This window comes from Azospirillum oryzae (assembly GCF_900177515.1).
Taxonomy (GTDB): domain Bacteria; phylum Pseudomonadota; class Alphaproteobacteria; order Azospirillales; family Azospirillaceae; genus Azospirillum; species Azospirillum oryzae_A.
Genome location: NZ_FXAK01000003.1, coordinates 1 through 56,239, shown reverse-complemented (window position 1 = coordinate 56,239; position 56,239 = coordinate 1). Strand labels below are relative to the sequence as shown.

Genomic DNA, 56,239 nt, shown 5'->3' with positions numbered 1-56,239 from the left:
CAATGCCCCTGTCGCCGGCAAGTTTAATGCCTTGCTGGTCGAGGATAAACATTCCGCGGACGAAGATGAGGGTGAAACTAAAACTGCGGCCACAGCGCAACTCTACTTCAGAAACTAGCTTCATGGCGCCCCGGCTGAAATCGGGGCGCCAACGATCGCCGGCACGGTCAACCCCGCCGCGACCGAACTTTTCCCCCAACTGTCACCCGGCAGCACCGATCCGTATTATCACCGGAGAACCCCATGTCAGAACAATTCGCCCACGTCATCACCGTACCCAAGGCAGATACGGTAACCGTACCCGCCCAGGTCGCGCCCTTCGCAATCTCCGAACCTATCTCGCCAGCCGCGTTAATCTTGGCTCGTTCGGGATCTTGCAGTTTGACTCGATGCTGGTCCGCGTGGACGCGACCGGCGCTTTGCGTCGACGGATCGCCGCGGCGCTGAACGCTGATCCTGAATTGGCAACCGCCATCCAGCAGGCGGCGTTCAGCCCGACCGACAAGCCATAACCGACAGTCTATCGCCGATCCAGCAGCCCCCTGTCCATTGAGGCTTTCCCATGCTGCAGACCGTCACCGACTTATCACCCGACCAACGCGTTCAAAACATTCTGGTCGCCTACTTCGCCCTGTCTCGCGTCATCAATCCAACGCGGCTCTATGGCACCCCTGCGCAAATCTTCGGGCATCACGGCGCTACAATGTGGTCGCCGGCCGACGTGGAAGCGGTGCTGAATCTGAACGGCATTTTGGCCCATGGCCTGGAAAGCTTTCTCCACCTGACGAACATTGACGCGGAGGGCCTGAATGAACAGCTGCGATGGCTTGTCCAACGGTTAGCGTTTATCGAGATTCCCCGCACCATCTACCTTCATCCCGAATGGAAGAAGTTCTGTTATGAGGTGGACGAGCGATTGATGGGCTTGCCGATGCCGCCGGATCCAGTTTCCACGAGTGCCCCGGTGCCTGTGGTCAGGATCACATCCATTCCTACTGCGACCGAGGCGCCGGCCGCATCGGCGAAGCAAGCGAAGTCCACTGCCCGGATAATCGCCACCGCTGCCAATACCGTCATTGGCAGCGTCCTGCGGATTGCCGCGGCCCTTTACGGCTTCACAGCCTCTTGGGCAAAGTGGTTTGCTATCGGACTGGCGGTTTCCATCTTTTACATGGCGTGGTGGAGTACAGGCCCGGCGGAGTGGTCAGCGCTTGCCACGAAGTGGAACGCCATCAGCCCTGCCGCTCAGCTGGAACTCGTGAGAAAGCTGCTACATGCACCCTTCCCTGTCGCAGCCGTTTTCGCCAGCGTAATGGCAACAGCAGGTGCAATTTTGCGAATCCTTGTCCCGCTAAGCTCCGTCGTAGTGCGTCGTCCTGCCGCCGATCGCGGCGAGGTGCAGCCGTGAGCCGCTTCCAGTTAATCAGCAACGTGCCCGGCACCACCGTACATGTCGGTTGGGATAATCCTCTGCAAACATTCTTCGCACACGTTCAGAAAGCCGGCCGCAGGGCAACGGACGAGCCGCAGACAGTGCTCTGGATCGGCACCGAGCCGAGCGAATGTCTCGACGTTCAGGATCTGCAGGAGCACATCCTACCATGGGCAAAACTTCCGCCCGGCACAGCTGCCGAATTGGAACGCCAACGGGACAAGGCAAGAGGGCCAACCCAACTCCAAGCGCAAATGCTGAATGTTGTGCGACTGTCCCAATACCGCCGCTGAACACATTAGGGGCGGCTGTGGCCGCCCCTAACGCATCAGATCGTCCTTAGCTCTGTGCCCTATTTCTGCATCGTGTACCCATCCGAGCACCGCAGTTCTTGACCGAGCGGCCCCATCGTTACGCCGGTCACGCTGCCGTTGACGCACGCGTAAGCCTGCCAAACCTCTTCCCGTCCGTCAGGAAATCGGACAATGGCACGGTGCAGCGTGTGAGGGTCAGACAGGAGGGTCTGCATGGATTTGCCGTCAGGCTCCGACTCCATGACCATGATCGGCTTGAACGCGGCCCCAGGTTCCGGCTGCGCCGGCACAAATATCGTGGCGCGCACGGCCGGAGCAGCGGCTTGCTGTGCCGACGCATACGAACCAATGCCACCCATCATGGCCGCCGCAAGCAACGGAATAGCGACGAAACGGATACCCATAGAAAGCCTTCCGACATGACCGTTACAAGAGTATGGCTTTATACACCAACCCGCAGGTGTTTTCGCTGTGATTCCGTCATCCCTTGAGGGCCGTATGTTCTTGGCCGCAATCGGCCTGTTGCTGGTCCTTATCGCTCTATCCATCCTAGGTGAACGCACCTTGGCACTATTCGGCGGTGATCGGATCCTTGCTGCCCGCTTTTACAAAATGCTCTATGTCGCACTCGGCGCCGGCATGCTCAGCTGCGTCTTGCCGTCACTGGTGACGGGCTTCGCCACTCAGCTGCGCGCGCTGATCGTGCGCGCTCGAACCTCCGGCGTGTGGACGGACGCCCTGTTATCCGACCGCATGCTAGAGCAAGCGCATACTGTCAGCCTTGTCCTTGCCTTCCTGACTGCCGTCGCTGGCGTCGTCGCGGCAGTGCTGGTGTGGTGCGACGTCATGTGGCCTTCCGAGCCCTGAAGCCGCACCCACGCTCCAATTCAAAAACCCGGAACGACCGCACTCGCTACTTCGTCGCCATCGGCGGCAACGAGTTTCCAGCGTGTGAAGTCCGGGCCAGGATCATTGACGCTCGTTGCCTCAACCACTAGCAACGCCCCGCGCAGCGCGTCACCCTTCGAAAAGCCGGGACCATCTGGCCCCGGTGCGGTAGCAGCTTCGAACAGCTTGCCCGGATCTGTGATGCGCCTTAATTCGTACATGGTTCATCCTTTCAGCGGCGCGGCCTTCAGTGCGCGGATTTTACAACGCGCATGCCCGCATGCGCGAAAAATCGGATCGTCGCCGGCACGCCGGCGAGGTGATCGCCCAGGGCGGCGCCGTCGAGGCCCAGCTGCAGGACCTGGAGGACGCGGCGGCCGACCGGCCGGGCCGCTACTGGCCAGCCTGATCCGGATCGTCGCCGGCACGCCGGCGAGGTGATCGCCCAGGGCGGCGCCGTCGAGGCCCAGCTGCAGGACCTGGAGGACGCGGCGGCCGACCGGCCGGGCCGCTACTGGCCAGCCTGATCCGGATCGTCGCCGGCACGCTACGCGCTTGCGCCAATCTCAAGCGCGTTTACGGATAACATCAGCCACTTCTTTTGCAATTTCTTCAACAGTGTGTGTGGCGGTGCTGCGAGCTAATTTATCTGCCAACGACGGACTGTAATCAATCACCTGCTTCTTCGTAATATTATGCCAGACTGGAAGTATTATCTGTTCTCCTGTAGTTGATCTGGTTACCAAGCCGTCAAGCTCATAATTTGTCCAGCCTTTGGACAGAAAGCTCGGTGATAGCACAATCAAGCCGAACTTGCTCTTAGCAAGACCTTTGTCAATCTTGCGCCGAAGGCTATCGCCGATCTTGAGCTCTATCTCGTCGTACCATACTTTCAACTTTGCATCAGTTAATGCTTTGACCAAAGGTCTGACAACCTCTTCTTTGTCCTCGCTGGCATGGGAAATGAAAATATCGAACTCTCGGTCCTCATCATCTTCACCTCCCCATTCCGGTGGGCTATTTGACCCACGCACCAACGAAGGAATCGAAGACAATGGAGCCTCTTTAAGCTCTGGTAGAGGAGCAGGAAGAATCCTTGCAGAAGATCGAACCGAGCCAACCAACCCCTGCATATCAACCGCTACATGCCAAGTTCCAGAATGCGGTATCTGCAACCGAACTGGTGAAGATCGTGCTAGACCACCGTGGAAACTATGCTGGCGTCCATTGCGATAGTTCTGGAAATTCGAGCTATCCAAGAGCCGTACGTTGGCAGCGCTCCCCGATAAAGTAATTTCGACGATTTCTCCGGCCCGCCGATTACCTAACGAATGGTGAATAAACTGCATCTCTATAATCTCCTTTTCGCGGTAATCTGAATTTACGCTTCAACGCCGAAGCCGTCCATTTCTCCTACATGCTCACCCCAGCCGGCCTCTTGAGCGCGTCGCATCAGCCGCTGTGCTACTTCGATCGACGGGAGCCGGGCCTGTCCCCGTGCTGGCTGATAGTGCCCATTGGGGCGTTTCCAGATGAAGCGATATCCCCGGTGGTGCGTCCGGTTGGCATATTCGTATCGGCACCATTCAAAACAGAGCGTCCAATCGCCATGCAACACCTCGGAAACGCTTTCGAGCACGACAACGCGATTTGCGGCCATATCACAGACTCCTCTACAGTCACATGCCATACACATGAGCGCTTATCATATGCACATGTGCATGGCATGTGCAATGCGAGACTGGAAGCGATACGGCTGGACGGCAAACCTACCCGTATGACTCCTCCACACCCATTACAGATCGGGATAATGCAGCAGGCTTTGGAGGCGCCTAGGACCGGATGAGGACCTTAGTCCTGCGTCTCTGGATCGCTCGGAGCACCCTTGTTCGGATGCGAAGCGGTCGGTATGCTCAAACCAAATGTTCCTTTGGATTTGATATGACCCCGCCCCCCCGCCGCTACGTCGCCTACTACCGCGTCTCGACGGCCAAGCAGGGAGCCGACGGCTTGGGCATGGAGGCGCAGCAACGCGCGGTCGCTACCTACATCACCGGCCGTGGTGAGATGGTCGACGCCTACACCGAGGTGGAGAGCGGCAAGCGCAAGGATCGCCCCGAATTGGCCCAGGCCCTGGCCGCATGCCGCAAGCGCGGTGCCGTGCTGGTGGTGGCCAAGCTTGATCGGCTGGCCCGGAACGTCGCGTTCATCTCCAGCTTGATGGAGGCCGGGGTCGATTTCGTCGCCGTCGATTTCCCCGAGGCCAACCGGCTGACCCTGCACATCCTTGCGGCCGTTGCCGAGCACGAGCGCGAGGCCATCGCTCAGCGCACCCGCGCGGCCCTTGCCGCGGCCAAGGCACGGGGCAAACAGCTTGGCAACCCGGCGCTGGGGCATGACGGCGGCGCCCTCGCCCGCCAGGGCGGCGCTGTCCGGCGAGAGCGCGCCGACGCCCGCGCAGCAGAATTGATGCAGCAGGTGGATCGGATTCGCGCCGCCGGCCGCACGACCTATGCCGGGATCGCCAATGCCCTCAACGATCTCGGCATACCGACGCCGCGCGGCAAGCGGTGGCATGCAGCGACGGCCCGGCGCTTGATTATCCGTATGACGCCGTAAGGCGTGTCAGAAGTCCCGTCATGCCTTGCTTGACACAAGGCAGCGGGACCGTTTAATTTACAAAAAGTAGGTGTGATTAAAGCGCTGCGGAGTCAAAAAATGCTCTACATCTCATGTGATTTTAGCAAATGTTCCGACCAGCGTTTGTATTCAGTGTATCATGACGATTTGCCTGCAGCGATTCGTCGCCATAATGCAAACCGTCTGCGATCTGCGCGGAAAAACTCTGCTGAGAGCGAAAGGTTGCTGGAGGAATGGGCGATTGAAATGCGAAATGCAGCTGGTGAGGAAATCAAACGCCGACGCGCATTCCAGCGTTCTCTGCACTTGGGACGCGGCACGCTCTACCTTGTTAGGTGATATATCTCCATTCGCTGTCACAGAATATTTTAGTAATGGAGCGCATTCATACCATCTCATATATGCCTTATTTTGTTATAATGCTAGTCAGCGCTTATATCTGTACTTAGCGCAGGCGGGTCTGGATATTACTGGCGTTGTGGCTTTACGCAATCAGGTTTTGGTGTAGAGGCGCTACATTTCGTGTAGCCCCCCCCGCCAATTATTGCAGCCGTCCTCTTGAGTAAGCGCCCAGTCTCGGTTATGACAGAAGGGCGCAGGCGGAGGCAGCATACCTCTGCACTCCGCGCTGCGTTTCTCAACCGGAGACGCAAATGTTCACAGTACCGACACAGCTCATCCCTAAGCTTGTCGACCTGGCGATCCTCCTTGTCCGTCTAGCTTTGCGCTGGATGAACTAAGGGCCTTCGGACCGCAAACCCGAACCACGGTGTAACCAGCACCGTGGTTCGGTCTTTCTGCACATTACGCAACATGTGCGCCGTTGACAAGATGTTGGTCAATTTCGCCATCAACGGCCTCGAACACGTAGTTCGGTAGTAGCGGCTTCGTGCACCAAGTTCGCCATCAACGGCCTCGAACACGTAGTTCGGTAGTAGCGGCTTCGTGCACCAAGTTCGCCATCAACGGCCTCGAACACGTAGTTCGGTAGTAGCGGCTTCGTACACCAAGTTCGCCGTCAACGGCCTCGAACACGTAGTTCGGTCGTAACGGCCTCGTACACCAAGTTCGCCGTCAGCAGCCTTGCACGCTAAGTTCCGTGCTAACAGCCCCGAACTCGTAATTCGACTGTATGATCTTGTGCACCATGTCGCGTCTCTGCGACCTCGTGCACGACGATTGCGTTGGATACCCGTGCGTGACATCGGGACCGTTCGCATCCGGGCACCCGCCTCTGCCGCTTCCAGATCACGGACCGACTGTTTTCGTAACTACCCGGCATCCGACGCAAAAAGTAGCTTTCGCATCGTCTCGACAGGCAGCGACACGACAACCATCCCGCTTTGATCGCATGGGACTAAGGTTGCGCTCACGCATGAAGGCGCTGTATTATGCCGTAGTGCCGCTAAGACGGTATGATTTTTTCGTATCAGAAAATCATCGGTGCATAATGACGCGCAAGAACCGTGATTTTGGCGCTCTCGCTGAAGGGCTGGCCAATCTGAGAAGTCCGGCGCAGCCGCCGGAATCCGCAACACTTCCGACGCAGGTTACACCACCGCCGGCAGAACCAGCCCCGCCCGCTCCTACCGCGCCAGCCTCGACGCCAGCCCCCAAGCCTGCGCCCCGTGGCCGCGGTCGACCGCCGGAGGACACCGAGCCACTGCAGCTGCGGATCCCCCGAACGCTCATGCGCCAGCTGGTGCGCGAGGCGGCCGACGCGTCCATTCAAGCCGGCAAGAACATCACTCCGCAGCAGATCATTCTTCGCATTCTGGAAGCGCGTTATAATACGGAGGACCAGGACCGTGGCTAAACTGATCGCCACCGCCGGCAACAAGGGCGGCACCGGGAAAAGCACGCTGGCGCACCTGATCGGCCATGGTTGCGGCAGTCTGCCCCATCCCATTGATGCCGTGGTCATCACTACGGACGAAGAGGACGAACCCATTAGCGGTCAACGCCGCTATCTTCCTCTCGACGGCCGAGATCTCAGCTTGCTGGCCCCCATGCTGCAAAAGCTGGACGAGCAGGAACGTTTGCTCATCATCCTGGACGGCGCAGCTGCCCGGCCGGAACTCGACAAGCTGGTGCAGTCCGTCGCTGACTTGGTGGTACTGCCCTACGGCGCCTCGATCCAAGAGGCGCAACGCGTGCTGAAGGATCTGGAACGTCTGCCTGGAGCCGTCGCACTTCCGAACCGGTGGCCAACGCACCCCGACGTTAACAAGCGGGCTAAGCGCTTCCTCGACATGGTGCCGGCTGACCGCCGTTTGCCGCCAATCTCAGCCTTGAGCCGAGTGGACGAACTCCTCGACGCCACGGCCTACAGCCGAGTGGCGACGCCGCTATCGCGTCGCGCCCAACAGCTGGTGATAGAGGTTCTTCACCGAATGAAGGTGCATCCGTTGGATATGGCCGCCAAGAATTGATGATTTTATACAGTCATCAAATCTCAATGGCTTGGCAGTTCAATGTGATACAGGTATGCGACCTTGGGTTTTTGCGTTGTCGCATTTGTTATATCGTTTTCCGGATCTGCTGCGCCGCCGGCCGGGTAGGGCAGGGGGCACAGCAGGTTCCGTGCCGTTTCAAGGGGTTGCGGCGCTTGCCTGCACCTTGCTCCGCACTTCCGCAACCTTCGCCGCCAGCCCTTCAGCCGTCAGTGCCATAGGCACCACCTCCGCACCGATGGCGAAGGTTGGCGTGCTTTGGATCCCAAGCGAAGCCGCTTCAGCACGAGTTTCCGCCAAGGCCCTGTTCACTTCCGGGCTTTCCATGTCGCGCTTCAGCCGCTCGCCATCGAGGCCGAGTGTCGCAACCATTTCCTCAATCATCGCCGGCTTCAGATCGACCCCGTGCCCGGTCTTCATTTCCATCAGCGCCTGGTGCACGTCCAGGTAACGCCCTTGTTCGCGAGCCGCCAGTGCGACACGCGCCGCCAGAACGGACGATGGTCCCAAGATCGGCATCTCCTTAAACACCACCCGCACTTTCGGATCTTTCGCCAGCAGTTCCCGCACCCCAGGCTCGCTTTGCTGGCAGTAGGGGCACCCATAATCCAACCATTCGACCACAGTAACGTCCGCCTCGACCGGGCCGACGCTGATCCCGCTTTCGACCACCTTCGGCAACATCTCCGCGAGCTTTCGGTTGCGCTCAGCCGCAACCTGCTGTCGCTGCTGTTCCTGCGCGCGTTGCATGGCGGCCGCCACTAAACCCGGCTGTTCGGTCAGGAGCCGGCGCACTGCGGCGTCCAGATCACCGGCACCGACTGTCGCCGCTCGCCCTTGGCCAGCTGGCGGCACCGGCGCCGGCGCGACCGCTTGGGCTTGGGCTTGCTCAGGCGCGACCGCAGCCGACCGCGGCAGGCTCGACGCAGTGAACGGTGCACCGAGCGTCCCATCTACGCACTGCCGGTACACCGGGCCGCCGTTCATGTCGACGGCACCCATCTGCAGAAGCACCGTTCCGTCCGGAATGCCGAGCCCGTCGACCGTACAGATCTCGCCAGCCCAAGAGAGCGCCGACGCCGTGAGGACCGCAGAGGCACAGAGCATCGCGCCGATTTTCTTCGTTCTCATTGAAGTATCTTTCTCTATTCGGTTCATTGGCAGCTGCCATCACATTGAATGCGCCCTCTGCCGATGTAGTCATTGCAGCAAATTCTCTGCGTTCCTTCGTCGCAGTATGCAATGGAGCCAGTGCCATCGCCTTGGCCGCACGAAGTCGGCGTCGCGTACCAGTTGGCGCAACTGTTTCCACCCGTGCTATCGCACCAACCTTTATTGCACTGCTGCCCCTGATTTCCGGCGCAGCACCCTTGGGTGTTGCACGACTGGCTCGTAGTCCAAGAGCCGCCGCAGCCATCCTCCCAGTAGACTGTCTGACTTCCACCGCCGCAACTTGCCGAGCAGCCGCCATAGCCGGTGACGCGAGGATTGGGCGTGCAGCAGGATTGCGTGTTGCACGATTGCGTGTTCGTGGTCGACCCGCCGCCGCAATAGCTGGGATCGACGGCCGTACTACCGGCGACACCTGTCTCCGACCGCAGGCAGGTCCGGGTTTGCGACTGTGTGCCGCCGCCGCAGCTGGCCGAGCAGCCGGACCAGCCTGACCAGCCCGACCAGGAGTAGGTGTAGCAGGCTGCCACCGTCGCCACGGCCGCGGAATTGCTGTAGGCCGACGTCCATTCTGCCGCCGACCCCAGCGGCACCATCATGGCCAGAGAGCGCGTGTTGGTAAGCCGCTTGCAGACCCCGTAGGCCGTGACATCGAGTGTCGCCCCGGCCGGAATGCACCGCATGCTGCCGGGCACGCTTGGACAGCTTTGCGCAGCTGCAGGCGCCGACCATCCCATGATGCCGGCCACCAGCGGGATCGCCAGCCCCACCGCCAGCATCACACCAAACCATCCCCGCCGGCGCAGCCCCCAACCCAGCGCACCCAGCAGGCACGCCCCCATCGCAGCCGCGAGGCACGCCAGTCTCAGCGTTACCGCATCCTGCCGCGCCCGCAATTCGTGTAGCGCCTGGACGAGTACTGCGGTCAGGTTTCCATAGGCCACGCTCCGCAGCCCGTCCGGACCCACACGCACGACCTCCGGCAAAACTTTCTCGACGGCTTCCGCGTTGAAGCCGATTTCGCCTTCAGCGGTGGACAGGCGCACATACCTCAACCCTTCCAACCGCTCGACCAGTCTCAGCGCTTCATCCGCCGGAATCGCCCGCATGTCCGCCTTCAGCCGCGGGTCGGACGAGTAGAGATAGCCCGCCGCCGATATGACTTGGTTCGTTGAAGCACCGCGGGCCGTCACAGTCTGCAGCGTGTCAGCCTCGACCAAGCCAATTCCGCCGCCGCCGCCGGCAACCAGCGTCGATGGCGCGTAGCCTGAACCATTCCACTGCAGCACCTGACCCGTGGTCGCGCCGTTCGCCTGGACCGGAACGCCGTCGATCATGTCCGCGTCGAGGCCCGATCCCGCGCCATCGTTCGCCGTCGTCCACACGGTCGCGCCGTTGACGGTCAGGCTACTGAAGTTGCCGAACCCCGCCGTGGTCGCTCCGATGCTGACGCCGTTCAATGTGCCGCCGGTCACCTGGACGGCGCCGGCGACCTGCCACGCCAAGGAGTCCGCCGGCGCACCCTGCAGGATGGACCACCACGCACCGGCCGCCGTAGAGGCAGAGGTGCCGCCGTCACCAATGGCCAGCGGTTGCCCGAGCGTCAGCTTGCCGACCGCAGCCTCTCCGCTCACTGCCAACGACTGAGACTCAACGGCTCCATTCACACGGAATGTCGATCCCAGCCCATCCGTGCCGTATTCCACCGTCTCCGGCGCCGTTGCCACCAGCGGCCCAGCCAGCTGCATGGATTCCGCCACCGATACGCGCCTAACTGAGTCATCGCCGCTGGCGTTGCCGCCGAGTGCCGCCGCGCAGGATGTTTCCAGCAGTCCATTTTCGCCGGCCATAATCAGCGCGAAAAGCGGTGCGGCGTTGAGTTCGGTCGGAACGGACGTTCCAGGAATGAGCCCAGCCAATTCCGGTTGCGTGCCCCGCACTCCGTTGTCGACCGCGCACACAACCAGCGGCGCCCCCCATACATCCAGCTTCGGCGCGCCGCTGGAGGCCGCGATGTACCAGCCGCCGGCCGGCAGGGCCGGTTCGCCCGCCACCGCAGCCCGCAACAGCGTCACCTCCGGCACCGCATCGCCATCGAGATTTGTGGCTTCAGCCGCCAGCTGCTGAGCGGCCGACGCCATAATCTGCCGGTTCTCCGCGTCCAACTGAGCGCTCACCATCCCGCCCAGCATCACGACAACAACGGTTGCGGATACGGACACCATCAGCCCAAGCAAAGCGAGGCCGCCCAGGATCACCGCAATTAGCATCGGGATTCTTCCTTAAAGGTCGCACGCACTGCCGGCGGGAATGGAGGCCGTGCGCAGCGTCAGCAGCACAGCGAGCCCGCCGTTTCGCGAAACCCAGCTCTGGCCAGCCCCCAGGCGCCGCACCGCCCCCTGGACCGCTGAATCCGTCTCGCTTGTGCGCTCGACCGGCAGCGTCATCAGGCAAACCGCCGCGCCGTCGCGCCGGTAAACCCAGCCACCGAACCCGGCCGGCGCCGCCGGCAGCGGTTGCCCGCCGGAAATCACCGCGCGTCCGTCCTGACACGTCAGACCGGACACGTTGCCGACGCCGCCGGCCGGCGCGGGCCAACCGCGCGGCTGGCCATCCGGCGAGGTGACGTCCTTCGCGACCCGAAGAGTGCAAGCCGCCATCGCGGTCTGATAAAGCCGGGCTTGAGTTTCCAATTCCGTCTGCGCCCGCGTCGCCGAAAAGGCGCCCAGCACGTCACCGCTGTCACCGGCAATGACGCCGATCGCCAAGCCGAGCATCACGAGCGCGCCGAACGCCACCGCAACCAGCGCCCCCATGTCAGCGCTTGGCCAAGCTGACGAACGCCACATAGGCGCCGTCCGTCGTTTGCACGCACCCCGTCGTGCGGGCGCGCAGCCCAGCCGGCGCCGTCGTCATAACCGTAGGGGTGGCGTCAGTCCCCGTGAAGGCGGACAGCGCCAACCCGCTGCTCGGCACCTGATCGGGATCTTCCTCGCTGTCGTTGTGCAGCTGCGCATTGATCGACAGGCACACCCCGGTCTTGATATTCGGGGCGAACATCGCGATTTCGGGCGTCGTCGTGCCCAACTCCAACGGCACCGCGCCCGCACCGCCCCTGAAGGCGATGTTGTTGCGGTAGTAGAACACGCTTGTCCGAGGGTCCGCCGCCGCCGACGCCGCACTTGGAAACGCTGGCGGGCTGGCCATCGTGCCGAATTTGGGGTGGAACAACTGCCGTGTGGACATGACGTCCGATTCATCGGTGATAAGGTCCACCGGCGTCCCGTTGAGGCCAGTTTCACTGCCGTTGAAAAGCACTTGGCTGATCGCCACGCCACGCGACTGCATGGTCGTGAAACCCTGCTGCGTCGAAGACATGATGCCCACGGTGGAGTAGGCTGCCGCACGGTTGGTCTGAGTGGCCGTATCGCCAAGCGGATTATCGGACGACGGCATGAACATATAGGCCAGATAGCCGACGAGCGTCATCGCGCCTAGAATCAAAGCGATAATAGTACCCATGTCAGCGCCCCTTTTTTGCTTTTTCGATTTGAAACTCGACCACAGTCCCGTGTGCGGTCATCTGTGCGAGGTTCGGGCATTCTTTGCCGGCACACAGCATGGACACCTGCCATCGGATCGACGGATCCAGAACCTGCAGCCGTTGCACAGCGGCCCTGAATGCGGCCAGCTTTTCAGCGTTGCCGACCGCTACCGTCAGTTCGGCGCCAGACGGCTTGACCGTCACGTCCGGGTAAGCCGCCGACAGCGCCGCCACCACGTCGGAAATCTGTTTCGGATCCGGCGGCCGCCGCTGCACCACCGGCAGCGGAACATCCGCCGCAACCGCCGCCCGCCGCCAGTCCTGAATCTCCTTGGCCATGTGCTGGACCGCCAGCAGCGCCGCGGCCACACTCCCCGTAGCGCCGATCGCCGCGGCGGCCACGACGATGTGCGAGGCCGGCGCCGCCTGCCGCCACACGTCCCACAGTCGCGAACGGTCCCAAAAAGCTGGCGCGTTCAAAGCCAGCCGCAGCCGATGCCGCATCTCAGCGAGAGACTGCATAGACGCCTCCATCGGCATGCACCGTGTCGGAGCGCCCGCCCATCGCCTCGATGGCGTCAGCCGTAACCGTCTTCGGGAAGCTCGCGCGCCAGGTTGCCGGCCCCCCCTTCGTCACCTTGAAGCTCAGCAGATCGCCACCAAGCTGCAGCACCGACCGGTCGACGTCATCGAAGCGGCCCAGCTGCGCGGCAATGTCGTTTGTCGCCAATGTCCGGGCATCGCTGACCACCGCCAGGGCCCGCTTGGTCGCAGCCTCCGTTGAGGCCGAGGCCAACAGCCCCACGCCGGCCGACACGACCCCACACACCGTCACCACTGCCAGCGACGCAGCCATGATCCCGACTGCGCGTCGCACGATCAGCCCACCGACCGCGCGCACGAACTGTTCCTCCGCCAGCGACTGAACCACCCAAGGCGTCACCGTTCCGGAGTGCTCACCGTCAAGCGTTTGGATGCTGACCCCGTATTTCTCCACGGCTCTCGCGACACCGCTTGGCGGGCCGGTGAACAATTTCGGATCGCCATCGGCCGGGATCACGAGCACCGTTTGCCGCGCAGCCGTACCGAACCCATAGGCGACCGTCCCCTCTAGCGTGCCGGACGGAAGCACCGACGCGAACGGGCACCAGGACGCCGGCGGAAGGTCGCTCACCGGCGCCGCCAGCACATAGAGGTACCCGGCCGCGTAGCTGGCCACATACGCCACGCGTTCCGTGCCGCATTTTCCGCAGGCATTTTCCCAGGCCGTGCGCTCGTTCAGCCCCTCCGGTGATTCGATCCGAAGCACCTTCAGGCTTTCCGGCACCTCCGGCCGGAGCCCCAACATGTCCCCTTGCATCTTCACCGCCGTTTCGTCATGTGCCGCACAGCCTCTTGGCTGGCGGTAAGCTGCAGGCTCAGCAGCCACGCGATCCCGCCCAGCGCGACCGCGACCAGAACCCCGAAAAGGCTCAGCCCAAGCACCAGCGTTCGCCGTCGCGTCGTCTTGGCTTTTTCGGCGCGTTGCTCCGCGATCCGCTCGCACGCGGCCGCTATGTCTGCCATTTGCCGGGCTTGCCCAATCTGCGCCCGCTCGCCACCGTCAAGCGGCGCCCGTGCGAATGCACGCGCCGGCTCGACCACATCGAGCGCCGCGTGCACGCTGTCCCAATAGGCTTGCACCGCCGGAACTTGCGAAACATCCCGCGCGAACTGGACCGTGTGTCCGACCGCCTCGCCGGCGCGCAGCAGGCGCGCGGCAACCGCCATGGAGAGCGACAGGGCGTCATGCTGCACCGACGCCCGCAGCCCAGGCACGGCCTGGACAATCCGCGCCGACCAATGGTTCCGCCGACCCCGGAATGCGAAGCGCACCAGCACCAGGACGCCCCCGATCACGGTCACCGACGTCATGAGCACGAACGCCGTGTCCATGATCGTCCGCACTGTCGCCAATCCGAAATCGAAGCGCGCGCGCAAGGCCGCATCATCCGTCCGGATCCCGCTCATCATCAAACCCGGCAGATAATTGGACCGTACGAACGAAACGCCGCTGAAGAGAGCCGACCATTCGGAGGCAAGGCCGACCAGGAACGCCCGCGTGGCACGCGCACGCGACCGTTTGGCCCGCACTTGCTCGACCGCCTGCGCCACAGCTTCATCCAGCTGGCCCGCCTTTTCGCCGGCGCCGATGATCGTCAAGGTCGCTTCGTCGTAGAGTTCGAGCGCGCGCAGCGCCTGGACGAAGTTCGCGCCAGCATCAAGCGCCGTTTTCGCCGGCGCCAGGACCGCCATTTTCCACGGGTCCGTCTCGCGCCGGATCAAGTCCGCGAGCGCCTGTTGCGCCGGCACTGCGAAACTCTGTTGAGCCACCGACCGCAGCAGGCTTTCGCTGAAGGCGTTGACCCGCCAGAATGCCGACCAGCTGCGGACTGTGCGCGTTTGCACCCGAAGCACGTCACGGCCGGATCGCACAACCCGCTCCCGAGCATCCTGTGCATCGATCGCCCACACGTTTTCCAGCCGCGGCTTAGACCCGTCGCGGCCGCGCGACGTGACCGAAAAGATCTGCATCGGTCACCTCACCGCCATGAGATCGGCGGCAGTCTCGACGCACAGCAGACCTTCAGCCAATAACTGCCCGACCCGCTCGACCCGCGGGGTAAACTTCACGCCGTCAGACAGTGGGATTTCGTCATACCGCTGCTCTTGAATCAGCTGGATGATCTTCTGCTTAAATTCCGGCTCGCGCGGCAGGATCATCGTCTCGGCCGCCAGGGCACGACCGCTGACTCCTGTATGACGGCAGTATCGGCACCCCGTCTTCGATTGCCGGAATACAGGCGTTGCCCGCTTCAGCTTCAGCCGTTGAAGATCGACCGACGCAAAGTGCTTATGCACCGGGCCGGCATCCTCGCGGCACACATGGCAGACCGTCCGGACCAAGCGCTGATTGACGACAACGCGCAAATGCTCGCCAACAATCGCGTGCGCGACCCGTTGGTTGTCCTGTCCAAGCCGCTCGATGTAGCGCTGAACCGTCTGCGGCGCGTCGCCGGCATGCAAGGTCAGATAGGTCAGGTGACCGCTGTCGACGGCTTGTGCGGAGGCGTCACCGTCCTCTTCCGTCAACACTTCCTGGACGACCAACACATCCGGCGCACGGCGCAGCGCGCCGGCGATATGGTCCGCTACTTTGCGCCCTTCGCGACCTTTCGCGTCCTCCGCCAGCACATACGGCACCAGATATTCGGGCGGCCGCGAGATTTCGATGATTTTGCGGCGCACGCGATCATAAGCACCTTCGATCGACGCCAGCGACGTTGTTTTCCCCTGCGCCGTTGGCCCCGATATGATGACCAAGCCCGACGCCTTCACCGGCGCCTGGATCAACGCCAGCAACGCCTCGCCAACATCCGGCATGTGCCGGGTCAGCACGCGAAAGCGCGGAACCTTCGCCAAATCCAGAAGACGAACCGAGACTTCTTCACCATCGGGCTCGACCGGACCAGTACCAACACGAGCGTCAATCAAACGGCCTTGCCAGGAAATCGAGAGACGACCACTTTGGATGCGCTCGCGAACCGAATAATCCTGACACTTCGCCTGCCGCTTCACCAACGACACGAGCGCGCCCATCGTCACCGAAGGAAGATTGTGCCGAAGGTCACGTTCGCCATTCACATGGAACGCGATCCAGTTCTTCGTCGTCTCCGGCAAAAACATGAAATCAATATCGGACGCGCCCAGGTCCAGCGCTTCCGTCCAAACATCTTCCAACAGCTGCAGAAGGGCGTCCCCGCCATTTTCAGGATCCCGCGCGAAATGGGCGGCAAGCTCACCAATCCGTTCAGGAGAAGGCGGCCGGAAGGAGGAAAGCGCTTCCTCGACGTCCTGCTGCGCCAATGTCTCGACCGTGACGCTTTCGACCTCGAAGCCGGCCGCCTGAACCGCATAGCTCAGATTATCGACCGCGGCCGGATCATGGTCCGCCGTTGCTCCGACCACGAGCACACCGTTTGTCAATTCCGAGGGAATAAGCGAATGCTCGCCAAAGGCCGAGTACGGCACCATGGAGCGCAGCGTCTCGCCCGAGGCATTGCGCCGGCCGCGGGGATCTTCGTCCATCATGCTCAGAAACAGGTTCTGGCTCATGACGGCCTGGTGCGAGATTTCGCGCCCTTCAGCTGCGGCGGCCGCCACCTCGACCGCTGCCACCCGCTCGAATCCCTGGACCGTCTTTTGATCGATCCCGCTCATTTGCCCAGCCCCTTCCGAGAGCCGAACATTCCGAGGGTCAGCACCAGCTTTTCCCCGCCGCCTTCCAGCGTCAGAGCGTTCCGGCCGACGCTGGCCTTCCAGACCCGGCCGCCAAGCATCACCTCACCCGCCTCGACACTTCGCGTGCCGGTGCCGTCATCGACCAGTCGACGCGCCCCCTGAACGCCGACGAGGCGCAGCCCGCCAGTAGCAGCCGGCTTTGCCGGCGCCCCACCGCCCGGCGCTATCCCGCCCGGCGAAGCGCCTCCATACATCACGCTTTCAGGAACCGGCGGCAGATTGACGACGTTTGCCCCGTCCTCACCTTCGCCCGCGCCTTGCCCGGAAACCGGCACCACCAGCTGCCGGGACGGTCCGCTGTGAACCACCAGGAGATCGGCTCCGACATTGCCCGTTACCGCCGGCGGCGCATAGCTCACCACGACCATGCAGCTTTGGCCGGGCTTCAGCCCGGTCAACTCGCTGCATCCATCCTCCACCACGCGCATGCCCGCTTGCTCGCCACCAATGAGGCGAACCTTGGCCACCGCCAACGAGGTATCGGAGCGATTCGACAGAGCCACCACGCGTTCCGCCGGCAGAGAGGCGAACCGCAGTTCCTTCGACCCAGGCTCCAAATCCTTCGGTTCAGGCCCTGCCGTCGACAGGCGAGCAGCGCTATCGACCACCTCGCCTTTCAGGTTGACCGCGCCAATCCCGGTATCGTGCTGCAGCGCGACCGACGCCCGCAGCACACCCCGGCGCGTCCCCACCACCTCGATCTTCAATGCGCAGCTGGCGCCCGGCCCTATGTCCCGATCCGAGCATTCGTCCGACACCACCTTGACCCGCGTGTCCGCGTCGGAGGTCACTTCCGTCCGACGAACACGCACCGGCCGACCGCCTGTGTTCTTCCAGACCGTCAGCGCATGCTCCGCCCGGTCCTGTTCGACCTTGCCCAACTCCACCACGCGCTCCACCGGATCGAGCACACCCGGCGCGACAACCGGCCCAGCCGCAGCCGCGCCCGCCGCCGTTCGAGGCGGCTGTGCAGCCAGAGAACTGCTGCGGCCGTCCGCCTGTGCGAGCACCAGATCGCCGGCCGGCACCGGAAGACGATCAACCCACCGTCCGCCTTCCGCCACCTGGACCGGCCGCTTTTGCTCGCCACGCGACGCCGCCTTGTCCGGAGCCGTCGCCGACCGACGCCCCGACGCCGTGCGTCGCGGCGTCAGCTTCTCCGGTTCGCCCTTGCCAGGGGCCCGACGCTGTTCGACCGGCGGTTCAGGCATCGGCGGCATGACCGGAGCGCTCGACGCTCCGGTTTCCTCGAACCGCACGACGCGCGGACGCATCAAAATCACGAGTTCGCTTTGCTCCGCCGCCTTTCCCGCCAGCAACGGCGCAAACACGCCCCAATCCCCGTCAGGCAGACCTTCGGCCGTGCCCTCCGTCCGCTTCTTGCGGATCCCGGCCAGCAGCAACGCTTGTCCCGGCCGCATCATCGCGTAGCTCGACAGGTACCGATCCGAAGTGATCGGATTTTGGATGACCGTTGTGCCGGTGGTGATGTTCTCGACGTTCTGTAGATCCACAATGTCCAAAAGCACGTCGGCATGAACAACACCGCCGTAATACTGCGGCTTAACCGTTAGGTTCATTCCCAGCGTATAGCTTTCCGTCGATACCGTGTTGTTGGCGACGTTGTTGATCGTCAGCCCGCTGCTGGAAGTGTTCCCGCTGGTCGGGAATCCAACTTGCGTGATGAAGCGCCGCCGTCCACCGTTGGTGAAACTGGCCGGCGTGCCACTCAGCGCCGTCAGTTCCGGTGTCTGGACATTCGCAACAACGCCCTCTTTTGCCAGGAAAGCCAACAGCACGCCTGCGGTCAGCCGGCTGCCGTCGTAAATCCCCGAAGCACTGACGGACGGGGACAAAAGACCGCCAGCCGGCCCTCCACCCAGCGCAACGCGCAAGCCATCCCCAATCTTCGCTTGGAGAATATCCCAGCGAATACCCAGCTGATTGTTTGTGTTGAGGTTTACTTCCGCGATTGTCGTTTCCATCAGCACAAGCACGTTGTTGCGCTTGACTTGTTCGAAATACGTCGCAGCCTCTGCCGCCTGATCCAGTGTCGCCCGGTACACGATGGTACGCCCGGCGCTATCGACCTTCACATTGCCGTCGCCGAGGATGCTTTTCAGCGCGCCCTCCATGCCGGCATAGCTCACTGTCCCCATGGAGCGCGGGGATCCAGCACCGCCGGACCCCCCGGCCGACCCGCTCGACCCCGTGTCCGATCCGGACGAGCGCCCGCCGCCATTCGTCACGGTCGCCGGCACCGGAGGCAATTCCACGACGAAGGTCGCATGCTGTGACACCTCGACCCGACGTCCGTCCGCCGACGCCGAGCACCACGCGCGGCCCGCCGTGCACAACGCCATCACCTGTTCGGCAACTGGTCCGGCAGGCAGTGCCACGGTCACAGGACTGCTGGCCAGTTCGTCCCCTGTGAACACCAGCCCGACGCCCGACCCTTCCAACGCAGTCTGCAGCGCCGCGCCGAGGGGAGCACCCGACAGCATCAACGCCGGCATCCGCTTTGCCGGCAGCGCTTCCAAGCCGCCACTCCGCCGCGGCCGGAACGCGCCGGCTGGCACCGGCACGGTCAGCACCGGTTCGTCCTTCGTAAGCCGGCTGTCGAGCCGTTCCTCTGCTCCCGGCACAGACGGATCCGGCGGCCGCGTCGGAAGTTCGAATGACGGCCGGTTAGCATCGGTTACAGGCGAGCAGCCCACAGCGACGGCGGCCGCCGTTGCGACCAGCACCCAACGGAAGCGTTTCATGGATTCCCTACTTTCTGTTGAGCGACAAATGCGCTCTCACACAGCGATGGCCGCACGCGTGCACCCGACGCGCGCGCCAACTGACGCAATCGCCCGCAGACCCCCAGCACCCTCTGGCCATACAGCCGGGCAACGTCGGTTCGCTGCCATGCGTTGTATCGTCCGATGCGTACTGCTATCTCCGGATGGTCTGTTTGCAGCCCCTCGTTCAGCACGCGGGCGCCTAAACGCAAATTTTTTAAGGGATCGAATAGATCAACTGCGTGCTCTACTTGGCGCCCGTGGTCTTTCAAGCTGATCTGCATGAGGCCGATCGCGACGTTTCGTCCGTTCCTCATCTCACGATCAAGTATGCGGATCGCTTCCTCTCGGCCCGACGGCTGGAAGGATTGACTGGCGGTCGCAATCGCAAAAGGTGACGGTGCTATTCCACCCTCTTTCCCTTTGCGGGACTCAACCAAGGCCACGGCGTAGAGCAGGTAGGGGTCCAACCCGTATTCGGCCGCGACTTTCGACCACGCGGAACGCCCCAGGTCGAATGCCATAGCGGGCTTTCCGACCTCGATGCTTCCACTCAGCACCGCAACGGCAAGAGCCATACCGATGCGTGTCCGCTTCCCACAGACGCAGCTTGACTTGTGGCTACGCCCGTTAAGCATTGCTTACCCTCAGAAACGACGATTAGTAGGCGGACAATAGCGACTAATCGACAAAATAGCTAGAAGATCGCTCGAATGTGGTACCTCTCACGACCGCATACGGGGGTATGCGTCCATCCGCGTGCGCAGGTATCGTTAACCTTTCGTTTACGTCGCAAGGGGTGCCGCTGGCATGCCGGCGTCCTCCTTCGTCGCCCCCCTATTCCTGCCTGGACACACTTTTCCGGCCGGCGAAGCACGCACCGCCGCACCCGCCCGGAACCCTGAGTCGGCGGCTATCCCCGAATCATTCAGCCATTCAGTTCGAGGCTTAACCAAACCCTGCTAACGGGTCGCCAAGTAAGCGTAGATTAGTCTACCGAAAGTTCGCGATATTGACGGCGTTTGTTGTCTTTACGGCGACTGTTCGGCGGGCTTGTAAACTGTTTTGCACTTCTCTACGCACGGCGCTTAGACTTTCGTCAGCCGTCAGCGGAGGAAGCAGGAACTTGCGAGTGGGAATCAAAAGGGGCCGAACCATTGGCCCGGCCCCTCGACTTAGGGTATCACCCTCACCGCCATCGCCTCGCCAGGCTGTGCGGCACCATCACTATACCTTCACTGCAACCAACCCCACAATCATCCTCCGCAAATACGCTAGCGGGGGGTTGTGGGGGGGCGGCAATGAGCCCCCCCAACTCTTGCGCCGCATCGCGGCGCATCGCTCGGTGAGCGCGCGTCAGCGCGCTGGACGTGCTGCCCCATGGCGTCGCTCATGACGCAGCGCCGGCGCGCACGACAGGCCGACTACATGCGGGCCAAACGCGACCGGCTGAAGCAGGAGGGGCGCAAGGGCGTAATCGTCTACCTGACGGTCGACCAGCTGGCGCGTCTCGATGCCTATGTGGAGCAGATCGGCGCGGCCAGCCGCACCGAGGCGATGGAGTCCCTGATCGAGCAGCTACCGGATCCCGCGCCCCAGGCGGATCCGTGACCGCCCCTCGACCGCCACGGCGGCAATACCACAAGACGCCGCGCGCGCAACGTGCGACTGTCCGTAGCCCCCTCGCGAACTGCGGGTGGTTGGAGCAGAATGTGCATACCCCGTTATGATGCCATAGGCCGTTTCGGGAATGCGCGTAGACTAATTGTTGCTTGCTTGCAAAATGTTGTGCAGATTGCGGGCATTGCGACACAACACAGGAGAATCGAACAACCAGAAACCGCATAGCCGAAACCGACCATAAACGCCAGTAGCCCCGCCGAGATTGATCCCGGCAGGGCGAGCCAGATAACCCGGCTAACTGGACGAGAGAGATAAAGTAACGGTGTCTGACTTGTCGCAGAGCGGACACTAGCGTCTCTCCGTCTTCGTTGCAAGAGGTTTTCGGCAACGCCCCTGCATGTCTTGGCGTCGGCGCAGACCCCGACGGAGAGTTATATGCACGCTGCTGCAAATGCAGAAGCCGTGAAAGGGCACGCCGCGCGCGCGCCCGGCTTTAATCATGTGGCCACAATTGCCGCTCGCTTTGATGGCACCGACCGATGCAGTGCTGAAATCGTCCGTTTGATTCTATTCGCGACCGCCTGTCTTACCTACCTTGACGAGAGCGGCGAGATTGATACCTCGCGCACCCTCTCCACCAAGGCCCAACTTCTTCTTGCCGTCCTTGCCGAGCATGTGCACAGCGACAAGTGGCAGACAGGCAAAGCCTATGCGTGGGTCAGCAACGACTATCTGTGCATGCGCCTTGCAACCGAAGCGCGATGCGTTCGCCGGTTACTGGCCGAGCTAGAGACGGCCGGCTACATCGTCCGCCGCTACAACGGCAGGAACCAGCGCCTCGACCGCCAGGGGATCGACCTGCGCCCGTTCGGCGCGCGCCTGGACGACATTGAGGCAGCCGTCGCGCGTCAGGAGGAAATGCTGGATCTGCAGCGGGCTGAGCGCCATGCCGAGCGCATGGATAGTATTGATCTATCCCCAGCTTTTTTCGAAGAAAGCACCTGCATGGAGGACTCAGGAGTCCTCCATAACAACAATCTACAAAGCGCCGGTTCTAAAGAACCTGTAGAAATATTGCCTTCGGACCTATCAAGTTGCAAGGTGCGTGCCAGCGACAAGGCTAAAGCTGCGGAAATGTTCGATCTGATCGTTGTTGCCAGCCCAACATTCCGCCGCCACTTAGACCCGGCTGACCAGCGCTTGCCAACGCCCAGCAGCATCAGTGCCGCGGCAATCCAGATCCTTGCGAAGCACTTCAGGAATCTGCGTTCGGATCTCTGGCCGATTGCCGTGCAGACGCACGGCTTCGCCGTGGCGGCCGCTGTGCTGGCGGCCGCGATCGACAAGGCCGGCGTGAAGGATCGAACCCGATATCTCGCCTCGATGCTAGGACGCCGCGACATCGGCGCCACGATCACGCTCAGTCTGAAATCCATGGTCCGCACAGCCGGCAGCGCCTAGGAGGTTCCATGTCAGCCCTCTACACCCTTGTCGTCGTCTTTCTCGCCTTCGGTCCCGCCGGCGAGCCGCAGATGCACGTCGAACGCTTTCCGGAACCGTCCATGGACCGTTGCCGGAAGGCTGCCCAGGAGCTTGAGCAGATGGGCATTCCGAGCGGCGCCTTGATCGTGAGGACGCGATGCATCGAAAGCTAGGGCGTCTTGCAGCCGCCGCGACGCTGGCGCTTTGCGCCATCGCCGCCGATGTGCGGGCCGCGACCGTGTGTGACCTTGCCGCCCAGGTGGCGGCCAGCGTGCTGCCGATCCCGCGCGATTTGCTGGTGTCGGTTGCCCAGGTCGAGAGTTCCCGGCAGCCGTGGGTGCTGAACATCGACGGCCGCGACAGCCGGCACGCGACCCGACAGGAGGCCGCCGCAGCCATGCGTCGCGCTATGGATGCCGGCGCCTCGAACATCGACGCCGGTTGTTGGCAGATCAGCAGCCGTTGGCATGGCCGCGCGTTCCGTCATCCCGACGATATGCTCGACCCGTTGCGCAATGCGCTCTATGCGTCGCTGTACCTTCTGGATCTGCGCCAGGAGTCCGGGAACTGGACATTGGCCGTTCAGCGCTACCATTCGCGGGATCCGGCGCGCGGTGACGCCTACGCCGGCAGGGTTGCCGACGTGCTGTCACGCGTCGTCGGCGCACGACAGGCCCAAGGACGAGCAGCACCGAACCAGTGAGGACCGCATGCCGAAGCGTCTCACCAGGGTCGACTACCTGAGCGGCGTCGAACTGGAACGGTACCTTGGCCGAGAAGCCGGTGTTCGCCCGTCGGCGGCCGACATCGCCGCCCAGCTGCCCACCCTGGACCAGCGCACCCCGCAGTCACAGACCCTCGTTCGCAAGATGGCCGCAAGGTGGATTGCCAGCGGCCTCGCCATCGAGGCGCCCGGCCCCCGTGGCGGAGCAGGGTGGGCACTCTCGCCGGCCGGCGCCGCGCTGATCGCCCAGGCGCTGGTGTGGAAGTCACCCGCTACGGTCAGGGCTGAGGCGCGCGCCGCCGCGGCGGCCGCGCGAAGGACAGCCGCGGAGGTCGACTATCACGCCATCCTTCGGCGGCTGGATAGAACGGAGCGGATCACGATCCGCGCGCTCACGATCCAGGAAGCGGCAACCATAGCCCGCCAGAGGCTACGGTTCACGTCCGAGCGGGTTGTTGCGGTATGGGAGGGGTCACGACACGAAAGTGCGCAGATTGTCCGGGATGTGGGAACACGGTGAGAACATGGATTTCGCTATCCCACAGGGCCGGCTTGTCATAACGCCCGGTCTCTGTTTTACGTCTGTAGGCGCAATGTCAAAATGTCAGTCCGACGCAACATAGAAGTGTCAGTCTTCCGTCGTGTTTTCGACGGCTGGGAGGCTGGCGATGGGCTGGATCACGATGAGCGAACGGGACTTGCAACGTGTCGAGGTTCTCGGCGAGGTGCTGAGCGGTCGCCGCGGGATCGGATCGGCGGCGTCGGTTCTGGGTTTGAGCGAGCGGCAGGTGTGGCGGCTTCTGGCGCGCTACAAGGCGGGTGGCGGCGGTGCTCTGGTTCACCGAGGTCGCGGCCTTCCGTCGAACCGGCGGCTTGGCGATGATGTGCGGGAGCAGGCGCTGGAGTTGGTTCGCAGCCGGTATGGCGATTTCGGCCCGACCTTGGCGGCGGAGATGCTGCGGGACAGGCATGGGCTGACGGTCTCGCGCGAGACGTTGCGCCAGTGGATGGCGGCGGCTGGTTTGTGGCTGTCGCGCCGGCAGCGCCGGCAGTTTCACCCTCCCCGGCTGCGCCGTGAGCGGTTCGGCGAGTTGATCCAGATCGACGGCAGCGAGCACCGCTGGTTCGAGGATCGCGCCGAACCCTGCACGCTTCTGGTGTTCATCGACGATGCGACGGGCCGGCTGATGCAGCTTCGTTTCGCCGTCTCGGAGAGCGCCTTTTCCTACTTCGAGGCGCTGGAAGGCTATCTGAACGCCCATGGCCGGCCGCTGGCCTTCTACTCGGACAAATACTCGGTGTTCCGGGTCTCGCAGCGCGAGGCGAAGGGCGGCCAGGGCATGACGCAGTTCGGCCGGGCCTTGGCGGAACTGAACATCGAGATCCTGTGTGCCAACTCCAGCCAGGCCAAGGGGCGGGTCGAGCGGGTGAACCGGACGCTGCAGGACCGGCTGGTGAAGGAGTTGCGGCTGGCTGGCGTCACCGGCATTGAGGCGGGCAACGCCTTCCTGCCCGGCTTCGTCGACCGCTTCAACGCCCGCTTTGCCCTGCCCCCTGCCCGGCCGGACGATCTGCACCGGCCGCTGACCATGGCGCCGGATCGGCTGCGCCAGGTTCTGTGCTGGCGCGAACAGCGCCATGTCGGGCAGCAGTTGACGCTGTCCTACGAACGCAAGCTGATCATGCTGGAGGAAACCGAGCTGACGCGGGGGCTGGTTGGCCAGTATGTCGACACCTACGCCTTCGCCGATGGCCGTCTGGAGGTGCGCTGGAAGGGTGTGGCACTGCCTTACCGGGCCTTCGACAAGGATCAGCGGGTCAGCCAGGCTGACATCGTGGAGAACAAGCGGCTGAGTGCGGTGCTGGCCCAGGTGAAAGAGATGCAGGAGAGCCGGCCGCCACCGCGGGTGAAGACCAACAGCGAGAAGAACGGCTACCGCAAAACAGGCCGGCGCAAGCGGGACAGCGGGCTTCCCGATGGCGTCTGCGCGGCTGATTGACCGCAGGCATTTGCCCTATCCGCAAAGCCCCGGTGCGGCCGGCATGTCTGGCAGCAGGATGATGGCTCGGCGATCGTCGCCGCCGTCAAGCCCTGCGCCTGCGGCGCACCGCACAGCGGCTCCGGGGCTTGACCGCGCCGCCGAGCCGAACCCGAAAGCATCCATGCCAGATATGCCGAAAAAGGCCGGCAATACCGCCAAGCTGAAGCCACCTCTCTGACATTCCTACTTTGCGCCAACCACTGACACTTCTAACCGGTCGCAACAACGTCCACGCGGCAGCGCTATCAGCCACCACGCCCATCACTGTCCAGAGAGTCGGTCCCCGCTCCGCACCTACGCTGTTGAGGCAGGTTGTCAGAACTGCCTGTTGGAGGTGGAATGGATTTCCTGGAGCGGATCGCGGCTTTGCGAGCAAAGGTCTGCGAGGTGCTGGAACGAAGGCGATGCCTTCTGGACCAAGCCGACCGACGCTTGCGCTCTGCCGATGAGACGTTGAATGCGTCTCGCCGCCGAATGAAGGGGAAGCCCCATGACCCAGACCGCGGCCTGCTTACGATGCCGCCTTGATGACCGTTTCGATCAACTGGTCGAGGATGGCCTTCAACTCATCCAATTGCGGCAGGTCGAGCGTCAGCAGGACGTATCCGCTGACGCTTTGAGCGTTCACTACGAAATCGACCTGGACGAAGAGGATGAATTCGTGGGGCGAACAGCCCTCTCCTCCGAACAGAATCTCGCGGCCGTTTCCGTTCAGCTGCTCCGGCAAAGAGATCAGGAAGCTCCGGTGCAGGCTGTTGGCGATCGAAGACAGCGCCCCGTTCAGGATGACGTTGCCGATTTCGTTGAGAGCCTCATACCGGAACGCGGGGATGTCGGCCGCGTCGCAGTCTTCGGGAAGGGCCGCCCGGACAAGCTCGAAGCTGTTCGCTTCGGGAAAGATCAGCAAGGCGCAGCCGGAAAACTCGCCCGTGAACCGCTCGCGGACGGCCACCAGCGGAACGACGCCCATACCGGGAAGACGTATGACGGCGGCTTCGCGGGTGACGACCATGACCTGGGGAACCGATAGGATGACCTCATCCTTCAGCATCTTGCTGAGCCGTGTGGCGGCATTGCCCATGGCGATGTTGATCACCTCGGTCAAAGCGTCGTGAGCAAGGCCACTGATCTTAGACTCTGTCATTTCAGCCTATCTAACTTCAGCCACGCTGAAGTCCATTATCCATTGCCCCGATCCTGCAGTCCAGCTGGGCTTACGGCCGCATCCGTGCCGGACCATGCCGGCGGGTGCGGTCCAGCTCCTGCTGGATGACCGCCGCCAACTCCTCGATCCGGTAGGGTTTGGACAGCACCGGCATCCCCTTCAGCCCGGCGTGGCTCTCGCTGTAGCCGGTCGTGAGCACCACCGCCAAGCCGGGGAGACGCTCCCTCGCCAGTCCTGCCAACGCAACCCCGTCGACCGTGCCGGGCATCACCACGTCGCTGAACAACAGGTCGATCGTCTCCCCGTCCTCCAGCCGTCGCAACGCCTCCTCACCGCTGGTGGCGCGGTCGACCTGATAGCCGAGATCCTCCAGCGCCGCCGTGACCACCGGCGCCACCATCGGGTCGTCCTCCACCAGCAGGATGCGGGCTCCACCCCCCTCAGCGACCACCGGCGGGTGATCCTTGACCCCGTCCGCCACGACCGCTTCCGCCCGCGGCAGCAGCAGCGCCACCGTGGTGCCGCCGCCCGGCACGCTCTCCACCGTAGCCGTGCCGCCCGACTGCCGACAGAAGCCGTAGACCTGCGACAGGCCGAGCCCGGTGCCCTGGCCGACCGCTTTGGTGGTGTAGAAGGGCTCGAACACCCGCCCGAGCGCCTCTGGCGCGATACCGTGGCCGTTGTCCCGCACCCACACCCGGACGAAGGAGCCGGACAGACCGTCCCCGCCCGTGCGCTCGGCGTTGCTGGCGCCAACCACCACCCGCCCCCCCGCCGCGATGGCGTCGCGGGCATTGGTGGCGAGGTTCAGAACGGCGAGCTCGAACTGCACCGGGTCGGCCATCACCGGCCACAGCCCGGGCTCCAGATCGAACTCGAGCTGGATATCGGCGCGCAGCGCTCGCTCGAGGAAGGCGCTCATGCCGAGCAGCCGGTCGCGCACGTCGAATGCTTCGGGCTGCAGGCTCTGGTGGCGCGAGAAGGCCATCAGCTGGCGGATCACGCGGGTGCCGCGGTCGACCGCCTGCCGCCCGGAATCGAGAATCTCCTGTACCCCGGCGACATGGCCGGCGCGCCGGCCCATCAGTTGCAGGCAACCCGACATGGCCTGCAACAGGTTGTTGAAATCATGCGCAATACCGCCGGTCAGCTGGCCCACCGCCTCCATCTTCTGCGCCTGGAACAGCGCTTGGCGCGCCTCCTCCAGTTCCTCTTGGGTGCGCCGGCGTTCGGTGATGTCGCGGGTGATCTTCGCGAAACCGATCAGCGTGCCGTTGTCGTCGCGGATCGGGTCGATGACGACGCTCGCCCAAAAGCGGCTGCCGTCCTTGCGGATGCGCCAGCCCTCGGCCTCGAACTTGCCCTCCGCCAAGGCGGTGGCAAGCGCCCGTTGCGGCACCCCGGCCTTCTGGTCGTCCGCGCTGTAGAAACGGGTGAAGGACTGCCCGATGATCTCGTCGGCGCTGTAGCCCTTGAACCGCTCCGCGCCGGAGTTCCAGCTGCTCACGATCCCATGCGGATCGAGCAGGTAAATGGCGTAATCCCGTACGCTTTCCACAAGCAACTGGAAGCGCCGCTCTCCGGAAATGAGTTCCGAAGCCGGTTCAGCCGGCAAAACCTCAACCACGGGCACACCCACATCACACACGACCAATGGGCGGAGTGTCGCGGGCGGACGAGTGCCGGGTCAATAACCCAATCCGAATAGTCGGGTATTCGCAAGGTGGCCATCATCCCGCCAACATGTGAAACAGCACGCGGCTGAGCCCGCTTAGTTTCCATTGTTATCAACGTGCTCCGGTGCCAATCGGCGTCAGAACCCCACGCCGATTCACAGGTAAGGGAGACATTTGACAGAAACCACCTTGGTGAAGAGCCATAGCAACTGGCCTGAGGCTCCAAACTTCCTTATGTCGGTTTTCTGTTCCATTGCTCCCGGAACCCCGCTTCCGCCTGTTGATTAGGAGGCTGTCCCGGGCGGCGGCCGGCGGAGGGCCTGCACCAGATCCCGCACGTCCTGCTCCGTGCGGCGTCTGCTTTGGATCCGATAGACGGTTTCCTCCGCTTCAATCCGGAGTTCTCTCCTACAGGCCACAAGAATGCCGTCGGGCGGGTGCCGGGCGGCAATGTGACAGGCTAGCGTTCTGGAAACGTACATCTGTCGGCGACGGCTTGGCGCCGATCAAGAGAAAGATTCTTCATATATACGTATATTGTTCGCGCAACGTTCCTGAAGATAATTAAGCTCTGATCCATTTAGTGTCTGAAAAATATGGATGATGTTGTTGCGCGAGATTGGCGGCAGCCCCTCCTTCTTCAGGTCAACTGTTGCAATGGTTAGGCTTTGAAGCAGATCACACCTCTATGAGTTCGACCAGCCGAATGAGACAGCCGGCAGCGTTGAGGGCATCGTCCTCGGTCCGGCCGTACCTGCGATCATCTCCGCCGATCAGCCTGATGATCTCCTCGCCCGCTATCTCGGTGAGCGGGGCAGCAGCAGCGAAAGCATGGATACCTCCTTCAGGACACGAAATAGCCCGCAGCCGGGGATGCTACGGGCCAGCGGCTGTGCTGATGTGATATTGCCAAGGTGGAGTGACCCTGCTCTCATTGACCGAGCAGGAGTGGAAAGATGCCTAGCGGAGAGAAACTAACGGTTACGGCCGTCAGAGCTGCGTTATCGAGCCACCTGATTTTATGGCTGATGTCTGCAGACTCGAAAACCGGTGCGTTGCGGACTGGCGAGCCCGCATGGATCCCCGAGATCTGTCGAGATAAAGGATTGGTGATCCCGGGCGATCAACCCGGCACATGGAAGCTCAGCCCACTGGGCTGTGATGTTTGGAAGCTACTGTGCCAGAGTCGCTCTCCTGGCGCGCAAGAAGCGGGTTTACGTCGGCAAAAGCGACAAAGGGCAGCATCGCATGTTGGAGTCGGCATCGCCTCAACGGGAGAGACCACGAGGACCGACAAGCCAACCGAAGACCAATCTGTGTCTGGTGAGGTCAATAAGCAGGCCCCGCAGCCGCCGGAAGTGCCGTCGATTGGCCAAGTCAATGAGCCAACCGGAAACGGAGCGAAGCGCTCCCAGCCAGAGAAGGCCGGTGATCGTGAGGGGCAGACGCGGGAACCAAGATACGACGAGGCGTGAAGGCCACATGGAAAGGTCCCTTACACCTCCATGAACTCGGCCAGCCGGTTGAGTCAACCGTCGGCGTTGAGTGCCTGATCGTCGGTGCGACCACGCTTCCAGGCGTCGCCCGAGATCAGGTCGCCGTAGAAGCACATCCGGGGGTTCTGTTGCAAAGTCTGACGTTGGTCGCGGAGAACCGCGGCATCAGCACTGTCATGTGGCGATCCCGAACAGGCCGACGATGAAGGTCGCGTGGGCCGGCATGTCGTTGACGGGGATGGCGGCAACCTGCCCTTTGCGCACCATGGCCAGAATCTCGTAGCCGGCGATCGTCCGGCGTGCGGTCTGGAAGCTTTTGAACCCGAGCCCTGGCCGCACCAGCCGTTTGATCCGCCGGTGGTCCTGTTCAACGATATTGTTCAGGTATTTCACTTGGCGTAGCTTGGCGAAGCGCCACAGCTCGCCGGCCTTCTTCATCGTCTTGGTCGCACTCGGGTAAGCCGCGTTCTTGTCCACGGTGAGGGTGCGCGGGTTCACAGTGTGCGCTTGCTTCAGCGCCTTGCGGAAGAAGCGCCGGGCGGTCGCGGCGTCGCGCTTGGCGCTGAGCAGGAAATCGATGTTCTGCCCACGTGCATCGACGGCGCGGTACAGGTACACCCACCGACCCTTCACCTTGAGGTACGTCTCATCGACCCGCCAGGAGCCGGTCGTCGTGCGCAGATGCGGTAGCAGCCGCTTGTCCAACTCCGGGGCGTAGGCCTGAATCCAGCGGAAGAGCGTCGTGTGATCGACCGCCACGCCGCGGTCGGCCAGCATCCGTTCCAGGTCGCGGTAGCTGATCGGGAACTGCAGGTACCAGCGCACCGCCCACAAGATCACCGCGGCCGTGAACTGCCGACCCTTGAATGGGTTCTTCTTGGACTTCATCACCCTGTCACCCAAGCCGCCGAAAAGCGCCGCGTTTTACCCGATATCTGGCCCGTCGAAAACGCTGCAACAGAACCGGGCCGGCCTCCTGAGCGGGGAACTGGCCCTTGCGACCGGGGGCGCCCTCTGCGGGGTGCCGGCGTGCGCAACGGGGCATCGCCTGACCTGTTACGGTAGAATGGACAACTCCTCTGACGACGAGCCGCTCCGGGCGGCGCAGGAGCGGGTGCGGCGGGCTGCCGAGGCGGTAGCGGACGCCTACGCGCGCTTGGCGCGCCATGACAGCGAGGCGGCGGCGGCGCGGCGGCGGCTGCGGGAGTTGCGGGCGTGGTGGGCGGCGCGGCGGGGGGCGGACGGCGACCGGCGCTGAGCGCGGTTGTATAAGTCCATGTTCCATAATCGCTGTTCGCCGCCCCGGTTGTACCCGGTCAAGCCCTTGATCCGCCGCACCTTCGCGCGGCGGTGGAAATTATGCGGCAGCCGTTGGGCCGCTTCCAGTCAACATCTTGTGGGTGGCCGCCTCGCAGCCAGCCCCCGGAGGTTGAAAATCGGCTTGACCGGGCTGGACCCGGCAAAGCAAACCTCGGTCAGTGCGGGTGCGCCTGCGTTCTCACCGTGTCCTCAGATCCCGGACAATCTGCGCACTTTCGTGTAGTGACCCCTGGGAGGCGGCGGCCGGCGACTTCGCGCCGGCGCTAGATCCAGACGGTTAGATGTTCTATATTCGTTCTTATGCCCGAGAGCAACAAACCGACCTTCGCGACGGCCTATGGACACTACTCGCTGGACTGGTGCCGCGAGCGTGGAATCAGGAACCTTGAGGTCTGGTGTATCGGAAACCCGCGCTGCGCCAACCGTTCGACGCTGCGCGTCGACGCGCTGATTTCCAAGGTCGGACCAGGAACCAGTTTGCTCAATGTTGCGCGCCGCATGCGTTGCACCCGGTGCCGGCGTCTTGGGTGCTTTGTGCAACCCGAACCGCCGCCGGCACCGGGCACACCGGACTATCGCGCTTGGGTCGCTGACGAACTTGGCCGTTGCCAAGCCTTCATTGTGCAAGTGCGAGAGTCCGGAATAACGCCCGCCATCGGCTTAGAAGGCGCTGGACAGGATCCTGTTGACGGAGCCGATCCACAGAGGCGTCGTCAAAAACAGCAGGACCGGCCACAGCTTCGTTAGGATATGAAACATCGTTGGTCTCCATAGGTGTCTCTGGCGCTTACGCCAGCGACACCCATTGTGGAGATCTGATTTTTTTCGCGCGCCCCCGATAGGTTGCCGAAAAACGCATCTTTCTCGGCATCGACCGGCGGCGCCGCGTTCACGCAGCGCGCGGCAGCGGCCGGAGGCAAGACGCCGGCGCGTGGCTGTTCACATCGCGGGCGTCCGGATCCTCGACCAGATCGACGCCGAAGCGCTCTTTCCACAGCTGGCGCGTGGTCGCCCAGGCGGCCCGGAAGTCAGGCGTCCCGAAGGCATCGCCGTCGTGGTCGATCGGTGCACCGAACAGCGCGATACAGTCCGCGCGATACTCCGCGGATCGCAGCATATGGGCGTGCCATGCCAGATCGGCCGCGCTTGGTGGGCATAGCGCCAGGTCCGGGTGCTGCTGGACCAGATCCAGGAACTGACGATAAAGCGTGACAGCTTCCGCCGCCGCCACTGGCGTCATGCCGTGCTTGGCCAAATCGCGTTCAACGCGCGCCAGGTTCAAATCAGCAATCTTCATAGCCAAGCATCCTCATTTGTTGGGGGCGAGCCCCGGCGATTGACGCAACCTGTCCGATGAGATGCGCGAGCGCCCTCTGACTGGTCACGCCGAAACTCAGGCCCAGGACCGCATAGATCCGGACCAGCTGTTTGCGTACCGTGGCATAGGCTCGACCGGTGGAAGCCGCGGCTTCAGCTGGACCGCCGGCGGTCACAATCGACAGAGCCACGTCGCACTGCCCAGGCGAAAGGCCGAGGGTGCCGAGCGCGTCGCGCACCACCGCCTCCACCGGCGCCGGCGGAGGAATCAGGATCACCGCATCGCCAACCGAAAGCCCGGCCCCAACCGACACCATTGTTGGATTGCTGGCAGAAGGCATACCGAGGAACCCGCCTCGCCCGTGGTCGGCCGCCGCCTGCACCAGTTCGCCGAGCCGAATATCGGCTGCCGCATCAAGCGCTACCAACCGGCCGTCCTGGACCGTGCAACCCAGCCCGCCGAGCAGAGCGAACCGGGCGGCCGCATTTGCCCAGCGCACCGACCGGTCGCGCCCGACAATGGCGACGCCGAGTGATAGCCGGTTCAGCAGGGCTTCGAACCGCTCCGTCTCATGTACCGTGTTCAACATCTCAAATACCGATCTTGGAGCCGTGCCGGCGACCCAGCCGCGCACGCGCAGCTGCGCCACGTCGACCCGGACTTGGGCCGTCCATCCGTCCGGAAGGGCGCGGTGATGACACTGCAGATCGACCGCGCTGCCTTCGACTTGATACCGCTTGCGGAAGTCCAGCACCGGGTTCGCACGGCGGCTGTTGACGATCATCGCAAGGTAATCCGCCGGCGGGACCACCAGCGACTCGGCCGTGCTCATGCCGGTATGGACGATGGACCAATAGAGATCCGGAAAGGTTGCGCCATCGGGAAAGCCGAAGAAGGGATAGCGTGAGCGAACGTTATCCGACACGAAACCAATCCGGTCATCCGGCATGAACAACATCGTCTCGCCGCCCAAAACGCGAGAAAGTTCAAGCAGTTCGCCGAACGCGGCGGGCGCTTCAGGCGGTAGATCGCGCAAAGTTATTTCCTTCGGTGGAGCGACTTATGTCCCGATGGATGTAAAAAAGCACCATTTGGTGTACGGTTCGAGCGAAAATTAACCGTCCGTTTCACGCAAAAAGAAGCGGAATACAGGGATATGCAACGCTTAGGAGGCTAAGGATTCGACATGTGAAGCGCTTGCTTATCAAGCGGTTTGGATGCCGTTCCTAAGGCTTTGCAAAGCCTGAGACACACCAGAGGACCCACAATGAAAACCGCGTTGTATTGCCGCAAACTCTTGGATACCGCCGATGCCATCGTGCAGAAGTTCCTTCATGAACAGCACGACGAAGACGCGGCAAGAATCCCCGCGGTGATGATCGCCGACTTGAAGACCCTCGCTCGAAACCGGGATGTTCACATGCTCGTAGCGATGATCTCTGTTCTAATCACGAGCGATACCATCAGCAGTGCCGAGCGGGAGCAGATGATGATTAAAATCTTGCAGTAAAAAATGCAAGGCGCGATCCATTCTTAAGCTTGTGATTTTTTGATTGCATAAAATCATGGCGGAACGATGGGTCGATTTGTCGCTTTTTCGGATCTGGCGAAGGCGGAACCTCCCGCTGGAGTGCTCCGGCTCTAGGATCCGTGCGCGGCCGCGCACGGATCCCCAAGCCCCTGGACGGGACACACGCTCCCAGGCCACCCCTGGAGGTGCAGCCTGTCCAGGGTCTTGGCCCTGTCGGGTGACGATCTGTCCCGCTTCGCGGGCCACCCTTCGGGCGGGATAATGCACAGTCGCTTTCCATCGGCAGCTACAGAACACCGACGAAGCCCACCAGCTGCAGAAGAGAGTGGCCGTGTCCGTCGCCTTGCTCTGGACACACATCGAGGCGCCCTTCGGCGCCCAACTGTTCTATCCGGCCGGTCCCCGGCCGGACGCCTGCCGCCGTGGTGGAAAACTGGTCGCGCAGGCGAAGCGATCCCGCCTATGGGCCGCAAGCGGCCCATCCCCGCTGAAGCGGGGCCCCACGGCAGGATCGTTCGCCCGTGCCACGCGCGGGCAAGGGGAACTAGGCCCCCGGCGACCCTCGCGGGCCGTGCTAAAGGCCGGGGGCCAAGTTCCCCTAGGCCCGCGCTCGCGCCAGATCCGGAAACGGGATCTGCTTAGCAATGGGTGGGTTGGGGCGGCGGTTGCCCGCCTTGGTGGGCGTTAGCCCGCCAAGGCCCTGCGCACCGCGTCCGGTTCGCGTTCGATCACACGCAACAGAGTCCGTTCCGGCCCGCGTGGGAAGCGGCGGCGCTGTTCCCATTGCGCAACCGTGTTCACCTTGAACGAGAAGGCCGACGCAAAGCCTTCCTGCGTCATGCCTAGCCGCTGGCGGAGCGCCTTAACGTCGATATCCTCCACTTCCACGGTATGAACACGGGTTGCAGGCGAAGCTTTGCCTTTCTGGTAAGCAACGGCCTCTTTCATGCCTTCCATGAGATCGGTGAACAGTTCGTCATCCATGATTTGACCCTCAGTAAGTTTCGAGTAGCTGTTTAACCACCTTCGCGAAGGCGTTCTTTTGCGCGTCGGTCAGATTTTCCTGCCGTGCCTTCGCGTAAGCAGTGAGCAGGAAGACCGGATGTTGCCGGTCATAGTAGTAATAGATGATCCGCACGCCGCCGCTCTTGCCGCCGGATCCGGTTGCGAAGCGGATCTTGCGGATCCCACCACCGCCCCGGACCAACTGGCCCCGCTCAGGGTCGAGACCGATCATCACCAGCGCATCGGCCCGCTCGGCTTCGGTCATGCAGCCCGCAGCCCGCGCGAGGTAGGGCGCGGTTTCGACAACGGCTTGGGGGATGGTGGGTTGGTTCGTCATGCCCTGATTATATGTCATTGACAGGGTATCGGCAAGGGCCAACCCTGTCATTGACATACCTTCGCTGCATGGCTGTCATGTTTCGCTACGCGTAGCGTTATCCTTCCAATCGCTACGCGTAGCGTTATAATGGGGGCACAGACGGAGCGAGGCTAACGCCTCCGCCCCCGCCGCCCCCACCCTCCGGAGCCTCCGCCGTGACTGTCTATGGCCTTGATCCCGTCAACACGCGGACCTTTCAGAACGCTCATTTCTTCGTCCATGTCGAACAGGACGACCCCGCGGCAATCGGTCTGAACGGCCTTATCAGCTTCGGCCTGATCGTGGAGCCGAAGGAAGGCGACGTTTCGCTCGCTCGCGTCGAACCCATGGCCAAGGCGCGCGGTTTCCTGCGCCATCTGGACCACGACTATACGACGCGGCAGAGCGCCACCCGCGCCGCCCGTCGCCTGCTGGACGGCCCCTTGAGCCGACCCTAGCCGCAAGGCGGGGTTTCCCGACCGCCCGCAGCCCCAGGCGCGGACGGCCCGGCAACCTCACCCCCAATCGCCGCAGACGCAGCCATGACGGCGCCACGGCGCCGCACGCCCGCCCTTTGCCTGCACTCAGCCAGGAGCACGCCTTGACCAGCCAACCCCGCCCCATCGGCACCCGCTCCCCGGTCGCCATCGTCATCAACTGGCGTGACGAGAACTATGGACGGATCAGCGGCGCCCTTGCCTTCCGGCCGACCGTCGCCCCGTTCCCGTCCGACACCATGGCCGCGCGCATCGTGCGGATCTATCGGCGGCACGGCTTCGCCATGCATCCCGGCCGAGACTCCTACGTCAACCAGCAGCCGACCGCCGACACCCCCGCCCAACTCGCCGCCGCCTTGACCGCCGCCGGCTTCATCGTGACGCACGCCGGTTGCGTGCCCCCCTCCATCGCTCAGATCCAGGAGTGACCCGCATGACCTCCACCACCATCACCCCCGTCGTCATCGGAACCCGCCTGCACTGCATCCTCTACGGTGGCCGCGAAGGCACCGTGTACGCGATCCATGGCGAGCAGCGCCCGGACACCATCCGCAGCCTGTGCGGCATCGGTTACAGCGGCGGTTCCGCGACTTTCGACGTGGTGTTTGACGACGGCAGCATTTCCAACCGCCTGCCGGAAGCCATCATCCACGGCGTGCAGTGGACGATTTTTGACGATGTGTGGGGAGCCAACCGCATCGCCGCCGCCCTGGCGTACGCCGAGGAAGTCACCGCCAACAAGACCGCCGCCGCCGCCGCCGAGAAGGCCGCTTTTGCGGCCGAGGTGGCGCGGCTGAAAGAGGCGCCGGAGTGGGCGCACCTGACCCAAGGCAATGGCGAGCGCGACGGACGGCTTGCAGCCGCCAACGTTCGCGCCGTCCTGAAAAAGAGCTTCCCCGGCATCAAGTTTTCGGTGCGCAAGCAGCACCATAGCAGCATCGGCGTGTCGTGGGAGGACGGCCCGACCGTCGCCCAGGTCGAGGACGTGGTGTCCGCGTTCAAAGGCGGGCGGTTCGACAGCATGCAGGATCTGGCGTCCTTCGAAACCTCCCCGTTTATCTCGATTTTCGGAGGGGTGCAGTACCTCAGCACCCGCCGCGAAGAGTCGGACGCGCTCATTGAACGCGCCATCACCCAGGTTTTCACCGACTACGCCGGAAACCTCAAGGACACGCCCCGGCCGGCCGTCGAGGACTACCGCAGGGGGCGGCTTTGGTCCGTGCCGGTCCCGCTCATCCAAGACGACCTGCAAAGCCTCATCCGCACCGCCGCCTATCAGCTTGTCGGCTGATCCGGCCGGGGGAGGCGCAGCCCTCCCCCCGCTTTCCCCCCTTCCGCCTTCCGATCCCGAGGAATCCGCCATGCACACCGCCGCCATCACCTCCCCCATCGTTGAAATCGCCCTCTCAAAGCTGGTGTCGTCAAAGCAGAACGTGCGGAAGACCGGCGGGCAGACCCTCGACCAGCTCGCCGCTAACATCGAGGCGAAGGGGCTTATCCATAACCTTGCGGTGGTGCCGGTGGAGAAAGACGGCAAGCCGACCGGCAAGTTCGCCGTGGTCGCCGGGGGGCGCCGTCTCGCCGCGTTGAAGCTGCTGGCCAAGCGCAAGCGCATCCCCGCCGGGCATCCCATCCCCTGCACCGTTCGCACCGCCGCTGAAGCGGTCGAAACGTCCTTGGCTGAAAACGTCATCCGCGAAGCGATGCACCCGGCCGACGAGTTCGAAGCCTTCCGCGTCATCATCGACCAGGAAGGCGCCACCGTGGAGGAAGTCGCCGCCCGCTTTGGCGTGGAGCCGTTGTATGTGAGCCGCCGCCTGCGGCTGGCCCAGGTGTCGCCCAAGCTGCTGGACCTATACCGCACCGGCAAGCTGACAGCCGCGCACATGCAGGCTTTCGCCCTCAGTGACAGCCACGCCGCGCAGGAGGCGGCCTATTTCGAGGCGCCCGAGTATCGCCGTGACCCCCAAAGCATCCGCAGCGTTCTGACTCACGACGACGTGAAGCCGATGGAGGACCGTCGCGCCCGCTTCATCACCGCAGACGCCTACCTCGCCGCCGGTGGAACGGTGCGCCAGGACCTCTTTGCGGCGCCCGGTGCCGCCCCCTGGACGGACGCGGCTTTGGTCGAACGGCTGGCGCTGGAAAAGCTGGAAACGGTCGCCGCCCAGGTGCGCGCCGAGGGGTGGAAGTGGGTGGAGGTGCAAACGCATGTCACCTACGAGCGCCGCAACACGTTCGCCCGCGTTCACGCCGAGGATGTGCCGTTGTCGGAGGCCGACGCCGCCGAACTGGAACGGTTGGAGCAGGAATACGACGCCCTCGCGGAGCAGGACGACGCCGACCCCGCAGCACTGGCGGCGCTTGACGAGCAGATGCAGACGATCCGTGCCCGCGAGGACCATTGGTCCGCTGAAAAGCTGGCCATCGCTGGCGCACTGGTGAGCCTCGACTACCAAGGCGCGGTGCAGATCGACCGGGGCATGGTGCGGCCGGAAGATGAGCGCGCCATCCGCCAGGGTGCGGCCGAGCAGGACAGCGACGGCGCGACCGAGAGCACGGCAGGCGCGCGCAAGCCCATGACCGCCGCCCTCATGCTTCGCTTGACCGCTCAGCGCACCATGGCCCTGCGCGCCGAACTCATGGAGCGCCCCGACGTGGCGCTGGTCGCCATCGTCCATAACCTCATGGCCCCGGTGTTCTACGGCACGAACAGCTACAGCCGCCCCAGTGCGCTGGAAATCAGCGTGGACCAGCGTGGACGCGCCGCCGCCCTTGACGCCGAAGGGATCGAGGGGTGCGCCGCCAAGCAGGCGGTGACCGACCGTCACGGATGGTGGTTGCTCCGCATCCCGGCCGCGCATCACGAGGCTTGGGAATGGCTCATGGAGCAGGACCAGGAAACCATTCTGTCCCTGCTGGCCTACTGCACCGCGCAGACCGTCAACGCGGTTCGCCACCCCCACAACACGGAGTCTGATGAACGCTTGGTCGCCTCCAACGACCTCGCCGCATCCCTTGGCCTCGACATGGCCAAGTGGTGGGAGCCGACCGCAGAAACCTACCTCGCCTCAGTGCCAAAAGACGCCATTCTCGACGCCGTGCGCGAAGGCGTGTCGCCGGAGGCGGCCGACAACCTCGCCAACATGAAGAAGGCGGCATTGGTTGCCGAAGCCGAGTTGCGGCTTGCCGGTAGTGGTTGGCTTCCCGTCCCGCTCCGTTCGCACCTTGACCAGCAAGAGGAAGAGGCCGACCAGCCCGCCGCCCAGGACGACGGGCAGAGCCTGAACGCCGCCGCCACGGACGACCACGGCGCCGATCGCCACGACGACCGCCACCAGAACCAGGAACCGGCCGACACCGAGGCCCACCCGACCGACACGACGGTCGACCCTCTGGCCCTGCCCCCGGCCGACCAGGACGCCCACCCCATCGCCCTTGCCGCTTGACCCTCACATGCCACGACCGGCGGCAGGCGCCGCCGGTCCCACCAGGAGGAACACCCATGTTGCAGCAGCCGAACAACGACAACCAGCAGACCGCCCAGGCTACCGCCCCCGTTGCCGCGCCGACCTCGACCGTCCTTCGCTTCGTCCGCGTGCCCACCGCCGACCGGGTGACGCTCTATTGGCCCATCGCCCGCGACACCGAGGCCCGCGACGTGCTGCGCAACGTCGGAGCCGTGCGCGTCGGGATCGACAGCCAGCCCGCGAGCAGCGCCACCCGGCGCGAGTTCGGACACAGCCACACCGGCCGCGCAATCGTCACCTTCGCGGCCTTCGCCCGCATCGTCGCCGCTGGCCACGCCGATCCGATCCACCGGGCGTGATCCGTCCGGCCCCGACCCCGACCCAGGCGCGGCAAGGAGCAACCTTGCCGCGCCGCCGCGCATTCCCTACGATCCGGAGCCGTCCAACATGGTGCCTTCAATGCCCCGCCCACCGATTGCCGACCGCCCGCAGACCTCGACCGAGCGCACCCGCGCCACCCGTGCGCGTCAGCAAGCCGCCGGTTTGCCCGACCGTGAGAAGGTGCAGCGCGCCATAGCCAAGGCGTCAACGGCCCTATCCGAAGCGGAGCGGCAGAGCCTCTTGGCTGCCGTTCTGGACAGCGTGCCGGCCGACCAGCGCGAAGGGTTCGAGACGGCGACGCGTGCCTTTCTGAATCTGCCGCAGTAGCGCCGCCGCCTTTTTGCAGACGCCGCCGCCCCCCTGCGGGGGACAGCGACGCCATGGGGGCCTGACGGCCCGGATTCCGGATCAGTTGGACGCATATGAGCAAGGCTTTTCCCATCCTTCAGCGTGCGGTGACGCTCCACCAGTCGGGCCAGCTGTCCCAGGCGCGAACGCTCTACCAGCAGGCGCTGCGCCTTGATGCGCGAAATGCAGACGGTCGCTATCTGCTGGCATTGCTGGAGTGCCAGGACGGCAATCCCGCCAAGGCTCTACCCGCGCTCCGGCGTCTCGCTCTTGAGCAGCCCAGGAATGGAGACATTCACTTTACGCTTGGCCGTGCCCTTCACGCGGCGGGCGATCCCAAAGCGGCCGCAGCCGCCTATGCCGTCGTGATGGCGACTTCACCGGCCAATCCTGACGGTTTCTTGGAGGCCGCCCGTTGCTACAGCGCCCTGCGCGACTGGCGCCGTGCTGCGCAGGTCCTGGAATCGGGTCTTGCCGTCCATCCGGCGCACCCGCTGCTGTGGAACGGTTGGGGGGTAGTTGCCGGCGCCGAAAAGCGCGACGACGAGGCCGCGAGTGCGTTCCGCCGGGCCACGGCGGTTGACCCAAACGAACCGGAATTGCGGTATGCATACGGCCGCGGACTCCGTGCGCTGAACCGCACCGAAGAAGCGGCGGCGCAGCTTCAGCACGCGTTGCAGCTTGATCCCGGCTTTGTGCGCGCCCGCATGCTGCTGGCACGACTGCTGCCCGTGATCTACGACACCCCCGCTCAGATCGGAGCGTGGCGCCGCAGGATCACCGAGACGATGGAGGCGTTGCCAGCCACGGCGCCGGCGGACCCAGCGACGCTATCCGCAACGTTCGAGGCAATCGCCGACACCACGAATTTCTATCTCGCCTATCAGGGGCATGACGACCGCGCGATAGCCGAGCGGTGGGGCAGCTTCGTTCATACCATCGTCGGCGCTCGCCATCCGGATCTGACCCAGCCGCCCGCCCGAAGCCGCCGGCCCGGCAAGCGGATACGCCTCGGCTTCCGATCCGCGCACCTTCGCGATCATACCGTGCTGTACCTGTTCCGCTCTTGGCTCACCAGCCTCGACCGGGCCCGGTTCGAGGTCAGGGTCTACGGTGAAGGTGAAGGGGACGCCGTGACCCGCCTGTTAGCCGCAGAGGTGGAGCACTACCGGACTTTGCCGGACGACGTTGTGAAGGCGGCCCAGCAGCTGCGCGCCGATGCCCTCGACGTTCTGGTGCACCTCGACATCGGCATGGACCCGGCCGGTCAAATTCTCGGAAGCATGCGCCTCGCCCCCGTCCAGGCGGTGACTTGGGGGCACCCGGTGACGACCGGACTGCAAGCCATCGACTGGTTTCTGTCTGCCGACGCCATGGAGCCGGAAGACGCCGACGAGCATTACAGCGAACGATTGCTGCGCCTGCCCGGTCTAGCGGTTTCCGTCACCCCGCCGAAACTGCCCGCACAGTCGGCAGATCGAGAACGCCTTGGGTTGTCGGCAAGTGACGTCGTGTTTTTCTGCGCGCAGTCCCTCTATAAGCTGCTGCCGCAACATGACGACGTTTGGCCCAGGATCGCCGCGCGTGTGCCAAATGCCCGCTTCGTCTTTCTGTCGTCATCCGGGAATGAGGTTGTCGCGGGGTTCAAGCGCCGCCTCGACCGAGCATTTGCCGCCCAGGGCTTGGACGCGAACCGTCATGTCGTATGGGCGCCGACAATGGACCGCCCCGACTACCTGGCGCTCAATATGACCTGCGACATTTTCCTCGACAGCCTGGAATGGTCCGGAGGACGGACAACGCTCGAAGCCGTCGCGTGCGGGTTGGTTCCGATCACCACACCCGGCGCTTTCATGCGCGGTCGCCATACTGCCGGCATCCTTGCTGAACTGGACCTTCACGAACTCATAGCCGCCGACAAGCACGCGCTGGTAGATTTGGCCGTCCGTCTCGCCGGCGACACCGATTTGCGGATTGAGATGCAGCGGCGCCTTGCGAAGCGGCGCGACGCCCTCTTTTCCGACACCCGGTGGAAGCCGGCATTGGAACAGTGGATCGAAGCGGCACTGCAGACGAAAAGAGGCGGCTAAATCCATGATCGACCAGAATCGACCGATTGGCAGCGTCGAACGTCTCGCTTCCTTGATGACCGCCGATCCGACCGAGCGCGTCGTGCAGACCTTCCAGGCTGACGGACCGCCGCAGTGGCACTTGGTCCGCCGCCGCCTGGAGGTGTCGCCCGAGGTGGTGCGTGCGCTGCTGGCGGCCGGTAGCGCCGGCGCCGATGGCGTTCCCTGTCTTGTGCCGGTCGCTGACGGCTTACTGCCCGGAACCTCGCAGACCTATCAATTTTCTGTAACGTTGCAGAAAATCGACCACACGGACCCCCAGCCGAGGCGCAAGCGTGGTCGCCCTCGCAAGCCCGACGCCCCCGGCGCCGCCGAGCGAATGGCGGCGAGCCGTGATCGGAAGGCGCGGATAGACGTGCACAGGCTGCTGCTGATCGCCGCCATGACCGAGCATATGCCGACCGAGAAGCTGCGCCAGCTGGAGACACACCGCGTTTTCGGCCCGATCATCCGCGAAGCGCGGTTCATGGCCAAGGCCGCTGCGCTGACGGGCTCGAATCTCGAAAGCTGAATTTTTGTAACGTTACGAAAATTTTTCCTATGACTCCGTGCGGTTCGTAGATAGCAGCCTGCACGGAGCCACAGCGCATTGCCATGTCCTTGATCCGACCGTTCGGCCCCACAGGACTTCGCCGCGCATTCTCGGATGCGCGGAAATTTTTCCAGCTGATCAACTGATCGGCGCCGCCGGTGTGGTGCTGAAGGTGCTGCGCCAGCATGGCGCCGGGCTCCGCACATCAGGGACCGACAGGGCGGGCCGGTGCTGGCCACCAGCTGATCGGCGCCGGCATATCCCCCCATCGCCCACATACCCACCGGGGAACGGACCAGCACCAGAGCGCGTTGAGGGGCGCGGGCTGGTCCTGCGCGGCCGTGCCGGCGCGCGCTCCCCCATGGATATGTGGACGAGGCGCGCCCAGGTGCAGGGTACAGGAGATTTGCCGGCGGCTACACGCCGCCATGGGCCGGGTACAGCCGGTTTCGCGCCGGGTACAGCCCAAAACCGGCAGGGTACAGGTGGGACCGGCGGCCGGTTCCGCTGGCGCGGTTCCGGCCGTTTGCGAAGTGGCGGATTTGCTAGGCTTTTAAAAGACCGAAGATGAAGCAGGATAGGACTTTTGTGGCCACAAAGTGGCCCCAAAAGTCCCCGGCCGGGGGCCTATCCTGTGTTGCCGGTGGCAACGGGTGCGGCGGGGGGTGCCTTCGGCCGGCTGCGCCGACCCCCCGCCTTGGTCCTCTCGATCCAGCGTCTGCACGCCGATCCACGCCCGGTCTTTCGCCCACCCGACCGATAGGAGTAGATTAGTCGCCACCCACAGCCGCAGAGGACAGAGGCCCCGGTGCGCGACGAAATGTTGAAAATCCGAATGAGTGGAGGCGAGCTTGCGGTCATCCGCCGGAAGGCGGAGGCCGAGGGGCGGAAGCTGTCCGACTTCGTTCGCTCCGTCGCCTTGTCGGTGGCAAACGGCGAGAAGGCGTATCTCTCCACCGAGGACCGCCAGATCTACATCGCCATGCTCCACCAGCTGACGGGAGTCGCGACCAACCTCAACCAGATCGCCCGGCAGCTGAACACCGCGGCGGTGATGGGCGCCGACATTGCGGCCGAGATGCCGGCCGACGTCTTCGCCGCACTGGCGGCCGACGTGAAGCCGCTCATGGTCGACCTTCGCAAGATCGTCGCCCGTGGCTAAGTTTTGGGACGAGTGGAGCCGGCGGCCGACAAAGGCCGACCGCACAGCCGAGCAGGCACGGCTTCCCGGCCTACCGTCCAAGCGCGGCAGCAAGAGCAAACCGCACAAGCCGGAGCGCGACGGCCCCGCCCGCGCCGAGGACGCCCAGGACCGCGCCGACGTCATCCGTCTTGGATTGCCGCCTCCCCCGACCAGCGGCAGCGGCGGCCGGGCCGGACCCCGTGGCCCGCGACCGACCCCGGGATCCGGTGGGGGCGGACGCACCGGGCGAGGCGTCAGCCGGGAGGGTGTATTCCGCGTCCTGAACACCGCCAAGCATGCCCGTGCCACCACCAACCAGGCGCGCTATATCGGCCGCGTTGACTCCCATGCCGAGCGCAACGCGCGTGCCGGCGTGCCGCTCGAAAACGAAGCCGGGGAGATCGTCACCGACCGCGACGGCATCGATGCCGAAATCCAGTCCTGGAACCTGAAGGCCGCCGACGACAACCGCTCTGCAGCCTGGAAGAAGGCGACGGCAGACGAGCGCCGCGACCTGGAGGACCAGTGGCGCAACGCCACGACTGAATGGCGCCAGAAGAACTGGAACAAGGATCCGCTGCGCAAGACGCAGACGGCCCACATCATCTTTTCGATCCCGCCGGCGAGCGGTGACGCCGAGCAGTTGCGCGCCGCCGTGCGGGCTGCCGGCGCCGAGGCGTTCGCCGGGCATCGCTACGTTTTCGCGATCCACACCGACCATGGTCGAGGACCGCACGCGCACTTCGTCGTGCAGATCGACCCCATCGACGCCACCCAGCAGCGATTGAATCTGCGCAAGCACGCCCTGCAGCGCTACCGCGCCGCTTTTGTCGACCACGCCCGCGAACATGGAATCGATGTGGTCGCCACCCGCCGCCAGGACCGCGACAAGACCCGCGATCACATCCACAAGGGGGAGCAGCCGTTGCACGACCACGAGAAGCGCAGCAAATGGACCGCCGCCGACACCCTGCGCGGCAATGTCCCAGGCTGGTATGAGCAGCACGGCCGCGAATACGAGTATTACCGCAATGGCCAGGAGGCGCCGGACGATGCCCGCCCCGGCAAGCTGCGCGGCTTCATGAACCGCTTTTCCAAGCGGCACACGCCCTTTGCCGACCGCACCCAGGAGCTTCAGACGCTGGCCAAGTATTTCGCTCACTACCCGGAGGGGGAGGCGCGCAGCCGCGCCGTGGAGAGCTTCGTGACGATGTTCAAGGAGAACCCGCGCACCGCGCTATGGGCGTTCTCCAATCATGCCCAAGCGTTCGGGCTGGCAGACGGGAACAGCCCGGTCCTGCCCGGCCGGATCGCCGCAGCGGCAGCGCGCAGCGTCGATCCCAGCCCGCGCAGCACCACCGAACAGCAGCGCCAGGACCGGGACCAGCAGCGCGAGCGCGCCGACCGGTCGCGGCAGTCGCGACGGACCCAGCAGGACCGCGACCGTATGGCGCGCAGCTTCAACAGCATGGCGGCCGACCTTGCGGCGGCCGGCGACCCTGAAGCCGCCGCCCAAGTCGCTGGACTGGCGGCCGACACCGCCGCCGGACGCACCGCTCCCCAGCATCAGCCCGGCAGCATGGGCAAGCCGCGACAGCGGCCCCAACGCCGGCCGATGCGAGGCATCGACAAAGGGTTCGGTATCACGGATTGACCGCAGCCGCGCCCGTACTGGTCCCCCGCGCGTAAACAAGCAGAGTGCCCGCCACGATCAAAGCGCTGCCCGCCAGCCCGTGCAGGGTGGGAACCTCACCGAACAGGACGAAGCCCAGCACGGCGGCCGCCGGCACCGTCAGGAAGTCGAACGGCGCAAGGAAGCCGACCGAGGCTTTCGCATAGGCTTTCGCCGCCGTCAGCTGCGCCAGGACCGCGAAGCTGCCCAGGACGGCCAGCAACGGCCAATCGCTGATCGGCGGCCCGATCCAATTCACAGCCGCGACTGGCCCCGTCGCCGCCACCGACGCCGCGGTGTAAATCAGCACGATCAAACCAGCCGAGTTCGTCGCGGTCAGGCGCCGCACCGCTGTCTGCGACCCGGCCGAGGCAACGGCCGCCAGCAGCGCAGCCGCCGCCGGCAATCGGAGTTCCGGCACCGTCAGCGCGGGCCAGAGTGACACAACCGCGCCGACGAAGCCGGTCAGCACTCCCGCCCATACTGCCGGACTGGACCGCTCCCCCAGCATCACGCGCGCAGTCACCGGCATCAACAACACGCGGCAGAAGAACAGCAAGCTGGCCAGCCCCAGTGGCATGGATGAAAAGGCAAACATGAGGCTGTAGAGCGCCACCACGCCCAATCCGCACCGCAACGCATAGCCCCATGGGTCGCGCGGCCGTCCGAGGTCGACCAGGAGCCGGGCGGCGCCAGCCAGCACCAGGACGCCGAAAGCGGCACGGAAAAAAGCCAATTCCGCCGTGGGAAGCTTTAGAGCGAGAAATTTAGCGGCCGCACTGCTGGCCGCGAAAGTAGCGGCCGAGGCAACCGCCCACAGGCCCGCTTGTAACGATATGCGCATTCTTCGCCCCGCCCTGTAACCTTGAGCGCGGCTCGTACCAGATCCAGAGGGGGGCCGACAACCAAGCCGGCCCACCCTCGCGACCCATGCTCACCCGATTTCCTTCAGAAACGCGGCAATGTCCGTGTCGGTCATGGGAGCGTCGTTCTTACCCTTCCCGCCCCCTTTGGCCGTTCCCTTCGCCGGCTTCGCAGCTGGCTTCGGCTTGACCGGCTTCGCCGTCGCCGGCGGCGGCGTCAGCCCGACCGGCGGCGCGATCACCTTCGCCGGATTGCCGACCGGGTTGAGTGCGCGTTGGATCTCGGGAGGCAGCGGCAAGTTCACCAGCCGCCGCAGTCGCAGCCTGGAGAAATGTGCGGCCTTGGCCTTGATAGGTGTCTGCTGGTGATATTGCGCGCCGACGATCACCCGACCCTTCGGCATCGACATGATTTCCTGCGGACGAATCAGCGGCACGCCCTCATAGGCTTCGCCCTCGCTACCGCCCGACCGGCCGAGCCCGACCTGCCGGTTCCAACTCAGCCGGATCCGGGTTTTCTGTCCGATGCTTTCCGAAATAAATTTCGCGGTGTTGAGGTTGTTTTGGGCGAAGACGACGCGGAAGCCGTAGTTGGTCCACATCGCGTCCACCTGATCGTGCCCATACACGACCCGCGCTTGCGCCAGATCCTGGAAGGCAACAAGCATCCGGACGCCGAAGCCGCGGATGATCGCGGGGCCGTCCTCGATGGCGCGGAGGCGCGGGAGGAATTTGGCCTCATCGAGCACCATCGCGACCTGCAGCTGTTTCCTGTCCGGTTCGCGGGCGGTCAGGTATCGCACCAGCGCTTCAGCGTGCATGCCGGCAATCTTGCCGTACAGATCGGCATCGAACGGAGGGGCTTTCCAGTATGTCGTGATCGGCCGCCGTTGCGGACCCACGCCATGATAGTCCGCAAGGTGGAAGTCACAGCGGGCCGTGCATTCAGAAATGTTGTCGTTGAGCCAGGGCGACATGTAGGCAAAGACCGTGCCCAGGATGTTTGAGCGCGTGCGGTAGTCGAACTGTGCAATCTGCCGAAGCCCGTCCGCAATCCGGCTTGGCCAACGCATCTCTTCCGCGTGAAAAGCCGCCTCTTCCAGTGCGGCCCGCACTTCGTCAACCTCGCCTTCTTGATCTTCTTCCGCCTCGATCCGCAACGACGACAGCCATTTCAGCACCTCCCCAAAGGACGTGTCTTGCTTGCGGCTTTCGTGATCGTAGATCTGATACAGCGTTGCCGCCGCGCCGAGCAGCCGGCCAACCCGTTCGAAGAAATCTTCCTGTCCCACGCGCGCCGCAGGCAGGATGATCCCCCAATACCGGTCTACCAGATCGCCGCGCGCGGCGCCGTCCCTCGGCAGTTCAGAACAGGCGATCGGATTCCAACAGGCGGAGTTTTCCGATCCCCCCGCCATGTTGATGACGAACACCTTTCCCAGCTGACCGCGCGCGCCGGCCGTCATAGCCGCCAGTTCGCCCTTGGTGTCGTGGACCATAGCCGACATCCGGCTCCCCAGGCTCAGGAGCGAGGGGACGATCACGCAGCTGGTCTTGCCGGTGCCGGCAGGACCGAGCACCACCACCGACAGGTTGGCCGTGCGCAACACCACCCGGCGCAGCAGCCCTAGCACGAAGCCGTAGCGACCGCGCAAGTCCATCTTACGGAGGTCGCGGACCCGCGCCCATCGCGCCTGTCCATAATCTCCACCCATGGGCAGGATCTGGAGCGTCAGGACCGCGACGACGCCAGCCGTGAGCCATCCAATGGCCGACCAAAGCAGCCAGTCCGGGACATGGTGTTTCACCGCGACATAGCGCGCGATCAAGTCCCAGGTGTGAGACTCCCACAGTGGCACATCCCATCCAACGAACACCGTGGCCACCCAGCCGGCGCCGACGACGAGCGGCACCAGCAGCTGCCCGATCAGGCGCCGATATTCAACCATTCACCCTCTCCCACCAGCCGCACGGGGTCTGCACCTCTCGACGGCTCCCAAAATTCAACAGCCCGGCGGCGACCGCCGGACAGCCGCTCGACGTGCACCACAAGGTCGATATTCCGCTTCAAGAACTCGAAGACTGCCGCCCGGTCCATCGTGTAGCCGGCCATGGACAGGCGGAACCAGAAGCCTGTTTCCAGCGCCGCCGTGCAGTTGTTCGCGTGGGCGCTGGTCAGAAAGCCCTTATGGCCGTTGTTCAGGAACAGCAGTGCCGGATAGGCGTTCGGGATCGACAACTCGCCCAGCCAGAGCCGATCCGGCCGCGCACGCATGGCGTGGTCGAAAACATCGGCATAGCTCACCGTCGATTCCTTGTTGTTGCGGTCCAGCAGGAACCCGGCTTTGTTCTCCTGTGGCACCTGCAATTCGCTCACTTCCTCCGCGTAAAGCACGCGTTCATGGAGCGGCACGTCCCGGATGTAGGCATTCACCAGAGAGGTTTTTCCCGAACTGGTGCCGCCCGACAGGATCACATTATCTCCGTTGACCGCGGCCGCCTTCAGTCGCCCGATGAGATCCGGAGGACACCCGAAATCCTCATAGCTCCGCTTCGCTTGCCGGTGCACACGGATTGCGACGCTGATTCCTTCGCCGACTGCCCGGCCCATCATCGCATCGAGGCGGTGCCCGCCCGGCAGCCGGGCAGACACGCGAGGTTGATCCGGTCCGAAATGCTGGCCCTGCCGCGTGGCCAGCAGGCTAAGCACCTTGCCCCACCGATCCAGCGTCAGATCCGGAACGCTCAGCGCCTCCCAGCGGCCACCATCCAATTCAAGCCGGACCTCTTGCGGACGCACCGCTACGATTTCCTGTACCCCCTGTTTGGCAAACAGGGGGCGCAGAACGTCGAGTTGCGAGTCAAAAAGAGCGTTTCCGGTTTCCTCTAAAGGTGAGGTGCGGATTTTTTTTGCCATCAACTGCCTCCGGTGCCGCAATCTTGCGTCGGAGACGGGTGAAGCACTTCAATCAACAGAGTTGTGTAAACCCACGGATCTTGAAAAATTTCACCGGCGCCGTTTTGCCGCCGTTCCGCGCTCCGCTGTTTTTGAAAGCGCTCAATGTTGTAAGAGCACCCTGGACTGCCGTTGGTTCCCCAGGTCTTTACTTCCTCCACGTCACCGATGTTTTCAACAATCGGCGGAAGTGACGAGCACCCATCCTGCGTCACCACCGGCGCCCCAGCGTCGCCGGGAAGTGTCACCGTGGTTTGATCGGTGCGAATGTAGGTGTTCTGGAACTGAGTGCCCTGATACTTGGTGCAGCCCGAGTACCAAACCGAACCCGCGGCCGGAATCAGATCCTGCCGCACAAGGTTATAGTCGCTGACCCGCGTCCCCTCGCGTTTGCTGATGACGATCCGGCCGCTTGGCGTGTCGACATAGCGGATGATCTGCTGCCACGACTGCTGAACGGTATCGTCGTGGAACCAAGGGGAGTTCGGATCGTCCTGATGCTGGTAGGTCGCGGCCGTGTTCGTGGTGCACCCTTCCGTGTATTCCCACGAGCCATTATGCGACCAGCGATACCGGACGGTCCCATAGCTGACGTTTGCCGCCGGCACATGGATGTACTGGCCTTCGCACCCCTCTGTTGTCGCCACGATCCCGGCCGTAGACGACGGCGTGCAATCCTGGACGGTGATCTTGCCTTCCGGCAGGTTCACCACCGTCCGCTGAAACAGCGTCACGACCTTGCCGGCATTGTTCACCGCCGGCTCGCAGCCGTTCTCCGTCCGGTAATGCGGGTATGTTGCCCCGTGATCCTCACACCCCCCGATGGGGCGCGTTGAGCCGTCCAGGAGGTAGAAGCGCGTCATCTGCTGATATGTCGTGCCGCCGCCAACATCGTGCCGAACATCGCAGCCGGCCGCCGTCCATTGGATCGGCACATATTGCGAGGTGGCGGCACAGGCTTTCGCCGTCACTTCCGTCCCGGCCAGGTTCTTGTACGCCTTGCGCTTGTTGACGATCACCTTGCCGCCGGCAAGGTCGATGGACGGACTGCAGCTTTCCGCCGTGTCGTAGATCGAGAAGCTCTTTCCGTCCCAACGCTGGCAGTTGCCGGCGGTCTTCCTGGCGCCGGCCGTGGTCACGTAGAATGGTTGTGCCTTTGGATAGGCGAGGCTGGCCGACAGATCCACGTCATCGGTGCAGACACTCGGATCCCACTGAATTGGATAACGGTCAACCGCGTCCGTGCAGCTGCTGATTCCCTGAGACACGCCATTAACGAATACCTCTTGTTTCTGCTGGCTGTAGACCAGCCGACCGGGCACGTCGATGCGGTCGGGGCACGCAGTCGTGGTAACGGAGCGCGTTGGTTCGGTTGCCGTGCCTCCCGGCGTCGTGGTTGGATCAGTGGGGTTGCCGTTCGGCTGCGGCGTCGTGGTTCCCGTCCCACCGGGATTCGTTCCACCGCCCGTGATAGGTGTTTGGCTGCCACCCGGAACCGTGTTCCCGTTCGGCGTTGTGTTGCTGCCTGTGTTACCACCCACGCCAGTCCCGCCGCCGATCCCGCCTGTGCCGGTGCCGCCGCCGATCCCGCCCGTACCGGTGCCGTCGCCAAACCCGCCCGTTCCGGTGCCGCTTGAATCACTGCCGATCCCGGTTCCCGAGGTGAGGCCGCCGGTGCCGTCACCATTGTTCAAGCCGCCGGTGCCGGTTCCCGAGGTGACGCCACCGGCGCCGTTACCATTGTTCAAGCCGCCGGTGCCGGTGCCGGAGGTGAGGCCGCCGGTGCCGTTGCCCGTTGAACTGGTCCGCATTGCGTTCGCGCTGCTGGTCGTGCCCAGGCCGTTGGCCCCGCCCGCTCCATTGCTCCCGCCGCGGCCACCGGCGCCGCCGCTGGCGTCCGTCCCGTTGCCGCGACCGCCGTTGGCGGAGGTGTCCTTGTTGTCGCCATCGCTGAGCAGGCGGCGGGCGGTGCGCACCATGTCGTTGACGGCACCCGTGGCGGTCAAAGCGTCCGCCTTCCCGGCGTTGATCTTGTTCACCGCCTCCAACGTCTTCAGCGCATCCTTCAAGGCGGCATGCCGCATCTTCTTGTTCGGGATGTATGCACGGACTTCGGTCCACTTCACCGATCCGTCCGGCGCCATCTCGCCAATCAGCCTGATCGGATCGAGGCCGCGACCGTCCTTCTCCCCGAGCAGCTGATCCAGGCGTGCGTAAATCAGCCCAGGCTTTTCCGCCGGCAGCTTTTCCAAGGTGGACGAGTCTGTTGGGCTGACGTCCGTTTTCGTCCGGGGCGTCATTCCGTCCGGTTCCGCAGCCACTCCCCCGAGGTTGGCGAGGACCGGCTGCACTGCAGCTGCGGTTGCGCCCGCCACGCCACCGGGCGTCCCGGCGCTGACAGGCGCACCGCCAAACCCTTGCGCGAAAGCTGTGCCACCCCATAAGGCCATGGTCGCCGCGACCATGGCCAACGATTGCCGTTTCATCCTGTTACCCCTCAATGAATACAATGTCGTTCATCGGGATGATTTGAACTCGACTGCCAACCGGGACCGTCATGATCGGCGACAGATCGAGGTTCTTTTCCAGGACCCTTTCTGTTGCCTTTGACATGTTGTCGGTCATGTTCTGGACGCCCTGCGCCACCAGCTGGTTTTGCACGCTGTTGTTGGCGCCGATCGCCGCCAAGGCGCCGATGGAGGCGGTCACAAAGGCTGCGCCGTACCGCTCCCAATTCCGGTTATCGACATCGCCAACCAAGCCCGTGGCGCCGGACTGGTCGGCAACGTCCGCTTCGGACAGCAGCCCCGACACTCCGTCCGGCCGAATGAAGCGGCCGCACCGCATGGGCAGCCGCGTGTCGCCTTCACGCTCCAATTTCTTGAAGCGGCAGATGAACTTTGTCCCTTTTTCGATAAGGATTTTCCGTCCGTCGCCGCCGAAAATGTGAGCGTCGGCCACCAGGATGGCGCGCCCTTCCAGCTGCGAAACCGTGCGGCTTTCCAGGATCGCCCCAATGTAGCGGTCAGCCGTAATCCGTCGCGAGCGGTCGACAGGAAGCGTGGTCTGATCGTCCTTCAGCCGGAGGCGGCCGTAATCGCGATCCCGCGGCGGCCCGCTCCGTTCTGCCGGCGGCTCTTGATCCTCCTCAACCGGAACCGGCCCGCCCCGCAGGCGCTCCGCAATGCCCTCCTCCCCAAGCGCCGCCAGCAGACGGTCGATCTTCAGCCGTCTCAACTCCGCCGAGGTGGGAGGTGCCGGAGGGGGAGGCACCTCGATCTTCTCCACTCGCGGCGCCGGCGCCGGCGGCTGTGTCACCAGCATCACCCGCGCCCATTCCGACAACCCGCCAGCCTTCGACCGCACGCGCAGCGCCACCGAACCCCGGCCGCCTTGCGCCGGCGGCTCATACTGCAGCGCCCCGCCGTCCGTTGGCGAAACGGCCACCGGCACGCCCGGCGCGACCGGGGCGCCGCGCACAATCAAGCCCCCGTCCCCCTCCACCTGGACCTGCACCTCCGACACCTCATCGAAGGGCGTCAGGTCGAACAGGGGGCCAATGGCCACCAGCTGGCCAACGGTCGCGCTGCGCGCTGACACCTTCGCCACCGCGACGGCCGCCGGTGGCGCTGCCAACGGCGCCACCGAATAGAGATCCGACATTCCGCTGCGCTTTTCCGGCATGGTCGGTGCCGGCTTATCCTCGTTCTTCTCCCAGCAGCCGGCCAAAGTCAGGCCGACCACTGCGCAAGCGGCAGACTGGAACGCCCAGCGCCGCCATGGTCCCTGCCCACTCACCGGTGCACGTCGCCGTAATCGGGAGCCAGCCGCAGAGGCTCCCGCGAAACCGTACCGGCCTGTGCAGGCGCCGACGCCGCCACCGGCCGCGGTGTGACTTCCGGCGCCGGCGCCGCATCCGTGCGCCGGATGCACACCACCCGGCGCCCATTGCGCAGGGTCAGCCCTTCAGCGACAGGGCTTTCCACGATCAACGTGTTCCCTTTGACCCGCGTGTTGACCGGCGTGTCAATCCGATCAACCACGCGCTGCACCACCGGAAGATCGACCGCCTCGAACCGGTCGCCATAGTGGAGATACGTCCACTGACCATCGGAAAAGACAGCGGACGGGGCAATCGACTGATCGCCGCTCATCGTGAAGGCGAAATCCAGCTTCTGCGCGTCGAAAGGCGCATCTCGCAGGTAATCCGTCCGCCCATCAGCTGCGGCGGCGCCCGCAGCGCCGGCCGATCCGCCCGCTGGCGGCCCGGCATAGTTCAACGGTGCCCGCTTCTCGATGTAGACGACCTCATCCGGCACGGACGAGCTAAGATCGTTCTCCACCACGGCATAAAAGGCATAAATGACGCCGGAGTCACCGATGACCGTCAGCGTGGTATCCCATCCCGCGTGCCCTGGATTGAGCGTGAGGATCCGGCCGCCGGCACGCGGCTGGACGGACAGCGCTTCGCGCGACCCTATGTCGACCTGTTGCTTGATGTTCGAGACAGTTTCCCAATCGGGCAGCACGATCAACGTGTGTGCGCCTTCGCGCAGCCGCAGCTTTTCCTCAATGTTGCGGTCATAGCGAACCGTCCTGATCGCTTCGCCCGGCTGTGCCTTTTGCCAGGATTTCTGAATGCGACCCGCCGGAGCCCGATCACGGACCAGCTTTCCGAAATCGCCGTTCATCTGATTGAAGATCTGATCGACGTTGAGCAGATCGCCCACGGGATCCGCCTTCTGCCGATTGCCGGCCGCTGGTGACGGTTGCGCGGCACCAGCTGTCCGGCTCTGATCCACAGCCGGCGCCCCCGGTGGAAGCCCGCTTGCCGATCCCGCAGCCTGAGCGCCGGCGGAAAACAACGCGCACACACTCACAGCCAGAGCGATTTTGCGACAAGTCAACACTGCACTTTACTCCTTGGTATTCTTTGGTGCGACGTCGTAGAAGGTGACGACGTTGCCGTATGGATTGAGCAGGGCATCCTCAAAGCGCACGCTTCCTTTTTGCGTGTCCATGACGACAGTCGCAATCCAGCTGCGCTTGTTGATTTCTTGCCCCTTTTCCTTATCGATTTGTTCGAACTCGATAAGGTAGGTCCGTTGACGCCCAACACGGCCAGCCTCTGGCGACGCCACAATGCGAATTTCGCGCGTCCGTCCCCGCTGGCGCATGGTCTTGTAATAAGAGCCTTCCTTGTCCACGAGCGACTTGAAGTCTTCGCTGACCTTTTCCGACGCCAGCCACGACGCCTCGACCCACCTCGAAGCTTCGGTCTGCAGATCGAGCGACTCCCGGAGCATGACGTATCGACGCGCCAGGGTCAGAGCCACCCGATCGTAGGTCGGCATGTCGGTTTCAGCATTCGTCACGCGAAACACGCGATTGGTCGCGAGGTCCGCGGTGATGAAGAACGGTTTCACCTCAACCCGGTTGGCCATTTCCGCCACTGCCGCAACGAGCGTCGCGTTGCCGAACGCCTGTCCGACATTGATTGCGATGCTCGCCAGCAGCACCCACACCAGGAGCCTGTAGGGTTGTCCTTCGTCGACTGGCCGGGGCATTTTCAAACCGTCCGGCCATTGACGTAGAAAGCAGGCCCGCAGGCGCAGGGGGAGCGCGGGAACTCATCGCGGCCTCGCCCTACACCCACCGGCTCAGACGAGGTTGCCGGTAACAGCGAACACCCGCCCAGCACGCCGGCAGCAATCGCCAGCATCCCGAGACGCACCATAAAACGCCTCATCGCCATCTCCTTGTGTATTGGGATCGCACAGGGGCACCACGCGGCGGGATCACTTCCGCCACCCCTACGCCGTTCGTGATCCGCGCCCCGTAACCGCCGCCGCCAGCCCTTGGCCCCTGCGGCGCTACGCGCGGACTGGCAAAGCCGCGACCTGTTTCACCGCGGCCGCCGTCGCCTGTTGCTTCCGAACCACGAGAGCCTCCCGCTCCGTCGAGGCCCGATTGACCTTCAGTGCCGGACCCACGTCCTGCAGGACCGGCGCCCGAGACACTTCCGCGCGTGGCATCGTAGCTCCCGGCACGTTGGACGCCGGTCGCTACGCCCGTCGCCCCACCCGCTGCACCGCTCGCCAGATCGCCCCCGCGCCCACTTGCGCCGGCTCCCGCTGCTGCTGCCCCCGTTCCCCCCGGCACTGTTGCGCCGCCCCCGCTTTCGCCGCGAGAACCGACAGCGCCGGACGCTTCAACGCCGCGGCTCCCCATATCGCCGCGAGAACCGACAGCGCCGGACGCTTCAGCGCCGCGGCCCCCCATATCGCCGTTGCGTCCAGTGGCTCCGCTGCCGGCAGCAGATGCGCCAGGAGCGGCGCCAGAGCCCGCAGGAACGCCCCCGCCCGCCATTCCCTGCATGCCCCCGGTGCCGACCATTGAGGGGACAGCGGCTTGACGGAAGACCGGAGGCGCGGCCGACCCCGGCGCGGTTGGTCCGACAGCCGGCCCGCCCAACTGCCGGGCCCCAGCGGAGCCGCCTGGACCCGGCAGCGCACGAGGTGGTGCCGGCAACGCGGCCGCACGCCCACCCAACTGTGGAGAGCCACCGCCGCCGATCATCGGTCCACCACCCATCGGACCGCCGCTTGGCCTATAACCGCCACCAGTCGGGAACGGCCCCTGCCAATCCAGTGGCCCGTTTCCCAGCATCTTCACCGAAGACGACGGCGGAGCGATGGACGGTGGAGGGGTTCCCGGTCCAGGAAGGCCAGGCGCACCACCCCCGCCGCCTCCTTGACCCCCCTGACGTCCCCATTCCGATGGCGGGTTCACCCCGCCGGCGAGCCCTCCGACGAGCTTTGCTGCGCCCATGGCGCCGCTCGCAACCGTCATGGCGGCCTTTCCCACAGCCGCCGCGCCGGCCAATTGCGCCGCCGAATT

The 56,239-nt window shown here is 64.1% G+C and carries 56 protein-coding genes (1 of these 56 cut by a window edge); 28 read left to right on the top strand and 28 right to left on the bottom strand.

Annotation, left to right across the window (positions count from 1 at the left end; translation table 11 throughout):
* The 4 genes from B9N97_RS07175 to B9N97_RS34770 all read left to right on the top strand — a co-directional run.
* Positions 1-118: the final stretch of a DUF736 domain-containing protein gene (locus B9N97_RS07175; protein WP_085084859.1), read on the top strand. It extends 218 nt beyond the left edge of the window; only the last 118 of its 336 coding nucleotides appear in the window; its start codon lies beyond the left edge, outside the window; its stop codon occupies positions 116-118.
* 271 nt (positions 119-389) lie between these two features.
* Positions 390-512: a hypothetical protein gene (locus B9N97_RS36670; protein ID WP_280174743.1), complete on the top strand. Its 123-nt coding sequence runs from the start codon at positions 390-392 to the stop codon at positions 510-512.
* 50 nt (positions 513-562) lie between these two features.
* On the top strand, positions 563-1,408 hold the full coding sequence (locus tag B9N97_RS07170; RefSeq protein WP_085084857.1) for a hypothetical protein: 846 nt from the start codon (positions 563-565) through the stop codon (positions 1,406-1,408).
* Complete coding sequence (locus B9N97_RS34770; RefSeq protein ID WP_143266478.1) at positions 1,405-1,725, top strand: hypothetical protein; 321 nt, start codon at positions 1,405-1,407, stop codon at positions 1,723-1,725. The genes B9N97_RS07170 and B9N97_RS34770 overlap by 4 nt, the downstream gene beginning before the upstream one ends.
* Before the next feature lie 59 nt (positions 1,726-1,784).
* Here the strand turns inward: B9N97_RS34770 and B9N97_RS07165 are convergent, their stop codons facing one another.
* Positions 1,785-2,150, bottom strand: coding sequence for a hypothetical protein (locus B9N97_RS07165; RefSeq protein ID WP_085084855.1), 366 nt, complete (start codon positions 2,148-2,150; stop codon positions 1,785-1,787).
* Between the two features lie 94 nt (positions 2,151-2,244).
* Here B9N97_RS07165 and B9N97_RS07160 point away from each other — a divergent pair, with 94 nt between their 5' ends.
* On the top strand, positions 2,245-2,613 hold the full coding sequence (locus tag B9N97_RS07160) for a hypothetical protein (RefSeq protein ID WP_085084853.1): 369 nt from the start codon (positions 2,245-2,247) through the stop codon (positions 2,611-2,613).
* Positions 2,614-2,633: 20 nt separating this feature from the next.
* On the opposite strand, the gene B9N97_RS34765 is transcribed toward B9N97_RS07160, so the two are convergent.
* The gene (locus B9N97_RS34765; protein ID WP_143266476.1) at positions 2,634-2,855 is read right to left on the bottom strand and encodes a hypothetical protein; all 222 of its coding nucleotides are present in this window, start codon (positions 2,853-2,855) and stop codon (positions 2,634-2,636) included.
* A 59-nt stretch (positions 2,856-2,914) separates the two neighbouring features.
* Between B9N97_RS34765 and B9N97_RS36665 the strand changes: the two genes are divergently transcribed.
* On the top strand, positions 2,915-3,043 hold the full coding sequence (locus tag B9N97_RS36665) for a hypothetical protein (RefSeq protein ID WP_280174742.1): 129 nt from the start codon (positions 2,915-2,917) through the stop codon (positions 3,041-3,043).
* Between the two features lie 157 nt (positions 3,044-3,200).
* Here the strand turns inward: B9N97_RS36665 and B9N97_RS07155 are convergent, their stop codons facing one another.
* Positions 3,201-3,983, bottom strand: a complete 783-nt coding sequence (locus tag B9N97_RS07155; protein WP_085084851.1) for a DUF1883 domain-containing protein — start codon at positions 3,981-3,983, stop codon at positions 3,201-3,203.
* A 32-nt stretch (positions 3,984-4,015) separates the two neighbouring features.
* Positions 4,016-4,294 carry a hypothetical protein gene (locus B9N97_RS07150; protein ID WP_143266475.1) on the bottom strand — a complete coding sequence of 93 codons (279 nt, stop codon included), beginning with the start codon at positions 4,292-4,294 and terminating at the stop codon, positions 4,016-4,018.
* Between the two features lie 281 nt (positions 4,295-4,575).
* Here B9N97_RS07150 and B9N97_RS07145 point away from each other — a divergent pair, with 281 nt between their 5' ends.
* From B9N97_RS07145 to B9N97_RS07140, 4 genes are all read left to right on the top strand, one after another.
* On the top strand, positions 4,576-5,253 hold the full coding sequence (locus B9N97_RS07145; RefSeq protein ID WP_085084849.1) for a recombinase family protein: 678 nt from the start codon (positions 4,576-4,578) through the stop codon (positions 5,251-5,253).
* Positions 5,254-5,352: 99 nt separating this feature from the next.
* Positions 5,353-5,613 (top strand): hypothetical protein, encoded by a 261-nt coding sequence (locus tag B9N97_RS34760; protein WP_143266473.1) that lies wholly within the window; start codon positions 5,353-5,355, stop codon positions 5,611-5,613.
* A gap of 1,351 nt (positions 5,614-6,964) precedes the next feature.
* Positions 6,965-7,090, top strand: coding sequence for a hypothetical protein (locus B9N97_RS36660; RefSeq protein ID WP_280174741.1), 126 nt, complete (start codon positions 6,965-6,967; stop codon positions 7,088-7,090).
* Positions 7,083-7,706 (top strand): P-loop NTPase family protein, encoded by a 624-nt coding sequence (locus B9N97_RS07140; protein WP_085084847.1) that lies wholly within the window; start codon positions 7,083-7,085, stop codon positions 7,704-7,706. The genes B9N97_RS36660 and B9N97_RS07140 overlap by 8 nt, the downstream gene beginning before the upstream one ends.
* 159 nt (positions 7,707-7,865) lie before the next feature.
* On the opposite strand, the gene B9N97_RS07135 is transcribed toward B9N97_RS07140, so the two are convergent.
* From B9N97_RS07135 to B9N97_RS07090, 10 genes are read right to left on the bottom strand one after another with little or no spacing between them, the layout of a single operon-like run.
* Complete coding sequence (locus B9N97_RS07135) at positions 7,866-8,858, bottom strand: DsbA family protein (protein ID WP_167393224.1); 993 nt, start codon at positions 8,856-8,858, stop codon at positions 7,866-7,868.
* Positions 8,859-8,881: 23 nt separating this feature from the next.
* Positions 8,882-11,167 (bottom strand): tail fiber domain-containing protein, encoded by a 2,286-nt coding sequence (locus B9N97_RS07130; RefSeq protein WP_085084843.1) that lies wholly within the window; start codon positions 11,165-11,167, stop codon positions 8,882-8,884.
* 12 nt (positions 11,168-11,179) lie between these two features.
* Complete coding sequence (locus tag B9N97_RS07125) at positions 11,180-11,713, bottom strand: hypothetical protein (protein WP_085084841.1); 534 nt, start codon at positions 11,711-11,713, stop codon at positions 11,180-11,182.
* A gap of 1 nt (position 11,714) precedes the next feature.
* Complete coding sequence (locus B9N97_RS07120) at positions 11,715-12,419, bottom strand: hypothetical protein (protein ID WP_085084839.1); 705 nt, start codon at positions 12,417-12,419, stop codon at positions 11,715-11,717.
* 1 nt (position 12,420) lies between these two features.
* The gene (locus B9N97_RS07115) at positions 12,421-12,963 is read right to left on the bottom strand and encodes a hypothetical protein (RefSeq protein ID WP_143266472.1); all 543 of its coding nucleotides are present in this window, start codon (positions 12,961-12,963) and stop codon (positions 12,421-12,423) included.
* Positions 12,947-13,807 (bottom strand): hypothetical protein, encoded by an 861-nt coding sequence (locus tag B9N97_RS07110; protein WP_143266470.1) that lies wholly within the window; start codon positions 13,805-13,807, stop codon positions 12,947-12,949. Before B9N97_RS07110 ends, B9N97_RS07115 begins: the two co-directional genes overlap by 17 nt.
* Positions 13,804-15,015: a type II secretion system F family protein gene (locus B9N97_RS07105; RefSeq protein ID WP_085084833.1), complete on the bottom strand. Its 1,212-nt coding sequence runs from the start codon at positions 15,013-15,015 to the stop codon at positions 13,804-13,806. The genes B9N97_RS07110 and B9N97_RS07105 overlap by 4 nt, the downstream gene beginning before the upstream one ends.
* A gap of 3 nt (positions 15,016-15,018) precedes the next feature.
* On the bottom strand, positions 15,019-16,701 hold the full coding sequence (locus B9N97_RS07100; RefSeq protein ID WP_085084831.1) for an ATPase, T2SS/T4P/T4SS family: 1,683 nt from the start codon (positions 16,699-16,701) through the stop codon (positions 15,019-15,021).
* Entirely contained in the window at positions 16,698-19,547 is a 2,850-nt protein-coding gene (locus B9N97_RS07095) for a type II secretion system protein GspD (RefSeq protein WP_085084829.1), read from the bottom strand. The genes B9N97_RS07100 and B9N97_RS07095 overlap by 4 nt, the downstream gene beginning before the upstream one ends.
* Entirely contained in the window at positions 19,544-20,092 is a 549-nt protein-coding gene (locus B9N97_RS07090) for a transglycosylase SLT domain-containing protein (protein ID WP_167393223.1), read from the bottom strand. The genes B9N97_RS07095 and B9N97_RS07090 overlap by 4 nt, the downstream gene beginning before the upstream one ends.
* A gap of 856 nt (positions 20,093-20,948) precedes the next feature.
* Between B9N97_RS07090 and B9N97_RS07085 the strand changes: the two genes are divergently transcribed.
* From B9N97_RS07085 to B9N97_RS07060, 6 genes are all read left to right on the top strand, one after another.
* Positions 20,949-21,179, top strand: a complete 231-nt coding sequence (locus B9N97_RS07085) for a hypothetical protein (protein ID WP_085084825.1) — start codon at positions 20,949-20,951, stop codon at positions 21,177-21,179.
* A gap of 447 nt (positions 21,180-21,626) precedes the next feature.
* A complete protein-coding gene (locus B9N97_RS07080) occupies positions 21,627-22,652 on the top strand; it encodes a helix-turn-helix domain-containing protein (RefSeq protein ID WP_085084823.1) in 1,026 nt (341 codons plus the stop codon).
* 8 nt (positions 22,653-22,660) lie between these two features.
* The gene (locus B9N97_RS07075; protein WP_085084821.1) at positions 22,661-22,846 is read left to right on the top strand and encodes a hypothetical protein; all 186 of its coding nucleotides are present in this window, start codon (positions 22,661-22,663) and stop codon (positions 22,844-22,846) included.
* Positions 22,831-23,376: a transglycosylase SLT domain-containing protein gene (locus B9N97_RS07070; protein ID WP_085084819.1), complete on the top strand. Its 546-nt coding sequence runs from the start codon at positions 22,831-22,833 to the stop codon at positions 23,374-23,376. The genes B9N97_RS07075 and B9N97_RS07070 overlap by 16 nt, the downstream gene beginning before the upstream one ends.
* Before the next feature lie 7 nt (positions 23,377-23,383).
* Entirely contained in the window at positions 23,384-23,917 is a 534-nt protein-coding gene (locus tag B9N97_RS07065; RefSeq protein ID WP_085084817.1) for a hypothetical protein, read from the top strand.
* A gap of 148 nt (positions 23,918-24,065) precedes the next feature.
* Positions 24,066-25,397 carry an ISNCY family transposase gene (locus B9N97_RS07060; protein WP_085084815.1) on the top strand — a complete coding sequence of 444 codons (1,332 nt, stop codon included), beginning with the start codon at positions 24,066-24,068 and terminating at the stop codon, positions 25,395-25,397.
* Between the two features lie 553 nt (positions 25,398-25,950).
* Here the strand turns inward: B9N97_RS07060 and B9N97_RS07055 are convergent.
* The 3 genes from B9N97_RS07055 to B9N97_RS07045 form a co-directional block, all read right to left on the bottom strand.
* Positions 25,951-26,544, bottom strand: a complete 594-nt coding sequence (locus tag B9N97_RS07055) for a chemotaxis protein CheX (RefSeq protein ID WP_167393222.1) — start codon at positions 26,542-26,544, stop codon at positions 25,951-25,953.
* 109 nt (positions 26,545-26,653) lie between these two features.
* Positions 26,654-28,231 carry a PAS domain-containing sensor histidine kinase gene (locus B9N97_RS07050; protein ID WP_208621171.1) on the bottom strand — a complete coding sequence of 526 codons (1,578 nt, stop codon included), beginning with the start codon at positions 28,229-28,231 and terminating at the stop codon, positions 26,654-26,656.
* 1,719 nt (positions 28,232-29,950) lie between these two features.
* Positions 29,951-30,664, bottom strand: coding sequence for an IS6 family transposase (locus B9N97_RS07045; RefSeq protein WP_085084809.1), 714 nt, complete (start codon positions 30,662-30,664; stop codon positions 29,951-29,953).
* Between the two features lie 178 nt (positions 30,665-30,842).
* On the opposite strand from B9N97_RS07045, the gene B9N97_RS07040 reads away from it, so the two are divergent.
* The gene (locus tag B9N97_RS07040; protein ID WP_085084807.1) at positions 30,843-31,034 is read left to right on the top strand and encodes a hypothetical protein; all 192 of its coding nucleotides are present in this window, start codon (positions 30,843-30,845) and stop codon (positions 31,032-31,034) included.
* A gap of 951 nt (positions 31,035-31,985) precedes the next feature.
* Here B9N97_RS07040 and B9N97_RS07035 read toward each other — a convergent pair.
* Together B9N97_RS07035 and B9N97_RS07030 are read right to left on the bottom strand one after the other, a co-directional pair.
* Entirely contained in the window at positions 31,986-32,393 is a 408-nt protein-coding gene (locus B9N97_RS07035; RefSeq protein ID WP_143266469.1) for a glycine-rich domain-containing protein, read from the bottom strand.
* Positions 32,380-33,450 carry a helix-turn-helix transcriptional regulator gene (locus B9N97_RS07030; RefSeq protein ID WP_143266467.1) on the bottom strand — a complete coding sequence of 357 codons (1,071 nt, stop codon included), beginning with the start codon at positions 33,448-33,450 and terminating at the stop codon, positions 32,380-32,382. Before B9N97_RS07030 ends, B9N97_RS07035 begins: the two co-directional genes overlap by 14 nt.
* A gap of 231 nt (positions 33,451-33,681) precedes the next feature.
* Between B9N97_RS07030 and B9N97_RS07025 the strand changes: the two genes are divergently transcribed.
* Positions 33,682-33,924: a hypothetical protein gene (locus B9N97_RS07025; RefSeq protein ID WP_085084800.1), complete on the top strand. Its 243-nt coding sequence runs from the start codon at positions 33,682-33,684 to the stop codon at positions 33,922-33,924.
* Between the two features lie 705 nt (positions 33,925-34,629).
* Here B9N97_RS07025 and B9N97_RS07020 read toward each other — a convergent pair.
* Positions 34,630-34,929 (bottom strand): helix-turn-helix domain-containing protein, encoded by a 300-nt coding sequence (locus B9N97_RS07020; RefSeq protein ID WP_085084798.1) that lies wholly within the window; start codon positions 34,927-34,929, stop codon positions 34,630-34,632.
* Between the two features lie 10 nt (positions 34,930-34,939).
* The gene (locus B9N97_RS07015; RefSeq protein WP_167393221.1) at positions 34,940-35,287 is read right to left on the bottom strand and encodes a type II toxin-antitoxin system RelE/ParE family toxin; all 348 of its coding nucleotides are present in this window, start codon (positions 35,285-35,287) and stop codon (positions 34,940-34,942) included.
* A gap of 197 nt (positions 35,288-35,484) precedes the next feature.
* Between B9N97_RS07015 and B9N97_RS07010 the strand changes: the two genes are divergently transcribed.
* The 10 genes from B9N97_RS07010 (at position 35,485) to B9N97_RS06965 (ending at position 45,502) form a co-directional block, all read left to right on the top strand.
* Positions 35,485-35,766: a hypothetical protein gene (locus B9N97_RS07010; RefSeq protein WP_085084794.1), complete on the top strand. Its 282-nt coding sequence runs from the start codon at positions 35,485-35,487 to the stop codon at positions 35,764-35,766.
* Positions 35,767-35,909: 143 nt separating this feature from the next.
* Positions 35,910-36,233 carry a hypothetical protein gene (locus B9N97_RS07005; RefSeq protein WP_085084792.1) on the top strand — a complete coding sequence of 108 codons (324 nt, stop codon included), beginning with the start codon at positions 35,910-35,912 and terminating at the stop codon, positions 36,231-36,233.
* 5 nt (positions 36,234-36,238) lie between these two features.
* Positions 36,239-37,096: an LPD29 domain-containing protein gene (locus B9N97_RS07000; protein ID WP_085084790.1), complete on the top strand. Its 858-nt coding sequence runs from the start codon at positions 36,239-36,241 to the stop codon at positions 37,094-37,096.
* 70 nt (positions 37,097-37,166) lie between these two features.
* Positions 37,167-39,254: a ParB/RepB/Spo0J family partition protein gene (locus B9N97_RS06995; protein WP_085084788.1), complete on the top strand. Its 2,088-nt coding sequence runs from the start codon at positions 37,167-37,169 to the stop codon at positions 39,252-39,254.
* A gap of 56 nt (positions 39,255-39,310) precedes the next feature.
* Positions 39,311-39,634 carry a hypothetical protein gene (locus B9N97_RS06990; RefSeq protein ID WP_085084786.1) on the top strand — a complete coding sequence of 108 codons (324 nt, stop codon included), beginning with the start codon at positions 39,311-39,313 and terminating at the stop codon, positions 39,632-39,634.
* A 100-nt stretch (positions 39,635-39,734) separates the two neighbouring features.
* Positions 39,735-39,983: a hypothetical protein gene (locus B9N97_RS06985; protein ID WP_143266464.1), complete on the top strand. Its 249-nt coding sequence runs from the start codon at positions 39,735-39,737 to the stop codon at positions 39,981-39,983.
* Positions 39,984-40,078: 95 nt separating this feature from the next.
* Positions 40,079-42,094, top strand: a complete 2,016-nt coding sequence (locus tag B9N97_RS06980) for an O-linked N-acetylglucosamine transferase, SPINDLY family protein (protein ID WP_085084782.1) — start codon at positions 40,079-40,081, stop codon at positions 42,092-42,094.
* Positions 42,095-42,098: 4 nt separating this feature from the next.
* Entirely contained in the window at positions 42,099-42,644 is a 546-nt protein-coding gene (locus B9N97_RS06975) for a hypothetical protein (protein ID WP_085084780.1), read from the top strand.
* Positions 42,645-43,485: 841 nt separating this feature from the next.
* Positions 43,486-43,827 carry a plasmid mobilization protein gene (locus tag B9N97_RS06970; protein WP_143266463.1) on the top strand — a complete coding sequence of 114 codons (342 nt, stop codon included), beginning with the start codon at positions 43,486-43,488 and terminating at the stop codon, positions 43,825-43,827.
* Positions 43,820-45,502 carry a relaxase/mobilization nuclease domain-containing protein gene (locus tag B9N97_RS06965; protein ID WP_085084776.1) on the top strand — a complete coding sequence of 561 codons (1,683 nt, stop codon included), beginning with the start codon at positions 43,820-43,822 and terminating at the stop codon, positions 45,500-45,502. Before B9N97_RS06970 ends, B9N97_RS06965 begins: the two co-directional genes overlap by 8 nt.
* On the opposite strand, the gene B9N97_RS06960 is transcribed toward B9N97_RS06965, so the two are convergent.
* From B9N97_RS06960 to B9N97_RS06930, 7 genes are all read right to left on the bottom strand, one after another.
* Positions 45,492-46,364: a DMT family transporter gene (locus B9N97_RS06960; RefSeq protein WP_085084774.1), complete on the bottom strand. Its 873-nt coding sequence runs from the start codon at positions 46,362-46,364 to the stop codon at positions 45,492-45,494. The two genes, B9N97_RS06965 and B9N97_RS06960, sit on opposite strands and share 11 nt — an antisense overlap.
* A gap of 90 nt (positions 46,365-46,454) precedes the next feature.
* Positions 46,455-48,332, bottom strand: coding sequence for a type IV secretory system conjugative DNA transfer family protein (locus B9N97_RS06955; protein ID WP_085084772.1), 1,878 nt, complete (start codon positions 48,330-48,332; stop codon positions 46,455-46,457).
* Positions 48,311-49,300, bottom strand: a complete 990-nt coding sequence (locus tag B9N97_RS06950) for an ATPase, T2SS/T4P/T4SS family (RefSeq protein ID WP_085084876.1) — start codon at positions 49,298-49,300, stop codon at positions 48,311-48,313. The genes B9N97_RS06955 and B9N97_RS06950 overlap by 22 nt, the downstream gene beginning before the upstream one ends.
* On the bottom strand, positions 49,300-51,825 hold the full coding sequence (locus tag B9N97_RS06945; RefSeq protein ID WP_143266460.1) for a hypothetical protein: 2,526 nt from the start codon (positions 51,823-51,825) through the stop codon (positions 49,300-49,302). Before B9N97_RS06945 ends, B9N97_RS06950 begins: the two co-directional genes overlap by 1 nt.
* Positions 51,826-51,829: 4 nt before the next feature.
* The gene (locus tag B9N97_RS06940) at positions 51,830-53,023 is read right to left on the bottom strand and encodes a TraB/TrbI/VirB10 family type IV secretion system protein (protein ID WP_085084768.1); all 1,194 of its coding nucleotides are present in this window, start codon (positions 53,021-53,023) and stop codon (positions 51,830-51,832) included.
* A 110-nt stretch (positions 53,024-53,133) separates the two neighbouring features.
* Entirely contained in the window at positions 53,134-54,069 is a 936-nt protein-coding gene (locus B9N97_RS06935) for a TrbG/VirB9 family P-type conjugative transfer protein (RefSeq protein WP_085084766.1), read from the bottom strand.
* Positions 54,070-54,255: 186 nt separating this feature from the next.
* A complete protein-coding gene (locus B9N97_RS06930) occupies positions 54,256-54,906 on the bottom strand; it encodes a VirB8 family type IV secretion system protein (RefSeq protein ID WP_085084764.1) in 651 nt (216 codons plus the stop codon).
* Positions 54,907-56,239: the final 1,333 nt, after the last annotated feature.

Excerpts from the sequence above, each read along its gene's own strand:
- B9N97_RS36670 (WP_280174743.1), top strand. The coding sequence starts at position 390 with ATGCTGGTCCGCGTGGACGCGACCGGCGCTTTGCGTCGACGGATCGCC.
- B9N97_RS07170 (WP_085084857.1), top strand. The coding sequence starts at position 563 with ATGCTGCAGACCGTCACCGACTTATCACCCGACCAACGCGTTCAAAAC.
- B9N97_RS07165 (WP_085084855.1), bottom strand. The coding sequence starts at position 2,150 with ATGGGTATCCGTTTCGTCGCTATTCCGTTGCTTGCGGCGGCCATGATG.
- B9N97_RS07160 (WP_085084853.1), top strand. The coding sequence starts at position 2,245 with ATGTTCTTGGCCGCAATCGGCCTGTTGCTGGTCCTTATCGCTCTATCC.
- B9N97_RS34765 (WP_143266476.1), bottom strand. The coding sequence starts at position 2,855 with ATGTACGAATTAAGGCGCATCACAGATCCGGGCAAGCTGTTCGAAGCT.
- B9N97_RS36665 (WP_280174742.1), top strand. The coding sequence starts at position 2,915 with ATGCGCGAAAAATCGGATCGTCGCCGGCACGCCGGCGAGGTGATCGCC.
- B9N97_RS07155 (WP_085084851.1), bottom strand. The coding sequence starts at position 3,983 with ATGCAGTTTATTCACCATTCGTTAGGTAATCGGCGGGCCGGAGAAATC.
- B9N97_RS07150 (WP_143266475.1), bottom strand. The coding sequence starts at position 4,294 with ATGGCCGCAAATCGCGTTGTCGTGCTCGAAAGCGTTTCCGAGGTGTTG.
- B9N97_RS07145 (WP_085084849.1), top strand. The coding sequence starts at position 4,576 with ATGACCCCGCCCCCCCGCCGCTACGTCGCCTACTACCGCGTCTCGACG.
- B9N97_RS34760 (WP_143266473.1), top strand. The coding sequence starts at position 5,353 with ATGCTCTACATCTCATGTGATTTTAGCAAATGTTCCGACCAGCGTTTG.
- B9N97_RS36660 (WP_280174741.1), top strand. The coding sequence starts at position 6,965 with ATGCGCCAGCTGGTGCGCGAGGCGGCCGACGCGTCCATTCAAGCCGGC.
- B9N97_RS07135 (WP_167393224.1), bottom strand. The coding sequence starts at position 8,858 with ATGAGAACGAAGAAAATCGGCGCGATGCTCTGTGCCTCTGCGGTCCTC.
- B9N97_RS07130 (WP_085084843.1), bottom strand. The coding sequence starts at position 11,167 with ATGCTAATTGCGGTGATCCTGGGCGGCCTCGCTTTGCTTGGGCTGATG.
- B9N97_RS07125 (WP_085084841.1), bottom strand. The coding sequence starts at position 11,713 with ATGGGGGCGCTGGTTGCGGTGGCGTTCGGCGCGCTCGTGATGCTCGGC.
- B9N97_RS07120 (WP_085084839.1), bottom strand. The coding sequence starts at position 12,419 with ATGGGTACTATTATCGCTTTGATTCTAGGCGCGATGACGCTCGTCGGC.
- B9N97_RS07115 (WP_143266472.1), bottom strand. The coding sequence starts at position 12,963 with ATGCAGTCTCTCGCTGAGATGCGGCATCGGCTGCGGCTGGCTTTGAAC.
- B9N97_RS07105 (WP_085084833.1), bottom strand. The coding sequence starts at position 15,015 with ATGCAGATCTTTTCGGTCACGTCGCGCGGCCGCGACGGGTCTAAGCCG.
- B9N97_RS07100 (WP_085084831.1), bottom strand. The coding sequence starts at position 16,701 with ATGAGCGGGATCGATCAAAAGACGGTCCAGGGATTCGAGCGGGTGGCA.
- B9N97_RS07095 (WP_085084829.1), bottom strand. The coding sequence starts at position 19,547 with ATGAAACGCTTCCGTTGGGTGCTGGTCGCAACGGCGGCCGCCGTCGCT.
- B9N97_RS07090 (WP_167393223.1), bottom strand. The coding sequence starts at position 20,092 with ATGGCATTCGACCTGGGGCGTTCCGCGTGGTCGAAAGTCGCGGCCGAA.
- B9N97_RS07085 (WP_085084825.1), top strand. The coding sequence starts at position 20,949 with ATGGCGTCGCTCATGACGCAGCGCCGGCGCGCACGACAGGCCGACTAC.
- B9N97_RS07080 (WP_085084823.1), top strand. The coding sequence starts at position 21,627 with ATGCACGCTGCTGCAAATGCAGAAGCCGTGAAAGGGCACGCCGCGCGC.
- B9N97_RS07075 (WP_085084821.1), top strand. The coding sequence starts at position 22,661 with ATGTCAGCCCTCTACACCCTTGTCGTCGTCTTTCTCGCCTTCGGTCCC.
- B9N97_RS07070 (WP_085084819.1), top strand. The coding sequence starts at position 22,831 with ATGCATCGAAAGCTAGGGCGTCTTGCAGCCGCCGCGACGCTGGCGCTT.
- B9N97_RS07065 (WP_085084817.1), top strand. The coding sequence starts at position 23,384 with ATGCCGAAGCGTCTCACCAGGGTCGACTACCTGAGCGGCGTCGAACTG.
- B9N97_RS07060 (WP_085084815.1), top strand. The coding sequence starts at position 24,066 with ATGGGCTGGATCACGATGAGCGAACGGGACTTGCAACGTGTCGAGGTT.
- B9N97_RS07045 (WP_085084809.1), bottom strand. The coding sequence starts at position 30,664 with ATGAAGTCCAAGAAGAACCCATTCAAGGGTCGGCAGTTCACGGCCGCG.
- B9N97_RS07040 (WP_085084807.1), top strand. The coding sequence starts at position 30,843 with ATGGACAACTCCTCTGACGACGAGCCGCTCCGGGCGGCGCAGGAGCGG.
- B9N97_RS07035 (WP_143266469.1), bottom strand. The coding sequence starts at position 32,393 with ATGAAGATTGCTGATTTGAACCTGGCGCGCGTTGAACGCGATTTGGCC.
- B9N97_RS07025 (WP_085084800.1), top strand. The coding sequence starts at position 33,682 with ATGAAAACCGCGTTGTATTGCCGCAAACTCTTGGATACCGCCGATGCC.
- B9N97_RS07020 (WP_085084798.1), bottom strand. The coding sequence starts at position 34,929 with ATGGATGACGAACTGTTCACCGATCTCATGGAAGGCATGAAAGAGGCC.
- B9N97_RS07015 (WP_167393221.1), bottom strand. The coding sequence starts at position 35,287 with ATGACGAACCAACCCACCATCCCCCAAGCCGTTGTCGAAACCGCGCCC.
- B9N97_RS07000 (WP_085084790.1), top strand. The coding sequence starts at position 36,239 with ATGACCTCCACCACCATCACCCCCGTCGTCATCGGAACCCGCCTGCAC.
- B9N97_RS06995 (WP_085084788.1), top strand. The coding sequence starts at position 37,167 with ATGCACACCGCCGCCATCACCTCCCCCATCGTTGAAATCGCCCTCTCA.
- B9N97_RS06990 (WP_085084786.1), top strand. The coding sequence starts at position 39,311 with ATGTTGCAGCAGCCGAACAACGACAACCAGCAGACCGCCCAGGCTACC.
- B9N97_RS06985 (WP_143266464.1), top strand. The coding sequence starts at position 39,735 with ATGCCCCGCCCACCGATTGCCGACCGCCCGCAGACCTCGACCGAGCGC.
- B9N97_RS06980 (WP_085084782.1), top strand. The coding sequence starts at position 40,079 with ATGAGCAAGGCTTTTCCCATCCTTCAGCGTGCGGTGACGCTCCACCAG.
- B9N97_RS06975 (WP_085084780.1), top strand. The coding sequence starts at position 42,099 with ATGATCGACCAGAATCGACCGATTGGCAGCGTCGAACGTCTCGCTTCC.
- B9N97_RS06970 (WP_143266463.1), top strand. The coding sequence starts at position 43,486 with ATGTTGAAAATCCGAATGAGTGGAGGCGAGCTTGCGGTCATCCGCCGG.
- B9N97_RS06960 (WP_085084774.1), bottom strand. The coding sequence starts at position 46,364 with ATGCGCATATCGTTACAAGCGGGCCTGTGGGCGGTTGCCTCGGCCGCT.
- B9N97_RS06955 (WP_085084772.1), bottom strand. The coding sequence starts at position 48,332 with ATGGTTGAATATCGGCGCCTGATCGGGCAGCTGCTGGTGCCGCTCGTC.
- B9N97_RS06950 (WP_085084876.1), bottom strand. The coding sequence starts at position 49,300 with ATGGCAAAAAAAATCCGCACCTCACCTTTAGAGGAAACCGGAAACGCT.
- B9N97_RS06945 (WP_143266460.1), bottom strand. The coding sequence starts at position 51,825 with ATGAAACGGCAATCGTTGGCCATGGTCGCGGCGACCATGGCCTTATGG.
- B9N97_RS06940 (WP_085084768.1), bottom strand. The coding sequence starts at position 53,023 with ATGCCGGAAAAGCGCAGCGGAATGTCGGATCTCTATTCGGTGGCGCCG.
- B9N97_RS06930 (WP_085084764.1), bottom strand. The coding sequence starts at position 54,906 with ATGCCCCGGCCAGTCGACGAAGGACAACCCTACAGGCTCCTGGTGTGG.